Annotated in this window: 52 protein-coding genes, 1 pseudogene and 2 riboswitches (2 of these 55 running past the window's edge); of the genes and pseudogenes, 39 read left to right on the plus strand and 14 right to left on the minus strand. The window is 64.4% G+C overall.

Annotated elements, in window-relative coordinates:
• From BMZ79_RS02950 to BMZ79_RS02960, 3 genes are all read left to right on the plus strand, one after another.
• Positions 1 to 86: the 3' end of a WG repeat-containing protein gene (locus tag BMZ79_RS02950; RefSeq protein WP_090636379.1), read on the plus strand. 2,413 nt of this gene lie to the left of the window's left edge; the window shows 86 of its 2,499 coding nt (coding positions 2,414-2,499); its start codon lies beyond the left edge, outside the window; its stop codon occupies positions 84 to 86.
• A gap of 328 nt (positions 87 to 414) precedes the next feature.
• On the plus strand, positions 415 to 2,769 hold the full coding sequence (locus BMZ79_RS02955; protein WP_090636380.1) for a cobaltochelatase CobT-related protein: 2,355 nt from the start codon (positions 415 to 417) through the stop codon (positions 2,767 to 2,769).
• A gap of 46 nt (positions 2,770 to 2,815) precedes the next feature.
• Positions 2,816 to 3,178: a GIY-YIG nuclease family protein gene (locus BMZ79_RS02960; RefSeq protein WP_090636382.1), complete on the plus strand. Its 363-nt coding sequence runs from the start codon at positions 2,816 to 2,818 to the stop codon at positions 3,176 to 3,178.
• 180 nt (positions 3,179 to 3,358) lie between these two features.
• Here the strand turns inward: BMZ79_RS02960 and BMZ79_RS02965 are convergent, their stop codons facing one another.
• Complete coding sequence (locus tag BMZ79_RS02965; RefSeq protein WP_090636384.1) at positions 3,359 to 4,102, minus strand: SDR family NAD(P)-dependent oxidoreductase; 744 nt, start codon at positions 4,100 to 4,102, stop codon at positions 3,359 to 3,361.
• Between the two features lie 242 nt (positions 4,103 to 4,344).
• Here BMZ79_RS02965 and BMZ79_RS02970 point away from each other — a divergent pair, with 242 nt between their 5' ends.
• The 13 genes from BMZ79_RS02970 to BMZ79_RS03025 all read left to right on the plus strand — a co-directional run bounded on the left by BMZ79_RS02970 (position 4,345) and on the right by BMZ79_RS03025 (position 18,215).
• The gene (locus BMZ79_RS02970) at positions 4,345 to 5,469 is read left to right on the plus strand and encodes a sensor histidine kinase (RefSeq protein WP_177221981.1); all 1,125 of its coding nucleotides are present in this window, start codon (positions 4,345 to 4,347) and stop codon (positions 5,467 to 5,469) included.
• Positions 5,470 to 5,506: 37 nt separating this feature from the next.
• The gene (locus BMZ79_RS02975; protein ID WP_090636388.1) at positions 5,507 to 6,064 is read left to right on the plus strand and encodes a GNAT family N-acetyltransferase; all 558 of its coding nucleotides are present in this window, start codon (positions 5,507 to 5,509) and stop codon (positions 6,062 to 6,064) included.
• A 318-nt stretch (positions 6,065 to 6,382) separates the two neighbouring features.
• Positions 6,383 to 7,495 carry a glycoside hydrolase family 172 protein gene (locus tag BMZ79_RS02980; RefSeq protein WP_090636390.1) on the plus strand — a complete coding sequence of 371 codons (1,113 nt, stop codon included), beginning with the start codon at positions 6,383 to 6,385 and terminating at the stop codon, positions 7,493 to 7,495.
• Between the two features lie 196 nt (positions 7,496 to 7,691).
• Positions 7,692 to 8,207, plus strand: coding sequence for a helix-turn-helix transcriptional regulator (locus tag BMZ79_RS02985; protein ID WP_177221982.1), 516 nt, complete (start codon positions 7,692 to 7,694; stop codon positions 8,205 to 8,207).
• A complete protein-coding gene (locus tag BMZ79_RS34125; RefSeq protein WP_218154638.1) occupies positions 8,168 to 8,341 on the plus strand; it encodes a helix-turn-helix domain-containing protein in 174 nt (57 codons plus the stop codon). The genes BMZ79_RS02985 and BMZ79_RS34125 overlap by 40 nt, the downstream gene beginning before the upstream one ends.
• A gap of 43 nt (positions 8,342 to 8,384) precedes the next feature.
• Positions 8,385 to 10,439, plus strand: a complete 2,055-nt coding sequence (locus tag BMZ79_RS02990) for a glycoside hydrolase family protein (RefSeq protein ID WP_143088874.1) — start codon at positions 8,385 to 8,387, stop codon at positions 10,437 to 10,439.
• Positions 10,439 to 10,627 carry a hypothetical protein gene (locus tag BMZ79_RS02995; protein WP_090636395.1) on the plus strand — a complete coding sequence of 63 codons (189 nt, stop codon included), beginning with the start codon at positions 10,439 to 10,441 and terminating at the stop codon, positions 10,625 to 10,627. Before BMZ79_RS02990 ends, BMZ79_RS02995 begins: the two co-directional genes overlap by 1 nt.
• Positions 10,628 to 10,978: 351 nt before the next feature.
• Positions 10,979 to 12,448: a PTS mannitol transporter subunit IIBC gene (locus tag BMZ79_RS03000; RefSeq protein ID WP_090636397.1), complete on the plus strand. Its 1,470-nt coding sequence runs from the start codon at positions 10,979 to 10,981 to the stop codon at positions 12,446 to 12,448.
• A 62-nt stretch (positions 12,449 to 12,510) separates the two neighbouring features.
• A complete protein-coding gene (locus BMZ79_RS03005; RefSeq protein WP_090636399.1) occupies positions 12,511 to 14,565 on the plus strand; it encodes a BglG family transcription antiterminator in 2,055 nt (684 codons plus the stop codon).
• Between the two features lie 44 nt (positions 14,566 to 14,609).
• Complete coding sequence (locus BMZ79_RS03010; protein ID WP_090636400.1) at positions 14,610 to 15,047, plus strand: PTS mannitol transporter subunit IIA; 438 nt, start codon at positions 14,610 to 14,612, stop codon at positions 15,045 to 15,047.
• Entirely contained in the window at positions 15,044 to 16,198 is a 1,155-nt protein-coding gene (locus BMZ79_RS03015; RefSeq protein WP_090636402.1) for a mannitol-1-phosphate 5-dehydrogenase, read from the plus strand. The genes BMZ79_RS03010 and BMZ79_RS03015 overlap by 4 nt, the downstream gene beginning before the upstream one ends.
• 20 nt (positions 16,199 to 16,218) lie before the next feature.
• Complete coding sequence (ptsP, locus tag BMZ79_RS03020; protein ID WP_090636403.1) at positions 16,219 to 17,955, plus strand: phosphoenolpyruvate--protein phosphotransferase; 1,737 nt, start codon at positions 16,219 to 16,221, stop codon at positions 17,953 to 17,955.
• Positions 17,952 to 18,215 (plus strand): HPr family phosphocarrier protein, encoded by a 264-nt coding sequence (locus BMZ79_RS03025; protein WP_090636405.1) that lies wholly within the window; start codon positions 17,952 to 17,954, stop codon positions 18,213 to 18,215. The genes ptsP and BMZ79_RS03025 overlap by 4 nt, the downstream gene beginning before the upstream one ends.
• A gap of 160 nt (positions 18,216 to 18,375) precedes the next feature.
• On the opposite strand, the gene BMZ79_RS03030 is transcribed toward BMZ79_RS03025, so the two are convergent.
• Positions 18,376 to 18,873, minus strand: a complete 498-nt coding sequence (locus BMZ79_RS03030; RefSeq protein WP_090636406.1) for a DinB family protein — start codon at positions 18,871 to 18,873, stop codon at positions 18,376 to 18,378.
• Positions 18,874 to 19,032: 159 nt separating this feature from the next.
• Here BMZ79_RS03030 and BMZ79_RS03035 point away from each other — a divergent pair, with 159 nt between their 5' ends.
• From BMZ79_RS03035 to BMZ79_RS03050, 4 genes are all read left to right on the plus strand, one after another.
• A complete protein-coding gene (locus BMZ79_RS03035; protein ID WP_090636408.1) occupies positions 19,033 to 19,593 on the plus strand; it encodes a CGNR zinc finger domain-containing protein in 561 nt (186 codons plus the stop codon).
• Between the two features lie 104 nt (positions 19,594 to 19,697).
• The gene (locus BMZ79_RS03040) at positions 19,698 to 20,153 is read left to right on the plus strand and encodes a hypothetical protein (protein ID WP_090636410.1); all 456 of its coding nucleotides are present in this window, start codon (positions 19,698 to 19,700) and stop codon (positions 20,151 to 20,153) included.
• Between the two features lie 96 nt (positions 20,154 to 20,249).
• Positions 20,250 to 20,714, plus strand: a complete 465-nt coding sequence (locus BMZ79_RS03045) for an RrF2 family transcriptional regulator (RefSeq protein WP_090636411.1) — start codon at positions 20,250 to 20,252, stop codon at positions 20,712 to 20,714.
• Between the two features lie 62 nt (positions 20,715 to 20,776).
• Positions 20,777 to 21,697, plus strand: a complete 921-nt coding sequence (locus BMZ79_RS03050; RefSeq protein WP_090636413.1) for an NAD(P)/FAD-dependent oxidoreductase — start codon at positions 20,777 to 20,779, stop codon at positions 21,695 to 21,697.
• A 257-nt stretch (positions 21,698 to 21,954) separates the two neighbouring features.
• Here the strand turns inward: BMZ79_RS03050 and BMZ79_RS03055 are convergent, their stop codons facing one another.
• Both BMZ79_RS03055 and BMZ79_RS03060 read right to left on the minus strand, forming a co-directional pair.
• Complete coding sequence (locus BMZ79_RS03055; RefSeq protein ID WP_090636415.1) at positions 21,955 to 22,248, minus strand: ArsR/SmtB family transcription factor; 294 nt, start codon at positions 22,246 to 22,248, stop codon at positions 21,955 to 21,957.
• A gap of 151 nt (positions 22,249 to 22,399) precedes the next feature.
• Positions 22,400 to 23,500 carry a copper amine oxidase N-terminal domain-containing protein gene (locus BMZ79_RS03060; protein ID WP_090636416.1) on the minus strand — a complete coding sequence of 367 codons (1,101 nt, stop codon included), beginning with the start codon at positions 23,498 to 23,500 and terminating at the stop codon, positions 22,400 to 22,402.
• A gap of 129 nt (positions 23,501 to 23,629) precedes the next feature.
• Positions 23,630 to 23,688: riboswitch (purine riboswitch) on the plus strand.
• A 105-nt stretch (positions 23,689 to 23,793) separates the two neighbouring features.
• On the opposite strand from BMZ79_RS03060, the gene ade reads away from it, so the two are divergent.
• From ade to BMZ79_RS35550, 6 genes and pseudogenes are all read left to right on the plus strand, one after another.
• Positions 23,794 to 25,572: an adenine deaminase gene (gene ade / locus BMZ79_RS03065; RefSeq protein WP_090636418.1), complete on the plus strand. Its 1,779-nt coding sequence runs from the start codon at positions 23,794 to 23,796 to the stop codon at positions 25,570 to 25,572.
• A 99-nt stretch (positions 25,573 to 25,671) separates the two neighbouring features.
• A complete protein-coding gene (locus BMZ79_RS03070) occupies positions 25,672 to 26,910 on the plus strand; it encodes a DNA glycosylase AlkZ-like family protein (protein ID WP_090636420.1) in 1,239 nt (412 codons plus the stop codon).
• A 126-nt stretch (positions 26,911 to 27,036) separates the two neighbouring features.
• The gene (locus BMZ79_RS03075; RefSeq protein WP_090636422.1) at positions 27,037 to 27,585 is read left to right on the plus strand and encodes an RNA polymerase sigma factor; all 549 of its coding nucleotides are present in this window, start codon (positions 27,037 to 27,039) and stop codon (positions 27,583 to 27,585) included.
• Entirely contained in the window at positions 27,569 to 28,429 is an 861-nt protein-coding gene (locus tag BMZ79_RS03080; RefSeq protein WP_090636424.1) for a hypothetical protein, read from the plus strand. Before BMZ79_RS03075 ends, BMZ79_RS03080 begins: the two co-directional genes overlap by 17 nt.
• 227 nt (positions 28,430 to 28,656) lie before the next feature.
• Positions 28,657 to 29,781, plus strand: a pseudogene (locus BMZ79_RS35545) (xanthine dehydrogenase family protein molybdopterin-binding subunit); the annotation flags it as partial.
• A 119-nt stretch (positions 29,782 to 29,900) separates the two neighbouring features.
• Complete coding sequence (locus BMZ79_RS35550; RefSeq protein ID WP_371263620.1) at positions 29,901 to 30,620, plus strand: molybdopterin cofactor-binding domain-containing protein; 720 nt, start codon at positions 29,901 to 29,903, stop codon at positions 30,618 to 30,620.
• Positions 30,621 to 30,710: 90 nt separating this feature from the next.
• Here the strand turns inward: BMZ79_RS35550 and BMZ79_RS03090 are convergent, their stop codons facing one another.
• Positions 30,711 to 31,985, minus strand: coding sequence for a CynX/NimT family MFS transporter (locus tag BMZ79_RS03090; protein WP_090636426.1), 1,275 nt, complete (start codon positions 31,983 to 31,985; stop codon positions 30,711 to 30,713).
• Between the two features lie 45 nt (positions 31,986 to 32,030).
• Entirely contained in the window at positions 32,031 to 32,738 is a 708-nt protein-coding gene (locus BMZ79_RS03095; protein WP_090636427.1) for a FadR/GntR family transcriptional regulator, read from the minus strand.
• Positions 32,739 to 32,974: 236 nt separating this feature from the next.
• Between BMZ79_RS03095 and BMZ79_RS03100 the strand changes: the two genes are divergently transcribed.
• Positions 32,975 to 33,427, plus strand: coding sequence for a MarR family winged helix-turn-helix transcriptional regulator (locus tag BMZ79_RS03100; RefSeq protein WP_090636429.1), 453 nt, complete (start codon positions 32,975 to 32,977; stop codon positions 33,425 to 33,427).
• Between the two features lie 199 nt (positions 33,428 to 33,626).
• Here BMZ79_RS03100 and BMZ79_RS03105 read toward each other — a convergent pair whose 3' ends face one another.
• The 3 genes from BMZ79_RS03105 to BMZ79_RS03115 all read right to left on the minus strand — a co-directional run bounded on the left by BMZ79_RS03105 (position 33,627) and on the right by BMZ79_RS03115 (position 35,778).
• Positions 33,627 to 34,103, minus strand: coding sequence for a glutathione peroxidase (locus BMZ79_RS03105; RefSeq protein WP_090636431.1), 477 nt, complete (start codon positions 34,101 to 34,103; stop codon positions 33,627 to 33,629).
• 265 nt (positions 34,104 to 34,368) lie between these two features.
• Positions 34,369 to 34,959, minus strand: a complete 591-nt coding sequence (locus tag BMZ79_RS03110; RefSeq protein ID WP_090636432.1) for a TetR/AcrR family transcriptional regulator — start codon at positions 34,957 to 34,959, stop codon at positions 34,369 to 34,371.
• A gap of 186 nt (positions 34,960 to 35,145) precedes the next feature.
• A complete protein-coding gene (locus tag BMZ79_RS03115) occupies positions 35,146 to 35,778 on the minus strand; it encodes a hypothetical protein (protein ID WP_256252524.1) in 633 nt (210 codons plus the stop codon).
• A 188-nt stretch (positions 35,779 to 35,966) separates the two neighbouring features.
• On the opposite strand from BMZ79_RS03115, the gene BMZ79_RS03120 reads away from it, so the two are divergent.
• Positions 35,967 to 36,446 (plus strand): GAF domain-containing protein, encoded by a 480-nt coding sequence (locus BMZ79_RS03120; RefSeq protein ID WP_090636434.1) that lies wholly within the window; start codon positions 35,967 to 35,969, stop codon positions 36,444 to 36,446.
• 175 nt (positions 36,447 to 36,621) lie between these two features.
• Positions 36,622 to 36,837 (plus strand): KGG domain-containing protein, encoded by a 216-nt coding sequence (locus tag BMZ79_RS03125; protein WP_090636436.1) that lies wholly within the window; start codon positions 36,622 to 36,624, stop codon positions 36,835 to 36,837.
• A gap of 177 nt (positions 36,838 to 37,014) precedes the next feature.
• On the opposite strand, the gene BMZ79_RS03130 is transcribed toward BMZ79_RS03125, so the two are convergent.
• A complete protein-coding gene (locus tag BMZ79_RS03130) occupies positions 37,015 to 37,476 on the minus strand; it encodes a hypothetical protein (protein ID WP_256252525.1) in 462 nt (153 codons plus the stop codon).
• A 308-nt stretch (positions 37,477 to 37,784) separates the two neighbouring features.
• Between BMZ79_RS03130 and BMZ79_RS03135 the strand changes: the two genes are divergently transcribed.
• Entirely contained in the window at positions 37,785 to 38,597 is an 813-nt protein-coding gene (locus tag BMZ79_RS03135) for an SDR family NAD(P)-dependent oxidoreductase (RefSeq protein WP_090636438.1), read from the plus strand.
• Between the two features lie 140 nt (positions 38,598 to 38,737).
• On the opposite strand, the gene BMZ79_RS33510 is transcribed toward BMZ79_RS03135, so the two are convergent.
• A complete protein-coding gene (locus BMZ79_RS33510; protein ID WP_143088876.1) occupies positions 38,738 to 39,214 on the minus strand; it encodes a hypothetical protein in 477 nt (158 codons plus the stop codon).
• 206 nt (positions 39,215 to 39,420) lie between these two features.
• Positions 39,421 to 39,609: riboswitch (Lysine riboswitch) on the plus strand.
• Positions 39,610 to 39,913: 304 nt separating this feature from the next.
• Between BMZ79_RS33510 and BMZ79_RS03155 the strand changes: the two genes are divergently transcribed.
• The 3 genes from BMZ79_RS03155 to BMZ79_RS03165 all read left to right on the plus strand — a co-directional run bounded on the left by BMZ79_RS03155 (position 39,914) and on the right by BMZ79_RS03165 (position 44,517).
• Entirely contained in the window at positions 39,914 to 41,185 is a 1,272-nt protein-coding gene (locus BMZ79_RS03155) for an FAD-binding protein (protein WP_090636444.1), read from the plus strand.
• Between the two features lie 123 nt (positions 41,186 to 41,308).
• The gene (locus BMZ79_RS03160; protein ID WP_090636446.1) at positions 41,309 to 43,231 is read left to right on the plus strand and encodes a PAS domain S-box protein; all 1,923 of its coding nucleotides are present in this window, start codon (positions 41,309 to 41,311) and stop codon (positions 43,229 to 43,231) included.
• A 329-nt stretch (positions 43,232 to 43,560) separates the two neighbouring features.
• Positions 43,561 to 44,517, plus strand: coding sequence for a ring-cleaving dioxygenase (locus BMZ79_RS03165; RefSeq protein ID WP_090636447.1), 957 nt, complete (start codon positions 43,561 to 43,563; stop codon positions 44,515 to 44,517).
• 80 nt (positions 44,518 to 44,597) lie between these two features.
• Here the strand turns inward: BMZ79_RS03165 and BMZ79_RS03170 are convergent, their stop codons facing one another.
• A complete protein-coding gene (locus BMZ79_RS03170) occupies positions 44,598 to 45,404 on the minus strand; it encodes an AraC family transcriptional regulator (protein ID WP_090636449.1) in 807 nt (268 codons plus the stop codon).
• A 129-nt stretch (positions 45,405 to 45,533) separates the two neighbouring features.
• Between BMZ79_RS03170 and BMZ79_RS03175 the strand changes: the two genes are divergently transcribed.
• The 3 genes from BMZ79_RS03175 to helD all read left to right on the plus strand — a co-directional run bounded on the left by BMZ79_RS03175 (position 45,534) and on the right by helD (position 50,761).
• Positions 45,534 to 46,388 carry a phytanoyl-CoA dioxygenase family protein gene (locus BMZ79_RS03175; protein WP_090636451.1) on the plus strand — a complete coding sequence of 285 codons (855 nt, stop codon included), beginning with the start codon at positions 45,534 to 45,536 and terminating at the stop codon, positions 46,386 to 46,388.
• A gap of 385 nt (positions 46,389 to 46,773) precedes the next feature.
• Positions 46,774 to 48,003 (plus strand): multidrug effflux MFS transporter, encoded by a 1,230-nt coding sequence (locus tag BMZ79_RS03180; RefSeq protein WP_090636453.1) that lies wholly within the window; start codon positions 46,774 to 46,776, stop codon positions 48,001 to 48,003.
• Positions 48,004 to 48,310: 307 nt separating this feature from the next.
• Entirely contained in the window at positions 48,311 to 50,761 is a 2,451-nt protein-coding gene (gene helD / locus BMZ79_RS03185) for an RNA polymerase recycling motor HelD (protein ID WP_090636454.1), read from the plus strand.
• Between the two features lie 106 nt (positions 50,762 to 50,867).
• Here helD and BMZ79_RS03190 read toward each other — a convergent pair whose 3' ends face one another.
• Entirely contained in the window at positions 50,868 to 52,181 is a 1,314-nt protein-coding gene (locus BMZ79_RS03190) for a hypothetical protein (protein WP_090636456.1), read from the minus strand.
• Between the two features lie 302 nt (positions 52,182 to 52,483).
• Between BMZ79_RS03190 and BMZ79_RS03195 the strand changes: the two genes are divergently transcribed.
• The 3 genes from BMZ79_RS03195 to BMZ79_RS03205 all read left to right on the plus strand — a co-directional run bounded on the left by BMZ79_RS03195 (position 52,484) and on the right by BMZ79_RS03205 (position 55,087).
• Positions 52,484 to 53,401, plus strand: coding sequence for an AEC family transporter (locus BMZ79_RS03195; protein WP_177221984.1), 918 nt, complete (start codon positions 52,484 to 52,486; stop codon positions 53,399 to 53,401).
• 191 nt (positions 53,402 to 53,592) lie between these two features.
• Positions 53,593 to 54,243, plus strand: coding sequence for a VanZ family protein (locus tag BMZ79_RS03200; protein ID WP_090636458.1), 651 nt, complete (start codon positions 53,593 to 53,595; stop codon positions 54,241 to 54,243).
• A gap of 175 nt (positions 54,244 to 54,418) precedes the next feature.
• Positions 54,419 to 55,087: an RNA polymerase sigma factor gene (locus tag BMZ79_RS03205; RefSeq protein WP_090636460.1), complete on the plus strand. Its 669-nt coding sequence runs from the start codon at positions 54,419 to 54,421 to the stop codon at positions 55,085 to 55,087.
• Between the two features lie 221 nt (positions 55,088 to 55,308).
• Here the strand turns inward: BMZ79_RS03205 and BMZ79_RS03210 are convergent, their stop codons facing one another.
• Positions 55,309 to 56,131, minus strand: the 3' portion of a protein-coding gene (locus tag BMZ79_RS03210) for a phytanoyl-CoA dioxygenase family protein (protein WP_090636462.1). 14 nt of this gene lie beyond the right edge of the window; 823 of the gene's 837 nt are visible here — the last part of the coding sequence; its start codon lies off the right edge, out of view; its stop codon occupies positions 55,309 to 55,311.

Here is a 56,131-nt window from a genome sequence, read left to right on the forward strand (position 1 = left end):
GCTTTCCGACGTTCACGATTCCGTTCACGCAGGTCGGGCAGATTCTCGATACGAACGGGCCGTTCTGGAAAGCGTTCCATGCTTGAGCGGATGCGGAGCTGAGACGGCAGTCGCGGCGCGGCTGGACGTCGTCAAGCGGAAGAAGCGGATTCCGGAATCGGGATCCGCTCTTTCGATTGTTCGGGACGCGAGGATAGCTGCCCGTTGACGCCGGCAAAGGGATGGGGCTATAATGACGTTGTATTTAGTAAATTACTAAATAATTATGCGAATTAAATTACTAAATTACTGAATGTTAAATGGTCGTTCGATTGCGATTTCAAACCCAATCTCAAACCCAAACCCAAACCCAAACCCAAACCCAAACCACAACCCCGGCGGCCGGCGGCCGCCGATCGAAAGGAGCACGTCCCCATGAACCGACCGCCCCATGAACCGTTGTCGCCGGACAGGCGGCTGACGCCCGACGAACGGGCGCTCGTCTGGACGAAACCGCCCACGCACGCGGAAAGCGGCGAAGAGCGCCGCATCAGCCGCGAAGTCCGGCGCAACTGGCACCGCGGCGACCTGAAGATCGCCACGATCCTGCTCGAGGGCGACGCCGGCTCCGGCAAAACGCAGCTGGCGAAGGCGCTGTCGGCGAACTTCGGCCTTCCTTATACGAAAATCACGTGCTTCGCCGACATGGACAAAACCGACGTCATCGGCGCCATTTTGCCGGTCATCGCCCCCGAGCGGCAGCAGGGCCTGGAGCCGGACGACCGGACGGCGCTGCAGGCGTTGTACGCGAGCGACGGCTTCCGAGGCGCGGGCCAGCTGATCGCGGACGCGCTCGGCCTTCCCCCGGAATCGGCGTCCGCCCGGCTGAAGCGATTGATCGGTCTCGTCTCGGCGCAAGCGGGCGGCGAGGCGGTGGAATACCGGTTCTACCCGTCCGAGATCGTCCGGGCGTTCGAGCGGGGCTACCTGCTCGAAATTCAGGAACCGACGGTCATCCGCGACGCGGCGGTGCTCATGGCGCTGAACGCGGCGCTCGAGCCCGACGGCGCGCTCAATCTGCCGACGGGGCTCCTGCGGAGGCATCCGGATTTCGTCGCCGTCATCACGACGAACCGCGGCTACGCGGGCGTCCGGCCGCTCAACGAAGCGCTGCGGGACCGCGTGCAGCACGCGGAGAAGATGGATTTGCCCGCCAGGGAAGTCATGATCGGGCGCGCCGCCGCCAAGACCGGCTGCCGCGACGAACGGACGCTCGGCACGCTCGCGGACGTCATCCTGACGCTGGACCGGACGGCCAAAGCGCACGCGATCAAAGGCGTCGCGGGCATGCGCTCGTACTTCGCCTGGGCGGACGCGGTCGCGGACGGCGTGGATGCGCGGGAGACGCTATACACCAAAGTCATCTACAAAATCTCGACCGACCCGGAGGACGTCAAGCTGCTGGAGGAGGCGCTGGCGCAGGGCGGGCTGTTCCGCGAGCTGGAGGACCTTGACGCAGCGACGGCACGCGAGCCGCGCGACGGCGGCGAGCCGTCCGGCCGACAGCGGGAGACGCGCGCGGGCGAGACGGAGCCGGACATCGAAAAGGAAATGGAAATCGAACCGGGAATGGACATCGAAAAGGAAATGAAGATCGAAAAGGAAAAGGAAAAAGAAATGAAGATCGAAATCAAAACCTGGGGCGCCGCGGAATCCGACATGGAAGACGGGGCCGAACCGGAAGCCGATGGCGAGCGGGCGCTCGCGCTGAAGCGGTCGGCCGACAGCGAAGACGGCTCTTCCGGCGCTTCGGCGAAGGATGCCGCCATGGAGCGCTCGGACCGCGAGGAAGACGGAGCGCCGCGGGTTCACGGCGACGGACGAGACGAAGCCTCGGCGGACGAGGTCAAGCAGCGCGAGCAGGCGTTCCGCAAGCAGTTGAACCAAGAAGCGCGCGGCGCGGTCGAAGAGTCGATCCATCAGGGCGTGAAGCTCGTCGTGCACCGCCCGGGCTTCGACGAAGCCGACGAGCGGGCTTACGGGCGCCTTCGCGCCGAGCTGCTGCCCGTCGTGCGCGAGATCGCCGCGCAGACGCTCCCGCTGCTCGAGCGCGAGCAGGCGCCCGACTTCGCGCGGCATCACTTCTATGGCGCGCGGTTCCAGGCGGACAGCGCCGCGCGGCGCGATTTCCGCCATTTCGCGAAGAAGCGGCCGCCGTCCGACTCGCCGTCGCTCGCCGTCGGGCTGCGGATCGACGAATCCGGCTCGATGTCGGCGTTCGGCCGGCTGGAGGCCGCGCGGCGCGCGGCGGTCGCGGTATACGAATTTTGCGCCATGTGCGGCATTCCGGTGCTGATCTACGGCGACACGGCCGACGTCTCGCGGCTGGAGCAGATGTCCGTCTACGCCTATGCCGATCCCGCCGGGCCCGATGCCGGGGACCGCTTCAGGCTGATGGGCATCCGCGCCCGCGGCAACAACCGCGACGGCATGGCGCTCCGCATCGCGGCGGACCGGCTCGCGGGCATGCCGCAGAGCGCCAAGCTGCTCCTCAGCGTCAGCGACGGACAGCCGAAAGCGATGGACGATTACGCCGGCGAGCGTGCCGCCCGCGACATGCGCGCGGTGATCTCGGAATACGAGCGCAAAGGCGTCGCGTTCGTCGCGGCGGCGATCGGGCAGGACAAGGAAATCATCGGCCGCATCTACGGCGACGAGCGGTTCCTCGACATCGCGAAGCTCGAGGAACTCCCGGCCAAACTCGTGCGGATCGTCGCCCGGCATTTATAACGGGTATGATCGAACGGATTCGATCGAACGGAGAGGAAGAAAAGCCATGGATAAACAGAAGCGCAAAGAGCTGCAGGAAGCCTACAAGGAAATCAAAACCTACATGGGCGCCATTCGCATCACGAACGCGGCGAACGGCAAAGTCTACGTCGACGCCTACCCCAACCTGAAAAACAAGTGGCTCACGATCCGCGCCCAGCTGGACATGGGCCGCTTCGCCAACGCGGAGCTGCAGCGGGACTGGAAGACGTACGGGGAGCGCGCGTTCGCCTACGACGTGCTGGAGGAGAAGGATGCCGGCGAGGTCGCCGACGTCCGCTGGGAAACGAAGCAAATGGCCAAGCGCTGGCTGGAGAAGCTGGAGCCCTACGGCGACAAAGGCTATAACAAGCCGCCGAGGCAGCCGTAACAACTCAGGCCTGAATATCAAGAACCGGGTCCGCATTGGCGGACCCGGTTCATTTGGCATCGGCGCGGAATGCAGCGGCCTGATTCGGGATGCCGCCTGCCCGTCAAGCGCGGAAGCGGGGAAGCCGCGGCCTTGGCGGAATCGCCGCTTCCCGCCGGAGGGACGCCCGGCGGCTTCGGGCTATTCCTCGTACATCATTTTCCGCGTCATGCCGCCGTCGACGACGAGGTTCGCGCCCGTCACGAAGTCGTTCCCGGGATCGGTCAAGTACAGGCATGCCCGCGCGATATCGTCCGGCCGGCCGACGCGCTGCGCGGGATGCTGGGCATGGTCGACGGGACGCAGGGCGGCGTAATCGCCGTTCTCGATCCAGCCGGGGCTGATCGCGTTGACCCGGATGCGATCGGGGCCGAGCGAGAGGGCGAGCGCGTGCGTGAGCGCGAGAATGCCGCCCTTGGACGCCGCGTACGCTTCGGAGTTCGGCTCGGACATAATCGCCCGCGTCGAGGCGATGTTGACGATCGCCCCGCCGCCGGTTTCCCGCATCAGCTTGGCCGCCTCCCGCGCGCACAGGAACGTGCCCCGCAGATTCGTGTTCAGGACGTAATCCCACTCCGCGACGGACAGATCGTAGACGGATTTCCAGGCGCCGAGCCCGGCGTTGTTGACGAGCGCGCCCAGCTTGACGCCGCGCTCCCGCAGCCAGGCGAAGCAGGCTTCGATCTCGGCGGGGTCGCTCAGATCGAGCGCGCGGACGAGCGGCTCCCGGCCTTCGGCGCGCGCGAGCGCGGCCGTCTGCTCCAGCGCCTCGGCGTTCCGGTCCACGAGGACGACGTTCGCGCCCCGCTCGGCGTAGGCAAGCGCCAGTCCGCGGCCGATGCCGCCGCCGGCGCCGGTGATCAGGACGGTTAGTTCAAGGGTCATGGTCGTTCGCTCCTATCGTTCGATACTGAAATCGGGAAGGCTCCATTTTGGTATACCTTTATTGCCAACCATTGTCAAATCGGATGTTCGTTCACGGGGAAATATATGGTATTTTGGCGACGGAGCAGGAAAACCCCTCGTCATGTGGAATTAGTACTACGTTTCTTTTCGTTTATTTTTCGTTTATTTTTCGTTGCGTTTATCGGCAACTCTCTAATTTCACTTCTAATCGGAGCGATCCCATGAGCGAACTCAACCGTTTTTTTGACACCCAGCAGGACATCATCGTCGAGAGTTGGATTTATCGCATGGAACAAGCTTACCCGGGTTACTTCGATTTGGACGAGCTCCTCATACAAGGCAGGAAGTACGTTCGTTTGGTGGCCGACGTCGAGATTCCGATGAAAGAGCATCCGCTGTTCAAGGAGTACGAACGCTGGTGCCAGATGCTGTTTCAAAAAAAAGTATCCATCGAGCATATCTTGAACAGCTCGCAGTTCTTCCGCGAAGCGCTTCTCGACGCGCTCGCCGAATACGACGTCGAACGCGCGGCGTTGACCCGGTTGATCGCCGGCGTCATCTCCCGGATCGACCATTTCCAATCCGCGATTTATATCTATTTTTGGGATCATGCCCATTACCGGATCGAGCGGCAGGACAAGTTGATCGAAGACATGCACGACGAGAAGCTGAACCTGATCGGCAAGATGGCGTCCAGCATGGCGCACGAGATCCGCAATCCGCTCACGACGATCCGGGGCTTCTTCTCCCTGATCCGCAAGACGCTGCCGGCGGGCGAGCTCGGCGCGGTCGAGCGGTACATGGACATCATCGACAAGGAATTCCATACGATCGAAATGCAAATTACCGGTTTTCTCAGCTTTTCCCGGAAACCCATCGCCGATGAAGACAGCGTTTACATCTCGCTGAACGAGCTCATCGAACGGACGCTGCTGCTCGTCAGCCCGCTGCTGCTCAACGAGAACATCGAGCTCGAGCTGTCGCTGCAGGAGAGCCTTCGCGTGAAGATTCAGCGCTCCTCGGTCATGCAGGTGCTGTCCAATTTGCTGAACAATGCGATCGACGCGCTGCGAGACGTGGAAGGGGAACGCAAGATTTCGGTACATACTTATAGCGAAGGCGAAACGGCATGCGTCCGGATCGGCAATACCGGTCCGGAAATCCCCGCCGAGCTCCGGCCGACGTTGTTCGACCCGTTCGTCACGACCAAGTCCGACGGCACGGGCCTCGGCCTCGCGATCTGCAAGCAGATCGTCGAACGCAACGGCGGAACGATTACGTTCGAGTCGGACCCGGATCGGACGACCTTCACCGTGACGTTCGACAGCGCGGCGGAGCGGGAATGACGACGGACGCCTATCCCGACATGAAGAAGGTGCAGCCATGGAACATGTGACGACCGCGCGATGGGACGAAGCGCTGTGGGCGGAAGCGGAGCCGATCTACGAAGAAGGCTTCCCGGAGCACGGACGGAAGCCGCGCCGCATCCTCCGCCGGATGTTCGAGAGGAAGCTGTGCGCGCTTCACGTGTGGCGCGAGCAAGGGGAGGCGGCCGCCATGGCGCTCACCGCCTTCGACGCGACGATGGACGTGCTCGTCGTCGATTACTTGGCCGTCCGGCATCGGCTGCGCGGCCGCGGCATCGGCCTTCGCTGCGCCGCGTCGCTGCGCGGCTGGGCGCTGGCGGTCCGCCCCGGCTGCCGCGGGATCGTCATCGAGGCGGAAGCGGAAGCGACGCCGGAGAACGCGGCGCGCATCGCCTTTTGGCAAAAAGCGGGGTTTCTCGCTACCGAATATGTACACGCGTACATTTGGGTGCCGGAGACGTATCGCGCGATGCGGCTCGGCTTCGACCCCGGGCGGCCGCTGACGGACGAAGGCCGCGAGCTGTTCAAGGCGATCACGCGTTACCACGAGAAGGCCTACCGCGGCGGTACGTAGCCGCGCCAGACGGGCCCCGGGATGGAGGAAGGGATTCACAGATCACGATCCGCGTTCCTTGCGACGCGGTTTTTTTATTAGGGGGAGGTTGATCCACGTGCAGCAGCAAGTAATCGCGGGACTCCGGTCCAAATCGATTTATCCCAAGATTCTAAGACGTCGCGCTATTCGAAGGCCATCACATGAAGCTGCTCGTCTACGTGCCGGAGCTGCCGAACCTGCTGATTTATCCGCTGCTGCAGCGCTTCTTCATGACAGGAATCGTGCTGGGCAGCGTCAAAGAATAATAGGAACACGTTCAGAGAGGGGATACTTCGCATGCTTTATTCCTGTCCAACGCACGTCCGCTCCTACGCCGCCACGGCGGAAAACCAAACCGCGGCGCGGGGCGCCGGCGGCCAGGCGAACAACGGCCGGAAAGGCTCGGCGTGCATCCATCCGTTCAAGGCCGGCGCCGTTCAGACGCTGCTCGACGCCGAAGGACCGGGCATCGTCCGCCATATCTGGTGCACCGTGCCGCCCGGCAACCCCGCCGTCATGCGCAATCTGATTATTCGGATGTATTGGGACGGCCAAGAGACCCCGAGCGTCGAAGTGCCGCTCGGCGACTTCTTCGGCGTTGCGCACGGGCGGCAGCGCTGCCTCGTCACGGATTACGTCACGATGCAGAGCGGCAAAGGCTTCAACTGCTGGATCCCGATGCCGTTCCGGAAGCGGGCGCGCATCACGGTCGAGAACGACGCGGGCTTCGACGTCGACATGCTGTTCTATCAGGTCGATTTTACGCGCGGCGACCGGCTGGACGAAGACGCGGGCTACTTCCACGCGCAATTCAGACGTCAGAATCCGTGCCCGCTGTACGAGGATTTCGTCATTCTGGACGGCATCGAAGGACCGGGCGTCTACCTCGGCACCGTCATCGGCGTGCGCAGCATCCTGCAGGCGAAGACGTGGTTCGGGGAAGGCGAGCTCAAGTTCTTCATCGACGAGGACGAGACGCATCCGACGATCTGCGGCACCGGCCTCGAGGATTACGTGGGCAGCGCGTGGGGACTGCAGGAGGTCGTTACGCCGGAGCAGGGCGCGCCGCTCGTCGAGTACGAGAAGACGCTGTTCTCCATGTACCGGTTTCACGGGAAGGATCCGATTTACTTCCGCGAGTCGCTGAAGGCGACGCTGCAGCAGCTCGGCTTCGGGCCCCGCGAGTCGTCCGACGCCTTCTACGGGGAGCGGTCCGTCTGCTACCCCGCGCCGGGCGTGCCCGAAGACAGCGAGAACTGCCTGTTCGAGCGCAGCGACGACGTCTGCTCCGTGGCCTATTGGTACCAGACGCGGCCGACGAAGCCGTTCCCGGCGCTTCCGGACCGCGAGGCGCGTACCGCGGACCTGCTGGAAGACGGGGAGAAAGGTCCGGAACGCGCCGACGTGTAAGCGAATTCACGAGAAGCCGCCCGCCTGGCTCCGGTCGCGCGGCGCGGATCGCGCGTCATGCCATAACGGGCAAGGCCGACGTACGGGAGGAAGCCGCGCTTCCTCCCGCGCATGCCATTCGGCGCGCATAGACGCTTACGAGGAGGAGGTTGGCGAGATGTGAAGACTGCCGGTCGTCGACGACCAACCGATCATCGTGGACGGATTGATCGATCTGTTTTCCGATCCGGCGCACGAGCCGGAGTTGTGCCGCCAGTTCATGGAGTTGGCCGAAGGCGAATCGGTTTCCAAGACCGGCGTCGCCGTCGACATCTTCTACTCCATGGTGTCGATGTTCATCGCGCACCTCAACCGCTGGGGCTTGATGAAGACCGTTACCGAACGGTTCAACTTGAATCAGCTGTTCAACATCGGCGAGCACGCTACGCGGCGGGAGACGACCGCGCGCTTCGAGGGGCTCGCGAAGTTGTTGTTCGAGGAGACGGCGAGCAAGAACGAGAAGCAGACGAGCGACGTCTTCTGGAAGGTGCAGGTTTATATCCGGGACAACCTCGGCGGCGATCTGTCGCTGACGAAGCTGGCCAAGCTCGTCTACCTGTCGCCCTCGTACTTGTCCAAGCTGTACAAGCAGGAAACATGCAGAGCCTCAAGGATTCCATCATCGACGCCCGGGTGCAGAAGGCGAAGGAGCTGCCGCTGCAGCGGGAGATGAAGATCCGCAAGATCGGCCGCGCGGTCGGCTTCGAGTCCGCCGCGTACTTCACCCGCTGCTTCAAGAAGATGACGCAGCTGAGCCCGCAGGAATTCCGGGACGGCAAGCGGGTCGCGGCGGAAGCACTGGAGTAAGCCTGCGCCGCCGGCCGCATGCCCACGAATAGGAGGAACTACCGTGTCCAACGAAACCACTCGCGTGCCGCTTGACGGCGCGCTCGCCGCGTTCATCGCGAGCATGGAGGCGGCATCGCTAGGCGGCGTCCGCCCCGCGGTCGACGCGACGCGCGCCGGCGCCGGCCGGGTGAACGTCAAGCTGCGCTTCGAGCTGCCCGAGCCGGTCCGCCAGGACGATTGGCGGATCGACATCGCGCCGGCCTTCGCGCCGGCTTTCCATTGGGCGCCTCATTTGACGCCGACCGACCGCCATATCATCGACCAGCACGGCTTTCGCTCGCCGGCGCTGATCGTGCACGACGCGGACCGCTGGCTGGCCGTCGTGCCCGACCTCGACCTGCTGCTCGCGGGCTCGCCGGTCCGCTGGTACATGGACCTGAACGCCAAGGATAACCGGCTTACGCTCGGCATGAGCCGCTACCGCGTGGCCGAGCACGTGCTGTACGAACGGGAAGCCGGCGCGGCGTATCCCGCGGGAACCGTCGAATTCGGCTTCTTCGTGCTGACCGGGGAAGGACCGGATTACGCGCGGAACCCGTGGCGGCCCGTTCTCGACCTGCTGTGGAGCGGGTGGGGCGGCGCGCTGTTCCGCGCCGGCGAACCGATCGGGCGGCCGCTCGAGCCGTACGTCGGCCACGCGTACCGCTGGGCGTTCGAGGACTGGAAGGACGCGGTCTGGCAGCAGTTCGAGCTGGACGGCAGGACGGTCGGCGCGCCGGTGTTCATCGTGAACGTGACGCAGAGCCCGAACTACCCCGGGCCGGTGAACGAACGGGAATTCCGCTCGATCTGGAATCAAGCCTGGTTCAGCTCGCTCCGTTCGGCGCAGGGGCTGTACCGCTACGGGCTGGAGACCGGCAGCCGGGAGCATCTCGAGCGCGCCCGGCTGATGAAGGAACTGGCGCTGTCGGCGCCCCAGCGGGAGGGCTTCTTCCCGGCCGTCATCGCGGCCGAGATGGAGCAAATCGACGTGGGCGGCAGGACCGTGAGCCGCGCGAAAGGCTGGGAGACGGCGTACTGGGGCAATTCCAACCGCAATCCCGTCACCCGCTCGGCGAAGGAAGCGCCGTACCATATCCTCGACATGAGCTTCACCGCGCTGCTCATGCTGCGCTGGCACGAGGAGCTCGAACGGGACGAGCGCCTGCTCGCGTACGCGGAGCGTTACGGCGAGGCGCTGCTGCTTCTGCAGGACGGCAAAGGGTTTTTCCCGGCCTGGCTGGACGCCGCGACGCTGCAGCCGCTGCCGGTCCTGGCGGAATCGCCGGAGACGTCGATGTCCGTGACGTTCCTGCTGAAGCTCCACGAGCTGACCGGCAGCGCCGCGTACCGGACGGCCGCCTTGAAGGCGATGGACGCCGTGGCGGAGGAGATCGTCCCCGTCGGCCGCTGGGAGGACTTCGAGACGTACTGGTCGTGCTCCGGCTACGGCAGCGATACGCTGCTCGGCCGCAAGGCCGAGCGCAACGACATGTACAAGCAGTGCAACTTCTCCATGTTCTGGACGGCCGAGGCCCTGCTAGCTTGTCATCGGACGACCGGCGAGGAGCGGCATCTGCAACTCGGCGAGCGCTGCCTCGACGAGCTGCTCATGACGCAGGCATCGTGGCAGCCGCCGTACATTCACGTGAACGCCCTCGGGGGCTTCGGCGTCATGAACGCCGACGGCGAATGGAACGACGCGCGCCAGAGCCTGTTCGCCGAGCTCATCCTCGACTACGGCCAGCTGCTCGGCCGGCAGGAATACGTCGAGCGCGGACTGGCCGCGCTGCGCTGCGCGTTCGTCATGATGTATTGCCCGGAGAATCCGAGGACGAAGGCGCAGTGGGAGAAGGCGCATCCGTTCTTCGGCGAGCGGGATTACGGCTTCATGATGGAAAACTACGGCCATGGCGGCGTCGCGGACGAGAACGGCGAAGGCATCGGCGAATTCACGATCTTCGATTGGGGCAACGGCGCGGCAGCGGAAGGCTTCCTGCGGGTCAAGGCGCACCGGCGCGCGCTGCTGGAGCAGTACGGGCTGACGAAGCCGCCGGCGGAAGGAGCGCCGCTATGATGCGGGAATCCATGCTGCCCGGCACGGGCAGAACGATCACGGTCGGCGGGCCGGGCGCGGCGGTCCAAGGCTTCTCCTCGTCCGCCGTTCAAGCGGCCGTCGAGGAGCTGCGCCGCGACGGGGAAGGGCACGATCCTGCTGGACGAAGGCGAATACCGCGCGACCGGCTAGGGCGAACGTTATCCTAGACCTGTAGCCGAGACAAACCGCGGCCCCAAGACGGACCTTGGCCGCCGCTTTTACTGTTCTATGCAACGCCGGGAAACCGCGGCGCTCCATTCGGGAGCGCCGCGGTTTTTTTGGCGTTCCCGGGGGTCGCTCGGGCCGCGGAGCGGGTGCCGCGCCCCGCTCGGAAACCCCCGCATCGAACCGGGTTTGGCGGGCATACTAGCGGCGTTCATTTTCGGCCAGCGAAAATGATGTCAACATCGATCATGACTGAAAGCGATTTACATTTGATTGAACCCTCGGCCGCTTGGCTTTACGATAAGAACACAAACCAAGCATCATCATATTTCACTACTGGGGAGGCTATCCTTATGGATACAGCAGCACAACAACGCGCTTCCGCCGGCGGCGCCCGAGTCCGCGTACAGCGGTTCGGCCGCTTCCTGAGCGGCATGGTCATGCCGAATATCGGCGCCTTCATCGCGTGGGGCCTCATCACCGCGCTGTTCATCCCGACGGGCTGGATTCCGAACGAGGAATTGGCGAAGCTCGTCTCGCCGATGATCACGTACCTGCTTCCGCTCCTGATCGGCTATACGGGCGGGACGATGATCCACGGCACGCGCGGCGGCGTCATCGGCGCCGTCACGACGATGGGCGTCATCGTGGGCACGGACATTCCGATGTTCATGGGCGCGATGTTCGTCGGGCCGTCCGCGGCGTGGGTGCTCAAGCGCTTCGACAAGGCGATCGAAGGCAAAGTCAAGTCCGGCTTCGAGATGCTCGTCAACAACTTCTCGTCCGGCATCATCGGAGGCATCCTGGCGATCATCGCCTACCTGGTCGTCGGACCGGTGGTGGAGGTCGTGAGCAAGACGCTCGCCAACTGCGTGCAGGCTCTCGTCGACGCCAACCTGCTGCCGCTCGCGAACGTGCTGATCGAGCCCGCCAAGGTGCTGTTCCTGAACAACGCGATCAACCACGGCGTCCTCAGCCCGATCGCGCTCGACCAAGCGTCGAAGACGGGCAAATCGATTCTGTTCATGCTGGAGTCGAATCCGGGTCCGGGTCTCGGCGTCCTGCTGGCGTATTGGCTGGTCGGACGCGGGTCGGCGAAAATGTCCGCGCCGGGCGCGGCGATCATTCACTTCTTCGGCGGGATTCACGAAATTTACTTCCCGTATATTCTGATGAATCCTCGCCTCATTCTGGCGGTCATCGCGGGCGGCGTCACGGGCACGTTCACGTTCTCGATGTTCCACGCCGGCCTGGTCGCGCCGCCTTCGCCGGGCAGCATCTTCGCTTACGCGGCCATGGCGCCGAAGGGCGGCCTGCTCCAGGTCTTCACCGGCGTCATCTCGGCGGCGGTCGTCTCGTTCCTCGCGGCGGCTTTGCTGCTGAAGACGGGCAAGCAAGCCGAAGGCGAGGACGAGCTGGAGCAAGCGTCCGAGAAAATGAAGCAAATGAAGCAGGCGCCGATCGCGGCGGCGGCATCCGCGGCCGCACCGGCAGCGGCGACGGCCGCACCTTCGGCGGCGGCATCCGCCGACGCCAAAACGGCGGCGGACGTGCGCAAAATCGTCTTCTCCTGCGACGCCGGCATGGGCTCGAGCGCCATGGGCGCCTCCGTGCTCCGCAAGAAGATGAAGGACGCGGGCGTCGGCGTCACGGTCGTCAACACGGCAATCAGCGAGATTCCGGACGACGCGGACATCGTCGTCACGCACAAGTCGCTGACGGACCGGGCGCGCGGCCAGGCGCCGCGGGCCGAGCATATCTCGATCGACAATTTCATGAAAAGCCCGGCCTATGACGAGCTCGTCAAACGGCTGAGCGAATAAGACAAGGTAACGCTGGCCGCCAAGCCGGCGTTATCTTCCATTTCGGCAAGAGGTGTACGCGCATGAAATTGACCCACAGGCAACGGCAGATTCTGGAGCTGCTGCTCGGCCGGAACGAGGAAGTGACGGCGGGCGAAATCGCCGCCGAGATCAACGTCAGCGCCCGGACGGTGCACCGGGAGCTCGCGGAGCTCGAGGACGCCGCCCGGGAGGCGGGCGTGGCGCTGCTCAAGAAATCCGGCCGGGGCATCCTGCTGCAGGGCGACGCCGAGCGGCTGCAGACCCTGCGCCGGTCGCTTCGCGCCTCGTCCGCCGTCGACTATTCCGCCGAGGAGCGCCGGCTGCTCATCGCCTGCAGCCTGCTGCGGGAAGCGGAGCCCGTCAAGCTCTTCGCGCTCGCCCACGAGCTCGGCGTTACCGTGCCGACGGTCACGAGCGACCTGGACGAACTGGAGGAGCCGGTCAAGCAAGCCGGGCTGATCCTCGTGCGCAGGCGCGGGTACGGCGTCGGCCTGAGCGGCGCCGAGGCCGACATGCGCCGGATGATCTGGCGCCTCGCCGATAATTTCCTGGACGAATCGGATTTGTTCGGGAAGGCCGATCCCGCCGCGAGGCCGTTGACGAAGCGGCTGCTTGAGCTGGCCGGCAAGCCGTTCTTCGCCCAAGTGGAGGAAGCGCTGTGGAAGGCGGAGGACGCCGGGCTGAGCGCCTTGCCGGAGCACGCCTACACGGAGCTGCTGATCCGAATCGCCATCGCGGCGGCGCGGATCGGCCTCGGCCGGCCGATCGAGCTGCGGCCGGAGCAGCAGTCCTTCCGGCAAAGCGAGCTGCTGACGGCCGTCATGACGCATCTGGCCGAAGCGACCGGACTGTCGTTCTCGACGGCCGAGACGGCGTATATCGCCGGTCTCCTGGAGCCGCGCGGGCAGCCGCATCCGAACCAGCTGCTGCCCGAGGAGGAGCTCGGCTACATGGAGCTCGTCTGGCGGCTCGTCCGCGCCATGCAGGCCCGGACGGGCGTCCCGTACAGCGAAGACCGCCTGCTGCGCGACGGCTTGCTCGGCCACCTCGAATCCGCGATGGACCGTCTGCGGGCCGGCGCGATCATCCGCAATCCGCTGCTCGCGCAGATCCGCAAGGATTACGAGCCGCTGTATAACGAGCTGCGCGCGGCGGCGGACGAGACGCTGACCGCCTACCGCGTCCCAGACGAAGAAATCGGCTCCCTGGTGATGCATTTCGGCGCGTCGCTGGAGCGGCAGAAGCTCTTTCCCCGCAACGTCCGGGCGGTGCTCGTCTGCACGAGCGGGCTCGGCACGTCCCGGATGCTCGCCGTGCGCCTGACGAAGGAGCTCCCGCAGGTGGAGATCGTCGGGCATGCCTCCTGGTTCGAAGCGGCGCGCATTCCGGAGGAAGCGTACGACCTCATCATCTCGACGGTCGAATTGCCCCTCGGCGAGGAACGGTACATCAAGCTCAGCCCGCTGCTGACGGCGGAGGAAGCGGAGCGGCTGCGGCTCTTCATCCAGAACGTCACGCTGCGCAACGACGAGCTCGGCCGCCGCGAACAGACGGCGCCGGTCTACGGGCCGCGGGCCGCCCAGCAGAAGCGGATCCAAGCGTACGTCGCCGAAATCGTCCATATTCTCGATCAGTTCCGCGTCTACCGGCTGGAGCAGCCGTTCGAGAGCCTGCTCGAGACGCTGGAAGCGATGTGCGGCTTCGCGCGGCGGGCCGGCGTCATCGCGGACGAAGCGCCGGTCGCCCGGCTGCTGCTGCAGCGGGAACGGCAGAGCAGCCAGGTCATCCCCGATACGGGACTGGCGCTCTTCCACGTCCGCAGCGAGCTCGTGCGCGTCCCGTCGCTCAGCCTGTACCGGCTGGAACGGGACCTGGTGCTCGATCAGGTCCTGCCGTCCGGCGTCCGGCAAGTGCTGCTCATGCTCGGGCCGCGCGAGCTGGCGAAGGAGAGCCTGGAGGTGCTGAGCGAGATCAGCTCCTACCTCCTCGTGCCGCGCACGATCGAGCTGCTGCGGGACGGCGGGGAGCAGGAGATCAAGGAATATCTATCGCAAGAGCTTGAACAATTCCTGGAGACCAAAAAACAAAACGGATAAAATCAAAACGAATAGAATCAAAACGAATAGAGGAGAAATCTACGATGAGCATACTTTCGATCGACAAAGTGAAACTGCAGGCGCGGCCAACCGATAAATCCGACGCGATCCGCATGGCGGGCAGGCTGCTCGTCGACGCCGGACACGCGGCGGAAGGCTACATCGGCAAAATGCTGGAGCGCGAAGCCACGCTCTCGACGTACATGGGGAACGGGCTGGCGATTCCGCACGGCACCGGCGACTCCAAGGAGCTGATCCGCTCGACGGGCTTGTCCATCGTGCAAATTCCCGCCGGCGTCGAGTTCGGCGACGGCGAGAAGGCGGTGCTCGTGATCGGCATCGCGGCCGCGGGCAACGACCACCTCGATATTTTGACCAACGTGGCGATGATCTGTTCCGAGGACGAGAACATGGAGCAAATCATGAACGCGACGACGGCCGAAGAGCTGGTGCGCATCTTCGAAAGCGGGATGGAAGCGTGAGGGCGCTCCATTTCGGCGCGGGCAACATCGGCCGCGGCTTCATCGGTTTGGTCTTGTCCCGCGCGGGCTACGAGGTCGTCTTCTCCGACGTGAACGACGCGCTGGTCGAGCTGCTGAAGGAGCGGAAGGCGTACACGGTGCGCCTGGCGAGCGAGCTGCAAGAGGCCATCCGCGTCGAGAACGTCACGGCCATCAACGGCAAATATCCCGACGACGTCGCGGAAGCCGTCGCGCGGGCGGATCTCGTCACCACGGCGGTCGGCGTCAACATCCTGCCGCATATCGCGCCGGGCATCGCAAGAGGGCTGGCGCTGCGCATGGCGCGGGACGCGGCCCCGCTGCACGTCATCGCCTGCGAGAACGCGATCGGCGGCAGCACGCAATTGAAGGCGCACGTGTACGCCCGCTTGACCGAAGAGCAGCGGGCGCGGGCGGATCGGTTCGCGGCGTTCCCCGACGCCGCCGTCGACCGGATCGTGCCGATCCAGCATCACGAGGATCCGCTCGAGGTTCAGGTCGAACCGTTCTACGAATGGGTCGTGGACGAATCGCAGCTGCTTCCGGGCGCCGACCGAATCGCGGGCATCCATTACGTGAACGGACTCGAGCCGTACATCGAGCGGAAGCTGTTCACGGTGAACACCGGCCACTGCGTCGCCGCCTACTTCGGGCACTATTACGGATTCGAGACGATCCAGGGCGCGATGGCGAACGGACCGATCGCCGCGCTCGTTCGGCACGCCATGGAAGAGACCGGCGCGGTGCTGGTCAAGCGGTACGGCTTCGACGAAGCGGAGCATGCGGACTACATTCATACAATTTTGGATCGCTTCGTCAACCCGTACCTGACGGACGAAGTCGCGCGCGTCGGCCGCTCGCCGATCCGCAAGCTGTCGGCCGGCGACCGCCTCGTGCGTCCCGCGCTGCAGGCGCACGGGCTGGGCCTCGGCACGAAGCATCTGACGCTCGGCATGGCGGCGGCGCTGCTGTTCGATAATCCGGACGATCCGGAGGCGGTGCGGATCCAGGCGGATCTGCGCGAAATCGGACTGAACGGCACGATCGCGAAATACACGTCGATCGCCGAGGACCATCCGATCCACGCCGCGGCCGCCGCGCAATACGAGCAGCTGAAGCAAGCGAAATCCTGACGAGAGGGCGTGGGCCACAGATGAATGCGACAACGAACCGATTGAGCGGCATCGCGGCGTCTCCGGGCATCGCGATCGCCAAAGCTTACCGGCTGCGGCAGGACCGCTTCGTGCCTTCGGCGGACAAAGCCCCGGATCCGGGCGCGGAGAAGGAGCGGCTGGATGCGGCCGTCGCGGCCGCGAAGACGGAGCTGGAAGCCATCCGGGCGATGACCGAAGCGAAGATGGGCGCGGCGAAGGCCGAGATTTTCGAAGCGCATCTGCTGCTGCTGGACGATCCCGACCTGATCGACGGCATCCTCGAGCGGATCGACAACGACGGCGCGACCGCCGAATACGCGCTTCACGAGACGGCGAACGGCTTCGCCGAATTGCTGCTCGCGATGGACAACGAGCTGCTGCGGGCGCGCGCGGCGGACGTTCGCGACGTCGCCGGCCGGATCATGAGCCGGCTCCGGGGCCTCGACTATGCCGCGGTATCGGCCATCAGCGAGCCGTGCGTCCTGATCGCGGAGGACTTGACGCCGTCCGATACCGCGCAGTTGAACGCGGATTACGTGCTCGGCTTCGTGACCGAAATCGGCAGCCGCACGTCCCATTCCGCGATTATGGCCCGCTCGCTCGAAATTCCGGCGATCGTCGGGGCGGGCGCCGCGGCCGGCGGCATCGAGACCGGCGCGACGGTGATCATGGACGCGGTCGAAGGAACCGTCATCGTCGGACCGACGGAGGACGAACTCGCGGCATACCGGGGCCGGAAAGCCGACTACGACGCGCGGCAGGCGGAGCTGCGCAAGCTGCTGAACGAGCCGTCCGTCTCCAAGGACGGCCACCGCGTCGAGCTGGCCGCCAACATCGGCAGCGTGGAGGACCTGCAGAAGGTGCTGGCGAACGGAGCCGAGGGCGTCGGCCTGTTCCGGACGGAATTCCTGTACATGGGCCGCGGCGCGCTGCCGACCGAAGAAGAGCAGTTCCAGGTCTACAAGCACGTGCTGGAGCGGATGGACGGCAAGCCGGTGGTCATCCGGACGCTCGACATCGGCGGCGACAAAGAGCTGCCGTACATGAAGCTGCCCGCCGAGAGCAATCCGTTCCTCGGGCTGCGCGCCGTCCGGCTCTGCTTGGACCGGCCGGACCTGTTCCGGACGCAGCTGCGGGCGCTTCTCCGGGCGAGCGTGCACGGCCAGCTGAAAATCATGTTCCCGATGATCGCGGTCGCATCCGAGCTGCGGGCCGCGAAGCGGCTGCTGGAAGAGGAGAAGGCGAAGCTGAACGCCGAAGGACGCGCCGTGGCCGAAGGGATCGAAGTCGGCATCATGATCGAAGTGCCGGCCGCCGCTCTGGCCGCGGATACGCTCGCGAAGGAAGCCGATTTCTTCAGCATCGGCACCAATGACCTCATCCAGTACACGATGGCGGCCGACCGGATGAACGAGAACGTGGCGTATCTGTACCAGCCGTGCCACCCGTCGATTTTGCGCCTGATCCGCATGGTCATCAAGGCCGCGGAGCGTGAGGGCAAATGGGTGGGCATGTGCGGCGAGATGGCCGGCGACCGGACGGCGATTCCGATCCTGCTCGGTCTGGGTCTGCATGAATTCAGCATGAGCGCAAGCTCGATCCTGCCCGCGCGGGCGCTGATCAAGGCGCTCTCCCGCGAGGAGTGGGCCGCGCACGCGGAGGCGATCGTGAACATGGACAGCCAAGAGACGATTCAAGCATTCGTCCATCAACATACGAGGAGCGACAACCCATGACATCCCAAACCTTTACCGTCTTGAACCCGTCGGGCTTCCACGCCCGGCCGACCAAAGTATTCGTGCAGGCGGCGAGCGAATTTCCGTGCAAGATCAGCGTCTCGAAGGGCGGCAAAAAAGTGAACGGCAAGAGCTCGCTCAGCATGCTGACGCTCGGCATACAGCCGAACGACGACGTGACGCTGGAAGCGGACGGCGAACGGGAAGCGGAAGCCGTGGAGACGCTCGGCGCGCTGCTGACGAAGATTTTCGAGGAATAGCGGCGGGGCGGCGGATCCGCCGGCGAGAGCCACCATCACAAGCAATACAGGCGAACGGCGTGAAATAAAGCGAAACCTCCGGTTCCGGCTTGCGGAATCGGAGGTTTCTTTGCGTTTCGGCGCGACTCGGCGCGGGGACTCGAGGGAGCCGCCGCGGGCGTCAGTCGAACGAACGATGAGACGGCCAGGAGCCTTGGAGCTTGCGGAGCAGGATGATTTGGCCGGTATGGTAAGCGTCGTGCAGGGCGAGCGAGTTGGCCCAAATCCCAAACGGCAACCGCTGTCCGGGAAGCTGGCGCTCGAAATCGTCTTCGTTCCAGGCCGCGATGCGGTCGCGGATGGCTTGGTGCGCCTCGGCGAGACGCGCCGCCGCCGCGTGCCAATCCTCCGGCTCGCCGGGCCTCGCCGCGAAGGTGTCGTCGTTCGTCACGCCCGGAGGATAAGCGGTTTCTTCCCCGGTCAGCCGGCGGAGGAGCCGCTCCTTGTAGAAAATCAAATGATGGACCGTCTCCCGGATCGTGTTGGCGTGCTCGCCCGCGGGATGCCAGTCCGCCTGTTCGGCGGTCAGGCCGTTCAACGCGTCCGCGAGCGGCGGATACCAGTCCTCCTTGTCATGGCAGGCATCCCAATTGCGAAGCAGCAGGTCGTTCGCGTTCATGACGAAACCTCCTCGTTTCCTTTTCGATCCCTGTAACGAGCTAATGAATAAATAACGGGTTACATTGCCAAATTTACCATGCGGGGCGCACAGCGTCAAGTAACTAGCAAGCGATCGGTTAGCATGTTACAATATCGAAAAACAACCGGGGGCTTGGCTATGTTTTGGGACGACTTTTTGAATAGTTTGCACCATGATTGGAGGGGCGACGGCGCGATCGACGATCGGCTGGACCGCGCCGATTGGCTCGCCGGCTGGCTTGGCGGTTACGGCTTGTCGGCGCCGGTACCGCCGTCGGCGGAGGAACTGCGCGCGCTGAAGCGGATGCGCGGCGAGCTGCACGGCATGGCGGCCGGCTTTGCGGCGGGGGCGGCGCCAAGCGAAGCGGATCTCGCGACTCTGAACGCCTATATGGCCGCGAGCGTCGTAGTCAGGCGGCTGACGGCGACCGAGGACGGCGGCTTGCGGATCGAGCATATTCCGGCCGGCGATGGATGGACGGCCGCGCAGGCGGAAGTCGCAGCGTCGATGGCGCGGATGATCGCGGCCGGCGATCCGTCGCGGGTGCGCATTTGCCAGAACCCGAGCTGCCTGTGGGTGTATTACGACGAGACCCGCAACCGCTCCAAGCGGTATTGCGACGATAAGACGTGCGGGAACCTCATGAAAGTGCGCCGCTTCCGCGCCAAGCAGAAGGCGCCGGACGCCCCGGCGGAGTGACCGGCCGGAAGCGGCCGACGCCGATCGGCGGCTGAGCGGGACGATGACGTTCGTTTGCGAGGCGGGCATAGTGGGGAGGCTAACACTAAAAAGGAATTCTCCGCATGATTCTTCTCATCGTTTCGGTCCTTTCGTTCAACTGGCTCGCTTTCCGCCCGAACCGCGTCGAAGGCCGCCAACAAACGGCCCATGTCTGGGCGTTCACGATGGCGTTCCAGCTATTGTTCGACCTGCTCTTCGATTTCAAATTCAAGGGCTATTGGTACTTCGAGAAGAACTCCGTCGATTGGACCGCGTTTCTGGCCCGGACCCTGCTCATTCCGCCGGTCAATCTTCTGTTCCTCGGGTTTTTTCCGTCGGAGCGCCGATTCCTTGCGAAGGCGGGGTATCTGGCGGCGTGGACGGCCGCCATCCTGGGGTACGAGCTTTTGACCATGCTGCCGGCGCCGTGGGGGTACTTTCATTACGGCTGGCGGAACATCGGCTACTCGGCCGTGGTCGATCCGATCTTGTTCTTCATGCTGTTGTTCTATTACCGCTGTTTTATTCAATCGCGTTAATTCGGATTCCCTCTTGCGAAAGGAGTTCGAAGCGTTTATTATGGACATTATAGGTCCGTAATAGTTGTTGAGGGTCTTGGAAGGAGGAGCGGTCCCATGCAATTTTCCAAAAGCACCGGCAACGCGCTGCATGCCTTGATCCATCTGGCTCACGCGGAGTCCGGCCGGAACGTGGGCATCAAGGAACTGGCCGATTCGCTCGGCGTTTCGGACAGCTATCTGTCGAAGATCATGTCCAAGCTGCGCCAGGACGGGATCGTTCGCGCGGTCACAGGCGCCAGCGGAGGCTACGAGCTCGCGCGGCCGCCGGGGCAGATTACGTTCCTCGACGTCGTGCAGGTGATCGAAGGGCGGCAGCAGCTGTATGAATGCTTGAATATTAACGCGCTGCATCATCCGGTCGAGGCCGGCGAAGCGGAGGACGAAGGTCCGCCGCGCCATGCGGAATGCCTCGTCGAGAAGGTAATGAACGGCGCCGAGCGGGAGCTGCAAGCGTACCTGCGCCGGCATTCGATTCAATGGGTGCTGGATGCGGCGGCGGCCGCGGGCTCGCCGCAATGATTCGCAATCGGCGCCATGCGCGCTTTTAGAATGGATATGACAAGTCCGGGAGGTTGATGACTATGGGAGAGAAGTTCGAAGCGGACGTCGCGATTATCGGCGGAGGACCGGCGGGGCTGAGCGCGGCGCTGGTGCTGGGCAGGGCCCGGAAGCGGGTCGTCGTGATCGACGAAGGGAAGCCGCGGAACCGGGTGACGAAAGAGACGCACGGATTCCTGACGCGCGACGGGGTCGCGCCCGGCGAGTTCCGGCGGATCGCGCGGGAGCAGCTCCGGGCATACCCTTCCGCGGCGTTCGTCGAGGATGCGGCCGTCTCGGCGGCCGGAACGGACGGCGACTTCCGCATCGCGACGGCGGGCGGCGCGGCCGTGCGCGCGAAGAAGCTGCTGTTCGCGGTCGGGATGCGGGACCTGCCGGTCGGCATCTCCGGCTTGAACGACGTATACGGCAAGAGCGCTTTCGTTTGCCCGTACTGCGACGGCTGGGAGCTTCGGGACCGCTGGCTCGCGCTGATCGCCAAAGGGGCGCGGGCGCTGCACATGGCGAAAATGCTGGCGGGCTGGACGAGTAATTACGCGATCCTCGCGAACGGGCCGCACGAGCTGACGGATGAACAGCTGCAAGAGCTATCGCGGCACGGCGTGCCGGTCTTCGATGCGCCGATCCGGCATATCGTCTCCAGCGAAGGCATGGTCGAGGCGATTCTGCTGGAGGACGGCAGGAACGTCGCGTGCGAGGGGATCTTCTTCGCGCCGAAGCTGGCGGCCGGCTCCGAGCTGCCCCGCGCGCTCGGCTGCCGGGTGACGGAAGGCGGCACCGTCGTCGTGGACGCGTTCGGCAAGTCGAGCGTGCCGGGCGTATACGCGGCGGGGGATGCCGCCTCGGAGCTGTACCAGGCCATCTCGGCCGCGGCGCTCGGCTCGCTCACCGCGGCCGGGATCAACAACGAGCTGCTGCATGACGCGTGGGAGGCCGTGAATTGAAGGTTGCGGCAAGCGGCGAAATGTAACGAGCATCGTGCGGTATGCCCGCACGATGCTCTTTTTTGCGGCGCGGACCGCGTTGCGGCGCGGCCGGCGGCGAGCTTGCCGGCCATGCCCGCGGCTCCGAAGAGGGCGAGCATGGTTCCGATTTCATTTCTTTGCCGGACAAGCGCGTCTTGACGAAACGAAAAAGAGGAGCCCGAAGGCTCCTCTTCCTATGGAACAGGATGAAATTGTTCGTTCATGGGATCTGCCTGTCATCCGCGGCGCGGGACGATCTCCGCCAACCGGTTCACGTACGCTTGAAGCACGTCTTCCTGCAGGACCAGGCTCATGAATTTCCCCTCGCGGATGCTCTGCACGAGACCGGCCGTTTCCAGCTCTTTCAAGTGATGGGAGACGGTCGCGGCGCTTACGTTATGCGTCTCCAGCAGCATGCCGCAGGGCAGCGGCTCCTTGGACGCGCCGATCTCCTTGAGCATCCGGTAACGTCTCGGCTCGGCCAGCGCGCGCGAGATGCGGGAAAATTGCTGATCGGACAGATCGGACATGGCGGTCGACTCCTTTAGCGGGGCTGGCGTTCCGTCCCTAACCTGCACAGGCCGGAAGCCTCTCCATCATAGCATAATCGAACGGCCATTGCCTGCCCAACGCGGAGCGCCGCGCTTGATCCGCCAGGCCCTGTCAACCCTCTCGAAGCGGTTATTTCGCTTGCGGCGTAAACTCGGCCTGCACGTCCGCGAGGTAGAGCGTGCTCAGCCCTTCGTAACCGGAATCCGTGCCGATGACGATATACGCCTCGCCTTTGGCGTTCGTAGTGACGGAAGCCTCCAGCTGCATCGGCTTCAGCTGGTAGCCTTCCTTGGCCGCGTCCGGCTTGGAGGCGTCGCCGACCAAGCGCATGTCTTTGCCGTCCGTCGCCTGGTTGCCCTTGTCGAGGTTCATCCGGTAGTCGCCGTCTGTCTCGACCGCCTTCGGCTCGACGTTCACCACGCCCGCCTTGACGTAGACGGATTGGCCCGGCGAGCCGCCGATGCCGACCGAATCGGAGGCTTCGTTCGTCGCCAGCCGGAAGCCGAGCTTCACGGCGTACGCCGTATTCGGCTTCAAGCCGTCCGCGGCGCCCAGCTTTTTGACGGCGTACATGAACAGATCGTCGCTGCGGTTCATGCCGCTTAGCTTCAGCCCGTTCAGCTGCTTGCCGTCGATTGCCGGCAGCGCCGACCAGTTGAAGGCGAGCTGGTAATCCGCGTCTTCGTGCTGGACCGGCAGATCGGCGAAGCCGCCCGTCCAGCCTTGGGCGTTCTTCTCGAACGCGTAGCCGACGGATACCGGCTGCTCGGCGGAAGCGGCCGCGCGCACGACGGCGGTCTTGGACGCCGGGTTCCAAGCAATGCCGGCGCCGAGCGCCTCGGCCGCGGCGCGGAGCGGGAGATAGATTTTGCCGTTTATATTTTGAACGCCGGCCGGCAGCGCGACGGTCTTGCCGCCGGACTGCAGGCTGCTGCCCTGCAGCTTCACGGACAAGCCGCCTTTGGTCAGCAGCAGGCTGCCGTTCGTCCATTGCGCGGCGGCGTTCAGGCCGAGCGCCAGCTCGCGCGCCGGCACCATCAGCGTGCCGGCTTGCAGGAAGGGCGCCAATTGGACCTGGATGTGCCGGCTGCCGATCTCGACCAGCGTGCTGTCTTGGCGGAAGACCGCGCTGCCGCTTGCGTCTGCCGAAGCGGCGTTCGCCTGCGCGGCGGCCGTCGTGCCCGCCAGCACGGCGGAAAGCATCAGGAGCGATTTTATCGTCGGTTTCATGGATTCGTGAGCCTCCTCTGGATAGTTGCACCTCCTAGACGGCGGGCCCGTCCGAAAGGTTGCATGCCGGCGCGTTGACTCGTCCGGCGCCGGCGTATTATGATGAAGCGGTCAACTCCATACCCGAACGTATAACTTCGGCGATACGGGCCGAGGGTCTCTACCAGGAACCGTAAAATCCTGATTACAAAAAGCGCAGCCATGCTTCTTTGTAGTCGGGATTTTTTGCGTTCGCGGCTGTTAACGGGTTCGGGATTTACAAATACTTATCGTTAAGGCAGGGTGAATCCGATATGGAACAAACGAACCGATTGCAACGCCTCATCGAGGTCGCGGCGAAGCGCGAGCCGGCCGATCTCGTCATCAAGAACGGCAAGATCGTCAACGTCTTTGCCGGCACGGTCACGGAAGGCGACGTGGCCATCGCGGACGGCCGCATCGCCGGCATCGGCGCGTACGCGGGGAAGGAAACCGTCGACGCGGGCGGCCGCCATATCGTGCCCGGGTTCATCGACGGCCATGTCCACATCGAGAGCTCGATGCTGACGCCGCGCGAATTCGCGAAGGTGCTGCTCCGGCACGGCGTGACCGCCGCCGTCACCGATCCGCACGAGATCGCCAACGTCGCGGGCACGGACGGGCTCGACTACATGCTGCGCAGCGCCGAAGGGCTGCCGCTCGACATCTTCGTGCTGCTGCCGTCCTGCGTGCCGGCGACGCCGTTCGAGACGAACGGCGCCCGGCTCGAAGCGGAGCGGCTGGCGCCTTATTACGCGCATCCGAAGGTGCTCGGTCTCGCAGAGGTAATGAATTTCCCGGCCGTCGCCGGCGCGGAGCCGGGGATGCTGGGCAAGCTCGCGGGCGCGGCCGGGCGGCATATCGACGGCCACGCGGCGGGCATCGGCCGCGAAAGCTTGAACGTCTACGCGGCGGCGGGCATCCTCACGGACCACGAATGCGTCACCGCGGACGAAGCGCGGGACCGGCTGGAGCTGGGCTTCTACCTCATGATCCGGGAAGGGACGGTCGCCAAAAACCTCGGCGCGCTGCTTCCGGCCGTCACGCCGCGAAACGCGCGGAGATGCTTGTTCGTCACCGACGACAAGCTGCCGGTCGACCTGATCGAGGAGGGCAGCGTGGACCATATCGTCCGGCTGGCGATCCGTTCGGGCCTCGATCCGGTCACGGCGATCCAGATGGCGACGATCAACGCGGCGGAATGCTTCGGGCTGCGCGGCAGAGGCGCCGTCGCGCCGGGCTACGCGGCCGATTTGCTCCTGCTGGACGACCTTGAGGAAGTCCGGATCCGGGCCGTGTACAAGGACGGGGTGCAGGTCGCGGAACGGGATGTCTTGCGGGAAGAAGCCTTTCCGCTTCCGGATGCCGGCCCTTCCGGCGACCGGCCGACGTCCGTCGCGGCGCTGCGCGTGAAGCCCGTCGCGCCGAAGGATCTGGAGCTGCCGCTGAACGGCGCGCGCTGCAACGTCATCGGCGTCGTGCCGAACCAGATCGTCACGCGCCGACTGATTGAAACGGTCGACGTGCGGGGCGGGCGGTTCGCGCCTTCCGTCGCGAAGGATCTGCTCAAGCTGGCCGTCGTCGAGCGGCATCATGCGACCGGCAATATCGGGCTGGCGATCGTCAAAGGCTTCAAGCTGCGCAAAGGCGCGCTCGCCTCGACCGTCTCGCACGACTCGCATAATCTCGTCGTCGTCGGCGCCTCGGACGAAGACATGCTGGCTGCCATCGCGCATCTAGCGGCCTGCGGCGGCGGGCTTGCCGTCGTCGCGGACGGGCGCGTGACGGCATCGCTGCCGCTGCCTATCGCCGGCTTGATGTCCGACCGGCCGCATGACGAGGTCTACGCCGGGCTGCGGGCGCTGAAGCGGGCGTTGGCCGACATCGGCGCGCCGGGCGACTTCGATCCGTTCCTGACCCTGTCGTTCCTGACGCTGCCGGTCATCCCCTCGCTCAAGCTGACCGACCGGGGGCTTTTCGATTTCGAGGCGTTCGGGCATATCGCGGTGGAAGCGAACGGGGCGGAAGGATCCGGCGCGGGCGAATCGTCGTGAGACGGGGCGCGGGAAAAAGAACGAACGCGGTGCGAACGGCCCCCTGAACGTGTATACTGGGAGATAACGGAAATTCGGACGAGGCGAGGAGGAAGACGGGTGAAACCGATACGAACGACGAAGCGTGCGCTGCGGCGCCTGCTTCTGGAACGCCAGCTGCTGCTCGGCCCGCCGGAGAAGCGCGCCCGTTCCGCGGCGGCGCTGCGCCGGCACGTCGCCGTCGCGCTGGAAGCGCTCGAATGCGTGCAGATCGATCCGGTGGCCGCCGTGCGCCCGAACCAGCATTTGGCGCTCGCCGCCCGGATCGCCGGCTACGAGCCGCGCGTGCTGAACGGACTGCTGCGGGACAATGAAGCCTTCGAATATTTCGCGAACGCCGCTTGCATCATACCGATGAAGGATTACGCGATGTTCGAGCCGGTCCGGCAGCGGATGCGGGCGCGCACGCGGGACGAGATCGAAGGGCTCCGCTCCGTCGTCGACGACGTGCTCCGCAAGCTGGAAGCCGAAGGGCCGCTCCCGGCGAAAGCGTTCGAATCCGAGGAGCGCGTGCACGGCTACTGGGACAACGCCGCCGCCAAGACGAAGGCGACGTCGCACGCGCTCAATCTGCTGATGGACGCCTCGTTCATTCGCATCGTCGGCCGGGAAGGGAACCAGCGGCTGTTCGACGTATCGAGCCGAAGCGTTCCGGAGGACATGCTGCGGGAAGCGGAGGCGATCGGGCCGGAGGAGGCGTCCGACCGGATGCTGCGGAAATACTTCCGCGCGTACCGGGTATTCGAGCCGAGCGATGCGCGATTCGGCTGGCAGCGGTTCGGCGCAAGCCAGCGCCGGGAGGAGCTGGAGCGGTACGTGCGGGCGGGCGAGGCCGCGCCCGTCGAGGTCGACGGCTTGAAGCAGCCGTACTTCATTCTGACCGAGGATGCGGAGCTGCTCGAACGGCACCGGGAGGCGGAGGAAGGGCTGCGCGAGGACGAGGGACCGGTGCGCTTCCTGCCGCCGCTCGACAACTTGCTGTGGAGCCGGAAACGGCTCGAGGATTTGTTCGGGTTTGCATACCGGTGGGAGATCTACACGCCCGCGGTCAAACGAACGTACGGCTATTACGCGATGCCGATCCTGGCCGGGGACCGTCTGATCGGCCGGATGGATCCGCGCCTGGACGCCAAGCGGAAGCATCTGACGGTCGAGCTGCTGCACATCGAGCCGGAGATCCGGTATACCGCGAAGTTGAGGCGGAACGTCGACCGGGCGCTGGAGGCATTCGCCCGCGCGCACGGCGCGGAGACCGTGTCGGTCGAGCGGCGGGCGATCGGGCAGGCCATGCGTCCGTGACGGCCGGTTCAGCCGGGAGAGCCACAGCGATTGTGGCTCTTTTTGCGTTCGGCGGTTTTTTTTGCGCAGGCAAGGGAACATTCGAGCTTTGGCGTTGTCTAGTCTACGAAAAGGGAGGGCGGCAAAGTGGAGGACGATTATCTGAGGCATGTCACGCGGCTGAACCCGCCCGAAATCGACGCGCTCGTCCGGCATTATTGGCATGACGTCTGGCAGTACGCGTATTTTCTCGTACGGAACGAGCATTTGGCGGAGGACATCGCGCAGGAGACGTTCATCCGGGCGTTTCGGGCGATCGACGCGTTCCGCGGCCAATGTCCGGTGAAGAGCTGGCTGTTCAAGATCGCCCGCAACACGGCGTTCAATTTTCGCAAATCGGCGTTTCTCCGCCGGGTCGTGCTCGCGGGGCAGCCGCCGGATGCGCGCCGCGCGCCGTCGGCGGAAGCGGAGTATTGGGACGAACGGCGGACGGACGACGTCTGGGCGGCCGTGCTGGACTTGCCGCGGGCGCATCGGGAAATGCTCATTCTCCACGCGCATTACGGGCTGACGTACGCCGATCTGGCGGAGGTGCTCGGCGTCGGCGAGGGCACGGTCAAGTCGCGGCTGCACCGCGCCAGGGCGAAGCTGGCGAAACGAATGAAGGAGGCGACTGCGCATGACGACGGAACGTAATCGGGAGGATACGGCTGCTGGCGATCCATGGCTTGCCCGGCTGCGGCAGGCCGCTCCGATCGCGGAGAAGCGCAATCCGCCGGAATGGCGCATCGCCGAGATCCGGCGGCAGACGGCCGCGGCGGAACGGCCGAGAGCGGCGGTCCGGCGGGGAGGACTGCTCTGGACCGGCGCGGCACTCGTGTTCGCGCTGTTCGTGTTCGCGCTTGCTTACGCGTACGACATGCCGGGCGGCATCGCGGATTGGCGGTACTCGCGCGCGGCGGGCCTTCAGGGCACCGCGCATATTCCGCTCGAGCGGACGCCGGAGGAAGCGGCGCGGAAGGTCCGGGACATTTCGACCATGGAGGTGGTGCATCGGGAAAACGTGAACGGCGGAGCGCTCTTATTCGTCAATTGGAGCACGAAGCCCGGCCAAGTCACCTTCGGCGTCGAATATGTCCGCAAGTCGTGGCTGGGCTGGAAATGGGTGACGGGCGGGCAGTACGGGTTCTCGGGCGCCGGCGTCGACAGCCGAAAGGCGGATTATATGAGCTTGCCGACCGCGAAGGGCCTTCCCGCGCCGGCGATCCTATTCGGCCAGCTCCTGTCGCCGGACATCGCGAACGTGACGGTTACGATCGGCGGACCGGACGGCGGCGACTATGCGGCGAAGATCGTCCCGTACGGCCGCGAAGGACGGCGGATCTGGTTCGCCGTGCTCCCGAGGACGGCCGCCGCGCCGTACGGCATCTCGGCGACCGACGCGTCGGGCAGCGCCGTCGCAGGCGTCTCGTTCGACGACCCGACGAAGTCCGGCATCCTCCCGCTCGCCAAGGGGCAAACGCTATCCCGGCAGCCGTAACCGCGAACAATGCCCTCATTTGCATGGTTGCCGATACCAGCAGACACGATTAGCCGAGCGCGCATCCTGCGACGGCTAGAAGCCTTCCGCCTTATGGCGAAAGGCTTCTTCGCGTCGGCGCATAGGACAACGGCCCGGCGCCATACGATGGTAGAAAAAGCAAGCGCGGCGCGCGGTCCGACCGGCGCCGCGCCGCCGCGTGCCGGCATGAAGGGAAGCGTGGAACGATGGAAACCGTCGGCAAAGCCGTACCGCGCGTCGAATCGCGGGAGAAAGTGTCCGGACTCGCCAGATACGCGAACGATTGCCAATCGCCCGATCAGCTGCACGGCTGGCTCGTGACGAGCCCGTACGCCCATGCCCGGATCGTCGCGATCGACTGCGCGGCGGCGCGCGCGCTGAGCGGCGTACATGCCGTCGTGACGGGCGAGGATTACCCCGTGCTGACCGGCAATTTTTTGGCGGACCGGCCGCCGATCGCCTTCGGCAAGGTCCGTTATTTCGGCGAGCCGGTCGCGGTCGTCGTCGCGGAGACGGAACGGCTGGCCAAGCACGCCGCGTCGCTGATCCGGCTCGAGCTGGAGCCGCTGCCCGTCGTGCAGTCGCCGAGCGAGGCGCTGAAGCCGGACGCGCGGCTCATCCATGAAGATTTGGGTGCGTACCGGACGTTCGGCGGCGCTCAGCCCGTGCCGGGCACGAATATCTGCAATCGGGTCCGTATTCGCAAAGGCGACATGGAAGCCGGCTGGGCCGCCGGCGAAGTGACGGTCGAAGGGAGCTACGCCTTCGACACCTCCGACCATGCCGCGATGGAGCCGCGCTGCTCCATCGTCGAGGCGATGCCGGACGGCATGATCGAGGTGACCACGTCGACGCAGGACCCGTTCATCCTGAAGCGGCTGTTCAACCGCTTCTTCGGTGCCGACCAAGCGAAGGTCATCGTCCACGCCCCGCTCGTCGGCGGCGGATTCGGCGGGAAAGGTTCCGTGTTCCTGGAGTACGTCGCGTATCTCGCCTCGCTCGCCAGCGGCGGGCGTCCCGTCAAGATCAACAACACGCGCGAAACGGACATCGTCAGCGCTCCGTGCCATATCGGCCTGGAAGCGCGGGTGAAGCTCGGGGCGACGCGCGACGGCAAGCTGACGGCGGCGGAATTCACGCTGCTGTTCGACAACGGCGGCTACGCCGACAACGGGACGATCGTCGTGCAATCGGCGGCGGTCGACTGCACCGGACCGTACCGGATCGACAACGTGCATTGCGACGCGCTCGCCGTCTATACGAATCATCCGTACGCGACGGCGTTCCGGGGCTTCGGCCATCTGGAGAACCACTTCTGCATCGAACGGACGATGGATCTGCTCGCGAAGAAGCTCGGGCTCGATCCGCTCGAGCTGCGCGCGCGCAACGCGATCTTGCCGGGCGATACGACGCCGACCCAAGCGCCCCTGAACCGCAGCAAGGCCGCGCGGTGCTGGACGCGGCGGACGACGCAGCCGGCCAGCTCAAGCGCAACGCTTCGCTCGTCCTGGGCGTGCCGGAGGGCGAGCTCGACTACGACGACGGCTTCGTGTTCGTCCGCGCGGATCCCGAGAAGAAGCTCAGCTTCGCCTCGCTCATGAGCGGGTATATGGACGCGAACGGCAGCGCCATCGGAGAGCCTGTCCTGGGCCGCGGGCGTTACCGGGTACACGGGCTGACCACGATCGACCCCGAGACGGGCAGAGGCGTTCCGGGCGAGCAATGGACGGTCGGCGCCGAAGCCGTCGAAGTGGAGTACGACACCCGCGACTGCACGTACCGGCTTCTTAAGGCCATCTCGGTTATCGACGCGGGCAAGGTCATCAACGAGGGGACGGCGCGCGGGCAAGTGACGGGCGGCATGAGCATGGGGCTCAGCTTCGCCACGCGGGAGAGCTTCCAGTACGACCCGAACGGCGTCGTGCTGAATCCGCAGCTGCGCGCCTATAAGGTCATCCGTTACGGCGAGACGCCGGAATACGTGGCCGCTTTCGTGGAGACGCCGTACGCGGATGGTCCGTACGGCGCGCGCGGCATTTCGGAGCACGGCACGATCGGGATGCCCGCCGCGCTGGCGAACGCGCTGTCGGTCGCGGCGGGCGTCGAGCTGAACCGGCTGCCGCTCACGCCGGAGACGATCTGGCGCTGCGCCGCCGAAGGGAAGGATTAATCGGAAGCGAAGACGGGTCATCCGGACGGAAGCGTACGGAGCATTAACGAAAAAAGCCCGCGGAAGCGGGCTTTTTCGGCGTTGCGCGGGTTAACGCCGCGGATGCGCATCCGGCTGCGGTTCCGGCGTCTCTTCATCCGCGAACACGAACCGGCCGCCTCGGGAAGGCGCCATCCCCGCGAGCAGCAGCGCGGCGGCCGCGAACGCGAGCAGCAGCATGGGCACGGTCCAGTTGCGGACGGCGTCGTGCAGGAGTCCGAACAGGAACGGGCCGACGGCCGCGAGCAGATAGCCGACCGCTTGCGCCATGCCCGAGATTTCGGACGCTTCCCGCGCGGTTCGCGTCCGGAGGCCGAAGAACATCATCGCCAGGCTGAACGAGGTGCCGCCGGCGATGCCGAGCGCGATGACCGGCGCGGCGGTCATCGCGAGCCCGCCGTTCGCGAGCGTCAGGCCCGCGAAGCCGGCGAAGTAGAAGCCGCACGTCAGGACGAGCAGCCCGAGCTGGCTCGACAGGCGCGCGGCCGCGATCGGCACGAGGAACGCGAACGGAATCAAGCCGATCTGCAGCAGCGACAGCATGTATCCGGCCTGCGAGTCGGTCATGCCTTGATCCTGCAGCATGCCCGGCAGCCAGGCGACGAAGACGTAGAATATGAGCGACTGCAGCCCCATGAAGAGCGTGATCTGCCAGGCCAGCCGCGAGCGCCAGACGGAACGGCGCTCGCGGGCCGGGTTGCCGGAAACGCGGACGACCTTGGCGTTATGCTTCAGCTGCGGGATCCAGAAGGCGGCGGCGATCAGGGTGACCGCCGCGATCGTCAGGAAGGTGCCGCGCCAGCCCAGCGCCGTGCCGTCCGCGATCGGCACGCTGACGGCCGACGCCGTGGCGGCGAAGACGTTCATCGCGATCGAATAGAGGCCGGTCATGAGGCCGATCCGCAGCGGGAATTCCCGCTTGATCAGCGCGGGCAGCATGACGTTGCCGGCGGCGATGCCGAGACCGGCGATGACCGTTCCGGCCGCAAGGGCGAAGGCGCTGCCGCCTTCTCGGGCCAGACCGCCCGCCAGCATGGCGAGCAGCGCGCCGAACAGCATGGCCTCCATGCCGAACCTGGCCGCGAGGCGCGGCACGAACGGGGAGAGGGCGGCGAACGCGAGCAGCGGCAGCGCGGTCAGCATGCCGGCAAAAGTGCCCGAGATCGGCATATCCTGCCGGATCCGTTCGATCAGCGGACTGAGCGACGTAATCGGCGTGCGCAAATTCGCGGCGATCAAGAGGATGCCGGCGAGCAGCAGGGCGGCACTCCGGCGCGGCTGCGCGTCCGCGTCCAAGAGCGCCGCAGGATAGGTTCGTTGGTTCATGATGATCAACACTCCATGCCGGTTATTTTTGAAGCGGGCAATTCATTAATCGTTCTCGGCAGCCGAGACGTCGGCCGACCGGGTCAAATCCCGAACCAGGCTTTTGTTCACGGCGATGTAGGCGTCGACTTCGGCGACGGCCCGGCCGGCGTTCCGCGCTTCGATCGCCTCCAGCAGACCGGGATGGCCGACGAGGGAATCGCTGCCGAACTCCGTCGAGCTCGCGATGGACAGCTGGATCTCTTCGAACAGGTTGGCGTAAATATCGGCCATCAACGCGTTATGCGCGGACGCGACGATCGCCCGGTGGAGCTGCCAGTCCGCTTTGACGAACCGTTCCAGGCTCTGCTCCCGGAACGAAGCCGTGCAGAGATCGCGGCACCGGCGGAGCTCGGCGAGATCCTCGTCCGTCCGGTTCAGGCACGCGAGCGCGACGGCCTGGCGGTCGAGGGCGTGACGGACCTCCATCGTTTCCAGCACCGTCGAATGGCGGATCCGCTTCCGCAAGATCGCGTTCAGCTCGCTCGTCGCCACGACGAAGGTGCCGTCGCCCTGCTTCGTCTCCAGCAGGCCGACGTGGACCATGGCGCGGACGGCTTCGCGCAGCGTATTGCGGCTGACCCCGAGCTGCTCCATCAGCGCGGTCTCGCTCGGAATGCGGCTGCCAAGCAGCCACGTGCCCGATTCGATCATCCGCTCCATCTCGGCGTACGTCTGGTCGGCGAGCGAGGTGCGGGTAACTTTGTTCAACAAAATGGCGTCTCCTTTCGTAACGCACGCAATCGCAATCCTATATTGCGCGATAAATCAAACGTAGGATGTTTGGTTGATTGGGTATGCGCGCCATGATACGCCGGCTGCTCTGCTTTGTAAAGCGATTCATCTAAAATATGGCCGTCAACGGTTAAAGGCCGAATGGATTGTGTAAAATTAAATAGGGCGTTATACTAGGTGGCACGAGGCGGTTACACGGGAAGGAGTGGAGGGTCATGGCGGATAACGAAGGGGCGTTCGGCATCGACGAGATGCTGTGCTTCGCCGTCTACGCGGCATCCCGGGAGCTCACGCGGCTGTACCGGCCAACGCTGGAGAAGGTCGGCTTGACCTATCCGCAGTACTTGGTCATGGTCATGCTCCGCCAGCACGGAGAGAGCAGCGTCACGGACATCGGCGAGAAGCTGCTGCTCGATTCCGGCACGCTGACGCCGCTGCTGAAGCGGCTTCAGGAAGCGGGGCTGATTTACCGGAGACGTTCGCAAGGCGACGAGCGGAAGGTCGAGGTCGGATTATCGGAACAAGGGCTGGCGCTAAGCGAACGAATCAAGGACGTGTCCAAGGACTTGTTTACCGAGCTGTGCAAGACCGAAGAACGATATTTCGAGCTGTTGAACTCGGCGCGCGCGCTGCTGCGGGACGCGCATGAGCTCGCAAGGCGGGAGTAAGCGCAAATAAGGAGCAGCCTGCAGAAGATTCTGCGCGGCTGCTCCCTATTTATGCGGCTATACTTAGGGAGATGATGAAGGTGGCCTTTCCTATCCGTCCAAGCTGATGCGTCCATTCTGATCCGGCTTCAATTCGCCTATTCGGTTCGGCCCGTGCTTGACCCGGTCTCTTGTCCGATCCTATCCGCGCAGGGCGGCTTTACAGAAGGGCCGCGACGTCCTTCTCCATCTGGGACGGCTTCTCGGCGGAGCCGAACCGTTTCAGCACCTTGCCGCGGCGGTCGACGAGGAACTTGGTGAAGTTCCATTTGATCGATTTGGAGCCGAGCACGCCGGGCGCGGCTTCCTTCAGATGCCGGAACAACGGATGAGCGTCGTCGCCGTTGACGTCGATCTTCCCGAACAGCGGGAAGGAGACGCCGAAGTTGATTTCGCAGAAGGATTCGACCTCCTCGTTCGAGCCTTTCTCGCCGCTGCCGAACTGGTTGGTCGGGAAACCCAGCACGACGAGGCCGGCATCCTTGTATTTGGCGTAGAGCGCCTGTAATTCTTTATATTGAGACGTAAACATGCAGTTGCTCGCCGTGTTGACGATAAGCAGTACGTTGCCTTCATATTCGCGAAGCGATTTCGTTTCGCCGCGCGCGGTCGTTGCTTGGTAATCGTAGATGGACATATGCGATCTCCCTTTCATCGTGTTTTCCAAAATTAAATTGTGCACGATGTTTATGCGACGCTTCTGAGTATAACGCCGTATTAGGCTTTCGTCAATTATATTTTTCGCAATTTAATTTTTCGCAATAAGCGGCAACCGACAACGCGGAATTACGCTGGCGGTCTGCCAATCTTGGGATTCGAATGCGTACGAACGAACGGGATCGCCGAATCCGGACAAATCAAAACCCCCCGACGCGGCGGTCGGGGGTTGACTTTTGGGGAGGTCAGGCGCGCGGAACGGCGCTCAGTTCCGTATCGATAAAACGTCTGATCCGGTCAAGCACGGAATCCATCGCATCCGGGTAGAGCTTGCGGAGCAGGATGCCGCCCTCGACGGCGGAGAAGAGGAACAGCGCCGCTTCGCGCGGCTCGATCCCGGGCTGCATCTCTCCGCTCGCGACGCCGTCCGCGATCGTCGCTTCGATGAACCCGAGGATGTCGTCCATCGCCGCTTTCGCGCGGCCGAACAGCGGTTCGGAGACGGCTTCGGCCTCGATCACCACGTTCGCGATCGGGCAGCCGCCGGGATAATCCATCAGGCAGTACGCCTCGATGTACGTCATCAGCCGTTCGACGGAGCCGGGAGGCGCGGCGTTCAGCCGATCCCGGATGATCGCCTCGACGGCGCGGCAGTTGTGGCCGAACGATTCGAGCGACAGCTCTTCCTTGTCGCGGAAATGATTGTACAGCCCGCCCTTCTGCAGCCCCGTCGCTTCCGTGATTTCCGACAGCGGGGTAGACAGGTAGCCCCGCTTGTTCAGCAGCAGGGACGTCGTTTCGATGACGTGCTGCTTCGTTCGTTCGCCCTTTCGCATGCGATTCCCTCCGTGCTTGCGCGTTTGCCAACATTGTAAGCCCGGGACCGCGGCAAGTCAACGGTTAAAGACAGACCGTTCGTTTTCATTAGAGGGAGACGCGAATACGTCGCCTGCCCCGATTGCCCGATGCAAGCAATCGAGTCGGCGCGAGAGGCTCCGCGACCGGCCGCATCGCGATGCCGCCTACTTCGCTTTCTCCCGGCCGCCGAACCGGCCGAAGCGCGCGCGGCGCACGTCGCGTTCGTCGGCGCGGCCGCGTTTTTGCGCGTACACGAACAAGTCCGTGATCAGCTTCGCGACGACGACGACGGCGACGTACAGCAGGAACAAGTAGACGTAGTTCATGCCGTTCAGGATGGCGAACAGATCGGCGGACACCATGACCGGCTTGACGACGAACGCGAACAGCGCGGACATGAGGACGGCGTACAGGTAGTAACTTTTGCCTCGGTTTACCGTCCATTGATAGAGCAGCATGTAGGTCACCGGCACGATGGACGTGTCGAGCGCCAAGCCCACGGGGAGAAACGGCATGAATTTGTAAGGATAATTCGTTAAGCCGTGCGTCGTCGTGGCGAGGTCGCTATAGTGGAACCACGCATGGACGTTCAATCCGTAGAAGCCGATCAGCAGCGCCTTGGAGCGATCGAGATACGCGCACAGCACGATCAGCGGCACGATCAGAAGCACGAGCAGCAGCCAGAACTGCCAAGTTCCCAAGTTGGAATAGGAGGTCCAGTAGTCGGACATCGCATCGGTCGTATCCTTCAGCATTCGGACGGTCTTGCGAAAGGCGCTCTCTTGCTCCGTCGTCACCGATTGCGCCCCCTTAACCTTGGTTTTGATGCTAGGCTTCCCTCCGCGGGAGTCGAAATATGTGAGTTCCCCGTCGTTTTTTCTAGCCTGTCCAAGGGCGGGACGGAAGGCGGCGCCTGTTGATCCGACGCGGATTGTGAGCTACAATGAACGGGCATTCCCATTCGCCATATAAGGAGAGCCATCCTATGTTTCATACCGAACGATACGATGGATCGCGGGAGGAGCAGTACGACCTCGTGATCCGTCAGCTGCAGGCGCTGCTGGAGGGCGAACCCGACCGGATCGCCAACCTGTCCAACGCTTCGGCGCTGCTCAATCAATTTCTGGACCGCATCAACTGGGTGGGGTTCTATCTCCATCGCGACGGCGAGCTCGTGCTCGGGCCGTTCCAAGGGCTGCCGGCCTGCGTCCGCATCCAACTGAACCGCGGCGTTTGCGGGAAAGCGGCGGGCGAGCGGCAAACGGTGCTCGTCCCGAACGTGCACGAATTCCCCGGGCATATCGCGTGCGACGCGGCCTCGCAATCCGAAATCGTCGTGCCGATCGTCAAGAACGGCGAACTGCTCGGCGTCCTCGATATCGACAGTCCGGAGCTCGAGCGCTTCGACGAGACGGACCGCAACGGCTTGGAACGCTTCGTCGACGAGCTCTTGCGGCATCTGTAAGCTAGACGGAAACCCGCCGAACGATCGGCGGGTTTTCTGTTTTTGCCCTTGCGCTTGCAGTGCGGGACTTTGGTCCTGTTTTCGGGATGAAGGGTTTATCTCGCCCGGACAAGGGTAAATAGAACATGTGAGCGGATGTTGCTCGCAAGCGATCAACCTGAAGGAGTGATTCGTAATGGCACAGCATGATGGCAAGATGAGCCGTGAAGAAGCAGGACGAATGGGTGGAGAAGCGACCGCGAGGACACACGACAGGGAATTCTACCAGGAGATCGGCGCCAAGGGCGGCAAGTCCAGGGGCGACGAGCGAAGGGACGACGGCAAAATGAGCCGCGAGGAAGCCGGGAGGCTGGGCGGCGAGGCGAGGGCCAGGCAACGGGACAGGGAATAGGCCCGTTCAGGCAGCTGCGAAACGGAGCGGCTGGGCGCGGAGTCCGACGCAGGTCATGCTCGAGTTAACGCGATGTTTAAGTTCATAAAGTTTCATGCGATTCCATAATTCACCCCTAAACAAGAAGCGAGCAGCCGCACGTGACGGCTGCTCGCTTTTTTTTAGGTTCGGCGCGGCTCAGGCGGACTGGTCCATGAGCGCCTCCCGGTAGGGGCGGAGCGATTCCGCGACGATCGCGCCGAAGAACGCGCCGTCGAGCTCCGGCAGCAGCGCCTCCGCGTACCGCCAGGCGTTCTCTTCGATCCGCAGCGCGGTCTCCAGACGCTCGCGCTCCGTGGTTCCGCGCTCCAGCAAGTCGACGAGCGCGGGCAGCTCGCCGTCTTCCGCATGGCCGAGCTCGTGGGCCAGAATGACGGCCGCGTACTCCCGCAGCCTTTCAGCCGAACCGAACAGCTGCATGCACTGTTCGGCGATCACGCCGCGGTACAGCGTGACGGCGTGGCTGCGCATGGCGTATTTGCCGCCGATCAACCGGCCTCCGGGGAAACGGTCCTCGACCGCGACCGCGGCGCGGCTGCCCGATTTGGCGAGGAGCCCTTCTATGATGTCTTCGTACGACCCGAGCGGCAATTCCTTCACCGGCCTTCCTGGATGAATAAGGCAATATGGATGCTATTATAGAGAACCGGCCGCGATCCGTCAACGATCGAGGCAGCGGCGGAGCGCGTCCGTGCGCCGTCTGCCGTTCGCCCGCCGTCGAAGGGAACGGCGAAACGGCCTGCATCGCGAAATAGACGTTGACAACGGTTGATCCGAATGGTTAAATAAAAATGAACGGTCTGTCTTTTTAATATTCGCCCGCTTGTTTGTTCTTGTTCTCTGATTCGTTCGCCAGTCGATTTCCGGCTTCACCGCGCCAAACATTCTTTCATTTCCGGAGGTTTACGATGAGCAAAGTATGGTTTATTACGGGTACGTCTTCGGGCTTCGGCCGCCAATTCGTGGAGCGGCTGAGCGGTACCGGCGACAAAATCGTCGCGACCGCGCGCAACCTGGACGACATCGCCGATCTGCAGGCCGCATCGCCGGACAACGTTCACATCGCCGCGCTCGACGTTACGGACAAGGCGCAAATTCAAGCCGCGGTCCGGGAAGCGGTCGAACGTTTCGGCCGTATCGACATCGTCGTCAACAACGCCGGCTACGGACTCTTCGGCATGCTGGAGGAATATACGGACGAGCAGATCCGCCGGCAGTTCGACGTCAACGTGTTCGGCATGCTTGACGTCATCCGAGAAACGCTGCCCGTGTTCAAGCGGCAGGGATCGGGCCACTATGTGAATCTCTCCTCGGTCTTCGGGGTGTGGGCGATTCCCGCTTTCAGCCTTTACGCCGCGTCCAAATTCGCGGTCGAAGGCTTCTCGAAGGCCATGGCGGCCGAACTCGCGCCGTTCGGCATCCGCACGACGATCGTCGAGCCGGGCATTTTCAAGACGGAATTCATGGGCGGATCCATGAAGCAGGCCGACCGGCTGCCGGAATACGCCCCGGTCTACGAAGCGTTCGACAGGAGCTACGCGGCGGTGCGCAAGGGCGAACAAAGCAAAGCGGTCGAAGCGATCATCGCGATGATCAACAGCGAGAATCCGCCGGAACATTTCCCGGTCGGTTCGACGGCGACGTTCGGCATCCGGGACCAGCTCGGCAAGCGGATCGAAGAGGCCGCGGCCTGGGAACAGGTTTCGCTGCTCGCGGATTGAATAAACGAGGGCCGTCACGTTCGCGCGCGATGGTCTTCCAGGCACGCGCAAGCGGCCGTCCCTGCCGAAGGGACGGCCGCTTTTGCGCTTTGCCGCGACCGGCTCAGGCGGCTTCGCCGGAGACCGGTTTGCGGAGCAGGTTATGCGCGAACACCCCCAGCGCGAGCAGAGGAACGTAACCGTACAGCAGCGCGCTCCCGGCGGCTTGCGCCGATGCTTTGAGCAGTTCGACGGCCGCGGCGTCCTCGGGCCAGGCGACCACGGCGAAGACGAAGGCCGCCGCGAGCCAGAGCGACGGCCGCCCGGACAGAGGCGTCGACGCGCGAAGAATGCGCATGCAGCCCCAGAGTTCGGGCTGGCTCCTTCTCGGGCGCGACGTCGTCGTACGGCAGCCATTTGGCGAGATCCGGCCACGCGCGGACGGGCGCTTCGATGCGCTGCAGGGCGGGCAGCAGGTTGTCGTGCAGCTCCCCGGCGTCCGTCAAGAACGGGTAGAAGCTAAGCGTCAGGCGGTTGGGACCGGCCTCCGCGCCGATCCGGGAGAAGTCGCAGGATTTGCCGGCGATCGAGAGCAGCTGGTCGAGCGAATCGACGGTGAACTGTTCGGACGGCTTCATGCCGGCAGCGCTCCTTCCCCGAAACGGCCAAACGGCCTCCCAACTCTTGGCATGGATAGAACTGAACGTAGCGTGGCCACGAAACGCGATCTTATACTAGCGCCGGCGGCCGCGGCCTTTTCATAAAGCACCATTGCTAGTGCTTCGTCAACTCATTAACATCCTGAATTGTTCGCATGATTAAATACTAAAATCCTCGTCCGCCTGGGCGAGGTAGAGGTCGCGATGATGAAGAGTACGCCGGAGGAAGCCCGGCAAGGCTGCCGATTCCGCCGGAAAGGCATCGTCGCCGAAGCCGCGGAGGCGTGCTGGCCGTCCCGGCTGGGGCCGCTTCCGAAAGGGGCGGAACTGTCATGCCGCCGCGTTCGGGCGGGGCATGTTGCGCTATCAAGGTCCAGGACGCACGAGGGAGCCGCAAAGCCGCCTTGTTCCGCATGGCGGCTTTTTTTGCGTCCGCGGATCCGCGCGACGGCAAACGGCCGGCCGGGAGCCGCGGCGCCATTCACGACGCGGGGCCGGGGGGCGCTGGTCGCCTATAGCGCGCGGAGGCCGCGGCGGGCCTTCGCTCTTTTTTGTTTGCCGCGGCGCCGCGCCCCCGGGAGGGAATCGCGCGCCGTTCGCGAAGTGTATGAAGGCAACCGGAAACGACGGTATGCGTCAGCATCACCAACATTCGCGCTCGCATGGAGGAATGAATCAATGGAACAGCATCGCAATTGGGCCGGCAACCTCGCGTACGCCGCCTCGAACGTTCAGTATCCCGAATCGGTCGCGCAGCTGCAGGAATTGACGGCTGCCGGCAGCACGGTCAAGGCGCTCGGCACGCGCCATTCGTTCAACGACCTCGCCGACACGGAAGGAACCCATATTTCGCTGCAGAAGCTGAACCGCGTCGTCGCGCTCGACCGTGAACGCCGCCGGGTTACGGTCGAAGGCGGGATCCGTTACGGCGACCTGTGCGGCTATTTGCACGACAACGGCTTCGCGCTGCATAATTTGGCGTCGCTTCCGCATATTACGGTCGCGGGCGCCGTCGCGACGGCGACGCACGGCTCCGGCGTCCGGAACGGGAACCTGGCCACGGCCGTGGCGGGGCTCGAGCTCGTCCGGGCGGACGGCGAGCTGGTCTCGTTCTCCCGGGACGACGCGACGGGCGACTTTCACGGCGCGGTCGTCGGGCTTGGCGCGCTCGGCGTCGTCGCGACGCTGACGCTGGACCTCGTGCCGGCGTTCGACGTCGCCCAGACCGTCTACGAGCATTTGCCGCTCGCGGCGCTCGAGACGCGTTTCGACGACGTCATGTCGAGCGCGTACAGCGTCAGCCTGTTCACGGATTGGAAGCAGGCGGGCTTCAATCAGGTGTGGGTCAAGCGCGAAGCGGGCGAGTCGGCGGACGGTCCTTCGGCCGCGGAACGGGCCGGCGCGACCCCGGCTGCATCGCCGCTTCATCCGGTGCCGGGCTTCTCCGCGGAGAACTGCAGCGCGCAGCTCGGCGAACCGGGACCGTGGCATGACCGCCTGCCGCATTTCCGGATGGCGTTCACGCCGAGCGCGGGCGAGGAGCTGCAGAGCGAATTTTTCGTGCCGCGGGCGCAAGCCTACGAGGCGCTGAGCGCCGTCGCGGAGCTGCGCGAGTCGATCGCGCCGCTGCTCTACGTGACCGAGGTGCGCAGCGTCGCGGCCGACGGTCTGTGGCTGAGCCCGAGTTACGGGCAGGACGCGGTGGGCATCCATTTCACGTGGAAGCCGGAATGGGAAGCCGTCCGCCGGCTGCTGCCGGTCATCGAGGAGCGCCTCGCGCCGTTCGGGGCCCGTCCGCACTGGGGCAAGCTGTTCACGATGGCGCCGGAGCGCCTTCGCACGCTGTACGCGAAGCTGCCCGAGTTTCGGCGCCTGGCGGCGGCCTGCGACCCGGAGGGCAAGTTCCGCAACGCGTTTTTACAAAAATTTATCGCCGAAAGCGGCAGCTAGCTGTTTCGATTCCGCGCGATACGTTTAGTTATTCAAGGGGCAAAAAGCATCCGTCCGGCGCGGCATCGGGGAGCTCCCCCAAGAATGAACGGGTACCATGCGGCTCGTCGGGAGGTAGGCTTCATGCAGGAATTGGACGTGGTCGGCCAGCAATCGGTATTTGAACACGCCTTTAAGCACGCGCCCATCGGCATCGCGGTCGTGTCGATCGAGGGCAATTGGATCAGCGTGAATGCGGCCGTCTGCCACATCTTCGGCATCTCGGAAGAAGAATTGCTCAGTCTGCCCGCGGCGGACTTCATCTATGCGGACGATGCCGGCGTCAACGCGCGCCTGATGCAGGAGCTGGTCGAAGGAAAGCGCCACACGATCGAAATCGAGAAGCCGTTCGCCCATCGAGGCGGCGGCACCATCTGGACGTCCCTGCACATCTCGCTGGCGCGTTCCGAGGAGGACGGCCAACCGCTCTATTATATCGCGCAGGTGTTGGACATCACGGCCAGCAAGGCGACGGAATTGAAGCTGCAGGAGAGCATCGAGCGCTACACGTCGCTCAAAAAATACAACCACGACGCCATCGTCTCGTTCTCGCTGGACGGCAAGATCATCAACGGCAACAACATGACCGAGCAGCTGACCGGTTACCGCATTCCGGACCTGATCGGGACGAGCATCGCCAACTTGATGGGGGAGCGGAATCTGCGCAACGTGCTGTCTGCGCTGGAGGATTACGCGGCGGCCGAGAACGGCATCACCCACGTGCGCCATAAGAGCGGCCACGAAGTGGAGGTGCTGGCGACGATCGCGCCGATCATCATTCACGGCAAGAACGTCGGCTTCTATCTGATCGCGAAGGACATGACGGAGCAGAAGCGGCTCATTATCGAGAAGGAAGCGGCGGAGAAGACGAACCGGGCGAAGAGCGATTTCCTGGCCATGATGAGCCACGAAATCCGCACGCCCATGAACGGCGTCATCGGCATGACGGATCTGATTCTTCAGACGACGCTGGACGACGAGCAAAACGAGTACGTCCAGATCATCAAGAAGAGCGGGGCGACGCTGCTCGCGATCATCAACGATATTCTCGATTTCTCCAAAATCGAATCGGGCAAGTCCGAGATCGTGGAGGAACCGTTCAACGTCCGGACGACGCTGTCGGATACGCTGAACGTCATTTTGCCGAAAACGCTCGAGAAGAACCTCGATCTGCGGACGTCCATCGAGCCGGACGTGCCTCCGATGCTGATGGGGGACGTGACCAAGCTGAGGCAGGTGTTGATGAATCTGCTCAGCAACGCGATCAAATTCACGCCGAACGGCGCGATCGCCGTTCACGTCAAGTGCGACGGCATGGAGAGAGACCGCGTCCGGCTGCGCTTCTCCATCCGCGATACCGGACTCGGCGTGCCGCCGGACAAGGTGCCCCATCTGTTCGATCCGTTCTACCAGGCGGATTATTTCATGACGCGGCAGTTCGAGGGTACCGGACTCGGGCTGGCCATCTGCAAGAAGCTCGTCCATCTGATCGAAGGCGAGATCTGGCACGAGGCTAACGGCGACCAGCCGGGGTCGACCTTCGTGTTCACGGGAAAATTCGGGCTCCTCGTGAATCCTGCGCAGCAAGCGGCGGAGGAAGACACGAAGGAATCGCCGTCCGACAATTCGCTGCGCATCCTGATCGCCGAAGACAACGAAGTGAACCAGATGGTGCTGAAGAAGATGATGGAGAAGCTCGGCTACAACTCCACCGTCGTCTCGAACGGCGCCGACGCGATCGAAGCGGTGAAGCGGATGCCGTACGACATTATTTTCATGGACATCCAAATGCCGCTTATGGACGGCATCCAGGCGACCAAGCACATCAAGGACATGCTGGCGGGGCACGAACGGCCTTACATCGTGGCCGTCACGGCGCATGCCTTGAAGGGCGACCGGGAACGCTATATCGCGGCAGGCATGGACGAATACATCAGCAAGCCGATCCAGATGGAGGCCGTCGCGCGGATCATCCGCACGTGCGAAGACTGGAAAGCCGTAACCTAGACGTCTCCGGGGGCGCGGCATGCCCGATATCCGATCGGCCGAAACGCCAAGCGCCCCGAGTGGGGCGCTTTTTTGCGCTTCGCAGCGCCGCGGACCGGCGCGGCGGTCTTTCGCTTATACGGGGATGCTTGACAAGGAACGCGCCGGCGTGCCAGCATGGAGAAGAACGGACCTAGGATAAGCAGGCGAGCGGAAGCAGGCGGATTGAAGACGTACGAACGAAGAAGCAAGAACGAAGAAGCGCGAATGAAAAGGCACAGACGAAGAGGCACAGACGAAGAGGCAGTGAACAATGAGGACGATTAGAAGCGAAATAAGGAGCGATCAACATGACCGATCGGACGGCAGGCATTCACCACATAACGGCGTTCTCGCGAGACCCGCAGGCGACCGTGGACTTTTATACAGGCGTGCTGGGGCTCCGGCTCGTCAAGCAGACGGTCAATTTCGACGCGACCGATACGTATCATCTCTATTTCGGCGACGAAGCGGGCTCGCCCGGCACGGTCATTACGTTCTTCCCTTCCGCCCGCGCGCGCGTCGGACAAGTCGGCGGGGGACAGGTCGGGGTGACGACGTTCGTCGTGCCGCCGGGAACCGCGGGCTACTGGGAGGAGCGCTTGTCGGACCGCGGCGTCGCGACCGAAAGGGAAGCGAGATTCGGCGAAACGTACGTGCGCTTCGCGAACGCCGAGGGACTGCGGATGGAGCTGATCGAGCGGGAGGAAGGCGCCGAGCGGAGCGCCGCGTACGCGGGCATACCGGCCGGCCGGGGCATCAAGGGCTTCGGCGGCGCGGTGCTGTTCAGCCGGGATCACGCCCGGACCGCCGCCGTGCTCGAGACGATTCTCGGCCTCGATAAAACGGACGAGAACGGCGAATACGCGAGGTACCGGTCGTCGTCGGCGATCGGCGGCGTAATCGATCTGCCGCTCTCGAACCTCGAATGGGGGAAGGGCGGCGTCGGCACGGTGCACCATATCGCGTTCCGCGCGCCGGACGAGGGCGCGCTTGCGCTCTGGCGGGAGCGGATCATCGGCTTCGGCCTGAAGCCGACGGAGATCAAGGACCGGCAGTATTTCAAAGCGGTGTATGTTCGCGACGAAGGCGGCATCCTCTTCGAAATCGCCACGGATCCCCCGGGCTTCGCGCGGGACGAGCCGTCCGGCGAGCTGGGGCGGAAGCTGATGCTGCCGGCCTGGTTCGAGCCGAACCGGGCGGAGCTGGAACGGGGCTTGCCGCCGATCGCCGTGCGGGCGACGGCGGACGCGGACGGCTTGGGCTAAGCGCCGCGCCCGGATAGGGAGCGCCCATTCGCCGTTGAACCGCCGCTGAACCGCTTATGACGGCTCAACTGCCGCGAGGACTACCGCCCGCGGCGATAGTCGCGGGGCGCCGCACCGTAGCGCTGCTTGAACAGTTTGGAGAAATGGAATTCGTCATAGAACCCGAGCGCCGCCGCGATTTCTTTCACGGCGGCGTTCGTCGTCTCCAGCGCCGCTTTGGCGGACGCAAGCCGCAGCTCCTGCATGTACCGGGCGGGCGACATGCCGGTGCGGGCACGGAAGCGCGCGAAGAACGCGGTGCGCGACAGGCCGCTGCGCCGCACGAAATCGTCGATCGGCGGCGGTTCGCCGATCCGCTGATGCATGCGGAACAGGATCCCGTCCAGCTCGGGATGACGGCTCTCGGCGTTCGCCGCCTGTTCGCGCGCCAGAACGAGCAGCAGCTCCTGCGCCGCATGCTGCGCGGTGAAGCCGTAGCCGACCGGATGGACGATGAGGCAGTCGATCAGGCGCTCGCACAGCAGGGACGCTTCCGGCAGCTTGGCGGTGGTCGCCGGCTCTCCGACGGCGAGTTCCAGCTGAAGCGCCATGTCGAGCGGATCGAAGTGGAGGAAGTAGAATTTCCAGTCGCCGCCTTCGCAGCGGTAGGCGCAAGGCTCGCCCGGACGGACGATCATGTACGTGCCGGCTTCCAGCCCGCGCGAGACGCCCCCGGATTCGAAGCGGCCTCCTCCTTCGAACGTCACGAAGATGCCGGGATACGGAAAGCCTTTCGGCTGCGCCGCCTGGTAGCCGTCGTCCGCGTGCACCTTCCAGATCATCTTGAAACGGAAATCGGGCAGGTCGAAAGGATCGTCGAGCCCGTAGGGAATGTTCATGTAGGCCATTGCCGTTCGTTCCCCCTGTCAGCGCGTCTTTGTGTACGATTATACATGTTTTCGCAATGGTCTTCCATGGCCGGAAGCGCTTGCGGCCCGTACAATGAAGCTATCACGGCATGGGAAGGGTGGCAAGCGATGTTCGTAAAAGTCGGAAGCCGGGAGCTGGAGCTCGGCGGCCCGGATTTGACGGAGCTGAGGGATTCGAGCGGAATCGGGGACGATATCGAAGCGCTGCGCGCGAGGCTGACGGAGGACGGCTATCTGCTGCTGCGCGGCTTTCACGACCGGGAGGACGTGCTGACGGCGAGGCGGGCCGTGCTCGAGAAGATGCGGCGGATGGGCAAGCTCGAGCGGGATACGCTGCTGGAGGAGGCCGTCATGGCGGACGGTTCCAAATCGCTCTTCTTGGGCGGGACGAACGAGGATCTGCCGGAGCTGCTGAACGTGCTGAACGGCAGCGCGATCATGGGCTTTTTCGACCGATTGTTCGGGGCGTCTTCGCTGACGTACCATTACAAGTGGCTTCGGGCGGTCGGCGGGGGCGATTATACGGGCGCGCATTACGACATCGTCTATATGGGCCGCGGCACGCATAACCTGTACACCGTCTGGACGCCCCTCGGAGACGTCGATTACCGGATGGGCGGGCTCGCGCTGTGCCTGGGGTCCCATCGGTTCGAAGACCTGAAGCGGACGTACGGCTCCAAGGACTCGGACCGGGACGGCGTCGGCCATTATACGGACGATCCCCTCGTCATTACGGGCAAGTTCGGCGGGCAGTGGGCGACGACGGAGTACCAAGCGGGCGACGTGCTGATCTTCGGCATGTACCTCATGCACTGTTCGCTCGAGAACACGACGAACCAGTACCGGCTCAGCGTCGACACGCGCTATCAGCCCGCGCACGAGGAGATCGACGACCGCTGGAGCGGCAAGAAGCCGCGCGCCCACTACAAAGACGCGCCGGTCTCGCCGCCGAACCCGGCTTAAGCAGGGAGCCGTCTGCGGTAGCTCGAATGAATCGCAGGCGGATGAAGGTAAACGATGGCCCTCCGCATGGCCGGCGCCCGGACGAAAACCCGGTTTCCGAGGATGCGGAGGGTCTTTGCGCTGTCTGACCCGGGTAGTTACTATACTAAAAGGTACCTGCTATTCAAGATTTCACTTCTTCCGGGCGGGGAGAACTCCGCCTATAATGGATACACGTCTAGGCGACCGCTTCGCGCGACCGGGAGAGCCGGCCAAGCACGGCGGAGCAGGGCAGAGGGGAGCTGCCCGCGCGGCCGGGTTGCCGACGACCATTCGCGACGGATTACGCTTCTCGATTCGCCGCAAGCCGCTATAGAGAATATAGATCCAGGATAGGAGAACCCGCGTGCAACCACAACCTAACAACCGTTGGCGGCTCGTGCTGCTGCTCGGCGCCTTCTCGGCGCTCGGGCCGCTTACGATCGACATGTACCTGCCGTCGTTTCCCGAAATCACGGCCGACTTCGGCACGAAGGCATCGCTCGTGCAATTAAGCCTGACGGCTTGCCTGATCGGCCTCGGGCTCGGCCAAATCATCATGGGGCCGCTGAGCGACGTTCACGGACGCCGCCGGCCCGTCATTATTTCGCTCGCACTCTACCTGCTGGCGTCGTTCGCCTGCGCGGTGTCGCCGAACATCTACGTCTTCATCGCGGCCCGCTTCATTCAAGGCTTCGCCGCCTCCGCGGGCATCGTCATCTCGCGGGCGGTCGTCCGCGACCTGTACAGCGGGCCGGAGCTGACCCGGTTCTTCTCGATGCTTATGCTCGTCAACAACCTGTTCCCGCTCATCGCGCCGGTGGCGGGCAGCGGCGTCATCTCGTTCACGACGTGGGTCGGCGTGTTCGTCGTGCTCGGCGCGGTCGGCATCACGCTCGTGCTGCTCGCGACCGCGGGGCTGAAGGAGACGCTGCCGCCGGAAAAAAGGATGGCCAGCAATTTCGGCCAGCTGTTCCAGGGCATCCAGACGCTCGTCCGCGACCGGCAGTTTCTCGGCTACGCGCTGGCGCAGGGCATCATGATCGGCGGCGTCTTCGCGTACGTGTCCGGCACGCCGTTCATCTATCAGAAGATTTACGGCGCTTCGCCGCAGCTGTTCGCGGTCTTGTTCGGCTCGAACGGCATCAGCCTGATCATCGGCTCGCAGCTGGTCGGCCGGCTGAACGGCAGGTTCTCGGAGCGGCAGTTCCTCGTATTCGGGCTGCTGCTGTCCGCCGCGGCGAGCCTGACGGCGCTCGCGGTCATCCTGCTGCACGGGCCGCTGTTCGCGCTCGTCGCGCCATTGTTCTGCTTCGTGGCCTCCATCGGGATCACGTCGACGGCTTCGTTCTCGCTCGCGATGGAATCCCAAAGCCACATGGCCGGCAGCGCGTCGGCGCTCCTCGGATTGCTGCCGTTCGTGCTCGGCGCGGTCACCTCGCCCTTGGTCGGCGTGGCCGGTGAATACTCGGCCGTGCCGATGGGCGTGATCATCCTGTCGACGAGCATGCTGGCGCTGCTCGCGTATTACGGCTTGGCGCAAAAGAAGAACCAGCCGGGCGTTAACGTTCCCGTCCGCCAGAAGCTGAGCTCGTAGGGCGTTAGAAGGGCGCGGTACGCGGCGGTTAACCGCCGCGTACCGTCCTGTCCGAGATAGGCTTCGCCATCAATAGCCGACTCCGATTGGCAACTCAAAAAAAAAAGCCGCAGGCAAATGCCTGCGGCTTTATGTATTGCGCATCACGTAATGCTATGGTAAGATGGAAACTCCATTGTGTCTTTTTTAAATTGTGGGTGTAGTAAGGCTATTTTACTTACAATTTAATAATATCACAGGGACGCACGGAATGTCAACTCATCGTTTGCATTCTCCATTACATGACGCAAAGGAGCGTGTTGTCGGCATGAGCAACGCAACGGACTGGGGACGGGAACGGGAACGGCTGGCGCTGGTGGAGGCTAAATTAGCGGCCAAAATCGCCGAGCTGGACCCGCAGGTCGACGGGCTGCAGGAACAGGCGGCGGACATTCGGAAGCGGTTTTGGGAAGAGGTCACGGTCAATACGAGCACGTCGGAGGACTACGAGGAGACGTTCTTCAGCATCCGGCAGCAGGAAGCGGTGCTGGCCGAACGGGAACGCAGCCAGCGGCTGCTGCTGCGGCAGCGGAACAATCTCCGGCGGCTGCAGGCGTCGCCGTATTTCGGGCGCGTCGATTTTCGCGAAGCGGGCGAGTCCGTCGAGGAGCCCGTCTACATCGGCGTCTCGTCATTCGCCGACGAGGAGGCGATGAGCTTCCTCGTGTACGACTGGCGCACGCCGGTCGCGAGCCTGTACTACGACCACGTTCCGGGACCCGCGTCTTACGATACGCCCGGCGGCACGGTCGGCGGAACCATGACGCTGAAGCGGCAGTACCGCATTCAGGACGGCGAGCTGCGGAGCGTGTTCGACGCGAGCGTGACGATCGGGGACGAACTGCTGCAGCAGGTGCTCGGCCACGGCGCCGACAACCGCATGAAATCCATCGTCGCGACGATCCAGCGCGAGCAGAACGCCGTCATCCGCGACGATCGCAGCCGCATGCTGATCGTCCAGGGCGCGGCCGGCAGCGGGAAGACGTCGGCCGCCCTGCAGCGGGCCGCGTACCTGCTGTACAAATACCGGGACCGGCTCAAGGCGGACCAGATCGTGCTGTTCTCGCCGAATCCGCTCTTTAACGGCTATGTCTCCACGGTGCTCCCGGAGCTCGGCGAGGAGAACATGCAGCAGACGACGTTCCAGGATTACCTCGACTATTGGCTCGGCAAGTCGTTCCGGCTCGAGGATCCGTTCGACCAGATCGAATACGCGTTGACGCAGACGGAAACGCCGGACTACGGCGCCCGTATGGCGGGGATGGCGTACAAGGCTTCCGAGGCGTACCGGCTGGCGCTCGACGCGTACGCGGCGCGGCTCGGGGAGGAAGGGCTGCGCTTCGCCGGCATCCGGTTCATGGGCCGGGAGCTCATCTCGGCGGAAGACATGGCGGCCCGCTTCTACGGCTTCGACCGTTCGATCCGGCTGCCGAACCGCGTCGCGCTGCTGCAGGAATGGCTGCTGCGCGAGCTGGCCGCGCTGGAGCGGAAGGAGCGGAAGGCGCAGTGGGCGCAGGAAGAGGCGCAATACCTCGACCGGGGGCAATATGCCGAATCGTACGACGAGCTGCTGCAGGAATACCGGCGCGACGAAGGCATCTTCATGTTCGCCGAGCAGTACGTCGAAGCCGACGACGCGATCCATAACCGGCGCGAACGGGTCGAGGACGTGTTCGATCTGGCCGACCGGGAAGAAGCGCTGCTCCGCAAGACGATCGTGAAGGAGCGCTTCAAGCCGCTGCGGCGGAGCGTGAAACGGTTGAAGTTCCTGGACTTCGCGGGCATGTACGGCCGGCTGTTCGAGAGCGGGACCTCCTACGCGGAGCTGACGAACGAGACGGACGCGCCGGCAGAGTGGGCGGACATTTGCCGCCAGACGGCGGAGAAGCTGAACCGGCGCGAGCTGTTCTACGAGGACGCGACGCCGTATTTGTACCTGAAGGAGCTGATCGAGGGCGTCCGGACGAATACGCAGGTGCGGCATGTCTTCGTCGACGAAGGACAGGACTATTCGGTGTTTCAGTACGCGTATCTCCGCAAGCTGTTTCCGCATGCGCGCATGACGGTGCTCGGCGACTTCGGCCAGGCGATCTTCGCGCAGGCCACCGAGCTGGGCGGCGCGGATTCGCCGCTGCTCCGGCTGTACGGCGAAGCGGACACGAACGTGATCCGGCTCGCGCGCAGCTACCGGTCCACGCGGGAAATCGCGGATTTCACGCGCGCGATGCTGGCGGGCGGCGAAGAGATCGTGCCGTTCGACCGGCCGGGTCCCAAGCCGCTGCTCGTCCGGACGGAGAGCGGCGACGCGCGGGCGAAGCGCATCGCCGCGGATCTCGCCGCGCTGACCGCGGAAGGCTTCGGCTCCGTCGCCGTCGTGACGAAGACGGCCGCGGAGGCCGAGGCCGCCCACCGCGCGCTGGCCGCTTGCGGCCGCGCGGACGCGCGGCTCATCGACAAGGCATCGCCGTCCTACGAGAAGGGGATCATGGTCATCCCCGCCTACCTCGCCAAGGGCGTGGAGTTCGACGCCGTGCTGATCCATGACGCCGGGGAGGAAGCGTACGCGCAGGAAAGCGAGCGGAAGCTGTTCTACACGGCGTGCACGCGCGCGATGCACCGGCTGACGCTGTACGCCGCCGGGGCATGGTCGCCGTTCGTGCGCGCGCTGGATCCGGCGCTGTACGAGACGGCGGCGGAGCCGATCGGACCGCGCGAATGAAGCGCGCGCCGGTCATGACAAGCGCGAATGCGCCGAAGAGCGGCAGTCCGGGACGGGGGTCCGTGGCTGCCGCTCTTTGCGTTACCGCTGTTTTCGCCGCGCCGCGCTAGGCTTTGGACGCTTCGCCGCGGGCGAACGCCTTGTTCGCTTTGTCGACTTCGGCGAAGAAGTGCCGCAGCTCCTTCCGCGCCGCCTCGCGGACGAAGGGAAGCTCCTCGCCCATCAGGTCCGGCGTCCACTTTCGCCCGAGGTTCGCGTGGACGATTTCGTCCGCCCAGTCGTAATCCTGGAACTGCGCCATGAGCGGATGCTTCGCTTCGTCGCGGCACCACTCGTACTCCTTCTTCTTGCCGAGGCTGATCATCGCGCCTTCCTCGATGCCGATGCTGAGCCACGCGTACTGCACGGCGGGAATTTTGTCCGCGTTGATGTCGTAATCGGACGTGTACTGCGGCCGGGACATCCATTCGTGCCCGTCGGCTTCAAGCGCCGCCTGTCCGAACATGGCGTGCCGCGCTTCGTCCCAAATGTGGCGCGCGAGATCGCGGTAGAACGCCCACGGCATGTTCTTCTGGCCGTACAGCACCGCCGCGACCAGGTCGCACGCGGTCATCTCTTCCTGGCGGACGCGCATCTTCATGAGCAGCTCGCGCCCCGCGGGATCGTCCGGCGGATTCGCGACGCTCGTCCGCGCCCACGTCGTTTCGCCCATCTTGCGGGGATCGCGGACGGATCTGCCCGGCACGGCATACGGCGTGCGGGAGCGCCCGCGGCGCGGCAGATCCGTCGGCCGGGGCAGCTCGCCCGCGACGCCGCCGGCCGCCGCGAGGAAGGCGGCGATCGCGTCGGCGAACGGCGGCGCGTCCTGCGCGGTCGCGTCCGGTGCGGCAGCCGCTTCAGCGGTCGCGTCCTGCGCGGCCGCCGAGGCGCGCAGCCCGGCCAGAAACGCCCCGCCCCATTCGAGCTGCGCTTCGAGATCGAGAATCGCGCCGCGCAATACGCGGATCGTCGGCTGGTCGACGATCTGCTGGGTGGCCGCCATATGTTCCCGGTAAGCGGCCAGCAAAGCCGGCTTGACGACTTCGTAGACGGCGGATGCCCATTCCAGGTCGCTCCGGGCGTGGACGAGCTCGTCCATCAGGAGGGAGAGGACCGGGTCGGGCTCCTTCGACAGGACGGCGCTCGACGTGCGGAGCTCCGGGATCCGCTCGCGCCACTGGTTCGCGATCTCGGCGTCCTCGTACATGTGGCGGCACATGGCCACCCGAAGGTCCCAATCCTCGCGTCCGGGGAGCTGGCCGGCCGCCGCCTTCAGCAGACCTTCGTGCAGGAACCGGTAGCGCTGCAGGACGCGGGCATTCTGCTCGACGCCGTATTTGCCGAGCGCGTACGGGTTGGCGATGCCGGAAAATTTCAACATGCGGATTCCCCTTTCCGAAACGGCTGGTATCGCTTGCTTGCCCCTATTATGGCAGATCGCCCGCGCCGAAGCCTATGGCCCGAACCGCGCAATTGATGTGTTATTTTGATGCGGCCGAAGCAAGCCAGCCAAGACGGGCGATGAAGATCAGCCCCGGTCCCCGGCGATGCTAGATTTGTATCGCCGCCTCTCTATAGGCTGGCTTTATAAAACTCATTCGATTTATATATTTCAACGCATGGCCGCCGCCGTATACAATGACAAGTAAATCCAACGGCCACGAAAGAAAGGCAGGCGTTCCCATGCAATCCTACATTTCGATTTTCGGCTCGGTCAGCGTGCCGATCTTGATGGCGTGTCTCCTCGGCTATCTCTTCCAGGCATTCAGGTCCCCGGATACGAAGATACTGGCCGACCTCAGCCTGTTCGTCCTGTCGCCCTGCCTCATCGTCGGCTCGTTCGCCGGCAGCAGCCTCGGTTCGTCTTCGTTCGGGCATATCGCGCTGTTCACGGCGCTTCAGACCGCGCTGTGCTGGGCGGCGTCGCTCGCGGCGGGCAAGGCGCTCCGCTTCGACCGCTCGTCGCTCCGGTCCATGGAGATGACGACGATCTTCGCCAATTCCAACAATTACGGGCTGCCGCTGCTCCTGCTCGCGTTCGGCACGGAAGGCTTCGCGATCGGCGTGACGAACGTGGTGCTGCATATCGTGCTCGTCAACACGCTCGGGCTGTACATTTCGTCCCGCAGCTCGTTCAGTCCGCGCCAGGCCGCCGTCGCGATGGCGCGCAATCCGCTGATCTACGCCGCGGCCGCCGGCCTGCTGCTGTACGCGCTGCGCATTCCGCTGCCGGGCAGCCTCGCGGACGGATTCCGGCTCATCGGCGGCGCCTATGCCGCGGTCGTGCTGCTCATCCTCGGCATGCAGCTGCGGAAGGCCAACTGGCGCAGCGGGATGCGGCGCGAGCTCTGGATCGCCGTCGCCATGCGGATCGCCGGGGTGCCGCTGCTGTCCTGGCTCGCGATCTCGCTGCTCGGACTGCGCGGGCTGGAGGCGTCCGTGCTGTTCGTCCAATCCTCGATGCCGTCGGCGATCAATTCCGTCGTCATGATGGAGAAGTACGGCGGCGATCCGGAGATGACGGCGCTGAACGTCGCGATCACGACGGTCGCGAGCTTCCTGTATCTGCCGCTCATTATCCATTGGGCGCACGGGTTCTGACGCGGCGCGGGGATCGGAGGAGCCGCGCCGGACGCGGCCGGCAGCAGTACGGCGCTTCCCGCGCGGCGCACGCGCGCCGCGATCCGGGCGGCTTTTTAGGAAAACTTAAAAATTCCCCGCTTTCTCTTTAAGGAGTCTGCCTTAAGCTGGTCTTACGCGAAACAAAGACCACCGGAAAGCAGGGATCGCCCATGAAAGAAAAGCTGGCGCATAAGCTCGAGCTCGCCTCGTTCGTGCTCTATATGTACGTATTATTCAAAATCGTCCTCTTCAAGTTCAATCCGATCTCGCCCGGCTATCTGTGGGCGGAATTGCTGCGGAGCGTCCGCAATCCCCAAGACGTCAGCTGGCGGGTGCACGCGGGCAATCTCGTCCCGTTCGAGGAAATTTCGCGGACCGTTCACGTCATGACGCCGCACGGCTTCGTCAACGTCGTTGGCAACGTCGCGATATTCCTGCCCTTCGGCGTGTTTCTCGGCCTGCTGTCCCGCAACGGCATCTCGCTCTTCGGCGCGCTGATCTGTTCGTTCGGCCTGAGCTTCTGCTTCGAAAGCGCGCAGGCGGTCTTCGCCATCGGCCGCTTCGACGTCGACGACATGATTCTGAATTCCGCCGGCGGCCTGCTCGGCTGCATCGGCTACCGGCTCCTCGCGGCGAATCCGTTCCGCGGGCGAACGAACCGGGAGCAGGGCGGCAGGACGCGGGCTCCATACGACACGGCGCGTCCGACGCCGGATAGGGCGGCGAACGGAACGGGCGATTCGCAGCCGATCGCGGCCGCTTTGACCGGCGCGGCCCAGGGGCGGCTGTTCGCCGCCGAAGCGCGCGACGCGCATACGTAAGCCGGCAAGCGGTCCCGCGAGGGGCTGCTTTTTTATTTCCGGCTATCGCGCCCGCGGTTCCGTTCGGCCTCCGAGTTACGATTTTATAAAAATTTAAGAATTGCTTAGGTTCTCTTTAAAGTTCATTGTTTATGATGAAACGGACGAAACGGAAGCTCGAAAGCGAGGAAGCGAAATGTCACCAAACACGGAACGGCATCACGATGCTCCGGACGATTCGGGATACGGCGGTTATCTCGCCGCGCGGACAGGCCTCGGCGCCTTCGGTCCGGACGCGGGGGAAGGCGAGCCGCGCGGCGCGGGCGCGCAGGCCGGCGGCCCGGCGGCCGCGTACGATGCCGGGGATACGTTCGACGCCTGTTACCAACGGCATTACAAGCACGTCTATTATTGCGCGCACGCGATTTTGCGCGATCATTTTCTGGCCCAGGACGCGGCGCAGGAGACGTTCATCAAAATATTCCGCCGGCTCGGCGAGACGGGTGCGGCGGACGTTCAGGAAGGCTGGCTGACCGTCATCGCGCGCAATACCGCGATCGACCTGTACCGCAAGCGGGTGCGCAGCCTCGAAATCTCGAGCGAACGGATGGAAGCCGTGTCCGGCTCGGGCGACGGCGGAATCGGGCGGTTCGCCGAGGTGCCGGACGAATACGAGCTGCTCGAAAGCTTGAAGCCGGAAGCGCGCAAGGCGCTCGTGCTCGTGTACGAGTACGGCTTGTCGTACAAGCAGCTGGCGTCGATCCTGAACTTGTCCGTCGGCGCCGTGAAGACGCTCATTCATCGCGCCAAGAAGAAGCTGCAGGCGATGTCGGGCAAGGCGGAGGCGACGGAGACGTCCGCCTGACTCGGCGCCGACGATGCTTCGGACTGCGGAAGCGCTGGCCTGCTTGGCCCCGTGAGGCGGCTCGCTAGCCTCTGGCGCGAGCCTGACCCGCTTGCGCAACCGCCGAAAGGCCCGTTCCTCCCGGAACGGGCCTTTCGTGCGTCCGCATGCCGCCGCGTACCTGCAGCCGGCCGGTTAATCCAAGCCAGGCCCGGCGGCGGGCGGCGACGACCATGACGATCTTACCATTCCCACGGCATCATCACCGGATAGCCGACCTTCTCGGCGCGGAGCAGCTGCTGCGAGCGCTTCGGCAGGGCGTCGTACGTTTCGCGCGGGATTTGGATGGAATAGCCCGAGCCGTACCAGTCGCGGTTGTAGATCAAGGCGATGTTCGTGCGGCGGTAGTCCGAACGGTTCGGCGTGCCGCGGTGCCACATCCGGATGTCGCGGATGACGATGGAGCCGGCGGACATGTACACCTTCTCGGAGTGCATGTACTGCGACGCGCGCACGATGTGCATGTGCGGATTGACGACGCCGCCGAGCGTGTCCTGGTTCGCCCGGTCGCCGTGCAGGTGCGTGCCGCCCGGCCAAATCTCGAGCGGGCCGTTCTCCTCGGTCGTGTCGACGAGCGGAATGTTCAGCACGAGGCTGAAGGGAGGCAGCGGCACCGACAGCTCGGGGAACAGCGGGTTGATGTCGCAATGCACGGCCTGGTAATCCGAGCCGGGCATCGGCGTATCGGACGCGAAGTAGCTGATCTTGCTGTATGGGCCGAGCACCCCGTCGATGATGGCCATGGCGATCGGATGCTCGAGAATGGACGGGTCGTTGAACGGCGCCCGGAACGGCAGGTGCATCTGGGCGCGGTTCGTGCCGGTGTTGTAGCCGCGGCGCTCGATGTACTCGTCGAACAGCGGGTCGAACGCGCCGCGCAGCTCCGCCATTTGCTCGTCGCCGTACACTTTGTCGAGCACGATGTAACCGTTTGCTTTGACTTGCTCGACGGCGATCGCGAGCTTCTCGGGATCCAGCTTGCCGGACTGCCGTTCTTCGGGCGTC

It is taken from the genome of Paenibacillus sp. UNC496MF (assembly GCF_900113915.1).
Lineage (GTDB): Bacteria > Bacillota > Bacilli > Paenibacillales > Paenibacillaceae > Paenibacillus_Z > Paenibacillus_Z artemisiicola.

Bases quoted from the DNA above. Each gene is read 5' to 3' on its own strand.
- BMZ79_RS02955 (WP_090636380.1), top strand. From the start codon at position 415: ATGAACCGACCGCCCCATGAACCGTTGTCGCCGGACAGGCGGCTGACG.
- BMZ79_RS02960 (WP_090636382.1), top strand. From the start codon at position 2,816: ATGGATAAACAGAAGCGCAAAGAGCTGCAGGAAGCCTACAAGGAAATC.
- BMZ79_RS02965 (WP_090636384.1), bottom strand. From the start codon at position 4,102: ATGACCCTTGAACTAACCGTCCTGATCACCGGCGCCGGCGGCGGCATC.
- BMZ79_RS02970 (WP_177221981.1), top strand. From the start codon at position 4,345: ATGAGCGAACTCAACCGTTTTTTTGACACCCAGCAGGACATCATCGTC.
- BMZ79_RS02975 (WP_090636388.1), top strand. From the start codon at position 5,507: ATGGAACATGTGACGACCGCGCGATGGGACGAAGCGCTGTGGGCGGAA.
- BMZ79_RS02980 (WP_090636390.1), top strand. From the start codon at position 6,383: ATGCTTTATTCCTGTCCAACGCACGTCCGCTCCTACGCCGCCACGGCG.
- BMZ79_RS02995 (WP_090636395.1), top strand. From the start codon at position 10,439: ATGCGGGAATCCATGCTGCCCGGCACGGGCAGAACGATCACGGTCGGC.
- BMZ79_RS03000 (WP_090636397.1), top strand. From the start codon at position 10,979: ATGGATACAGCAGCACAACAACGCGCTTCCGCCGGCGGCGCCCGAGTC.
- BMZ79_RS03005 (WP_090636399.1), top strand. From the start codon at position 12,511: ATGAAATTGACCCACAGGCAACGGCAGATTCTGGAGCTGCTGCTCGGC.
- BMZ79_RS03010 (WP_090636400.1), top strand. From the start codon at position 14,610: ATGAGCATACTTTCGATCGACAAAGTGAAACTGCAGGCGCGGCCAACC.
- ptsP (WP_090636403.1), top strand. From the start codon at position 16,219: ATGAATGCGACAACGAACCGATTGAGCGGCATCGCGGCGTCTCCGGGC.
- BMZ79_RS03025 (WP_090636405.1), top strand. From the start codon at position 17,952: ATGACATCCCAAACCTTTACCGTCTTGAACCCGTCGGGCTTCCACGCC.
- BMZ79_RS03030 (WP_090636406.1), bottom strand. From the start codon at position 18,873: ATGAACGCGAACGACCTGCTGCTTCGCAATTGGGATGCCTGCCATGAC.
- BMZ79_RS03035 (WP_090636408.1), top strand. From the start codon at position 19,033: ATGTTTTGGGACGACTTTTTGAATAGTTTGCACCATGATTGGAGGGGC.
- BMZ79_RS03040 (WP_090636410.1), top strand. From the start codon at position 19,698: ATGATTCTTCTCATCGTTTCGGTCCTTTCGTTCAACTGGCTCGCTTTC.
- BMZ79_RS03045 (WP_090636411.1), top strand. From the start codon at position 20,250: ATGCAATTTTCCAAAAGCACCGGCAACGCGCTGCATGCCTTGATCCAT.
- BMZ79_RS03050 (WP_090636413.1), top strand. From the start codon at position 20,777: ATGGGAGAGAAGTTCGAAGCGGACGTCGCGATTATCGGCGGAGGACCG.
- BMZ79_RS03055 (WP_090636415.1), bottom strand. From the start codon at position 22,248: ATGTCCGATCTGTCCGATCAGCAATTTTCCCGCATCTCGCGCGCGCTG.
- BMZ79_RS03060 (WP_090636416.1), bottom strand. From the start codon at position 23,500: ATGAAACCGACGATAAAATCGCTCCTGATGCTTTCCGCCGTGCTGGCG.
- ade (WP_090636418.1), top strand. From the start codon at position 23,794: ATGGAACAAACGAACCGATTGCAACGCCTCATCGAGGTCGCGGCGAAG.
- BMZ79_RS03080 (WP_090636424.1), top strand. From the start codon at position 27,569: ATGACGACGGAACGTAATCGGGAGGATACGGCTGCTGGCGATCCATGG.
- BMZ79_RS03090 (WP_090636426.1), bottom strand. From the start codon at position 31,985: ATGAACCAACGAACCTATCCTGCGGCGCTCTTGGACGCGGACGCGCAG.
- BMZ79_RS03100 (WP_090636429.1), top strand. From the start codon at position 32,975: ATGGCGGATAACGAAGGGGCGTTCGGCATCGACGAGATGCTGTGCTTC.
- BMZ79_RS03105 (WP_090636431.1), bottom strand. From the start codon at position 34,103: ATGTCCATCTACGATTACCAAGCAACGACCGCGCGCGGCGAAACGAAA.
- BMZ79_RS03110 (WP_090636432.1), bottom strand. From the start codon at position 34,959: ATGCGAAAGGGCGAACGAACGAAGCAGCACGTCATCGAAACGACGTCC.
- BMZ79_RS03120 (WP_090636434.1), top strand. From the start codon at position 35,967: ATGTTTCATACCGAACGATACGATGGATCGCGGGAGGAGCAGTACGAC.
- BMZ79_RS03125 (WP_090636436.1), top strand. From the start codon at position 36,622: ATGGCACAGCATGATGGCAAGATGAGCCGTGAAGAAGCAGGACGAATG.
- BMZ79_RS03135 (WP_090636438.1), top strand. From the start codon at position 37,785: ATGAGCAAAGTATGGTTTATTACGGGTACGTCTTCGGGCTTCGGCCGC.
- BMZ79_RS33510 (WP_143088876.1), bottom strand. From the start codon at position 39,214: ATGAAGCCGTCCGAACAGTTCACCGTCGATTCGCTCGACCAGCTGCTC.
- BMZ79_RS03155 (WP_090636444.1), top strand. From the start codon at position 39,914: ATGGAACAGCATCGCAATTGGGCCGGCAACCTCGCGTACGCCGCCTCG.
- BMZ79_RS03160 (WP_090636446.1), top strand. From the start codon at position 41,309: ATGCAGGAATTGGACGTGGTCGGCCAGCAATCGGTATTTGAACACGCC.
- BMZ79_RS03165 (WP_090636447.1), top strand. From the start codon at position 43,561: ATGACCGATCGGACGGCAGGCATTCACCACATAACGGCGTTCTCGCGA.
- BMZ79_RS03170 (WP_090636449.1), bottom strand. From the start codon at position 45,404: ATGGCCTACATGAACATTCCCTACGGGCTCGACGATCCTTTCGACCTG.
- BMZ79_RS03175 (WP_090636451.1), top strand. From the start codon at position 45,534: ATGTTCGTAAAAGTCGGAAGCCGGGAGCTGGAGCTCGGCGGCCCGGAT.
- helD (WP_090636454.1), top strand. From the start codon at position 48,311: ATGAGCAACGCAACGGACTGGGGACGGGAACGGGAACGGCTGGCGCTG.
- BMZ79_RS03190 (WP_090636456.1), bottom strand. From the start codon at position 52,181: ATGTTGAAATTTTCCGGCATCGCCAACCCGTACGCGCTCGGCAAATAC.
- BMZ79_RS03195 (WP_177221984.1), top strand. From the start codon at position 52,484: ATGCAATCCTACATTTCGATTTTCGGCTCGGTCAGCGTGCCGATCTTG.
- BMZ79_RS03200 (WP_090636458.1), top strand. From the start codon at position 53,593: ATGAAAGAAAAGCTGGCGCATAAGCTCGAGCTCGCCTCGTTCGTGCTC.
- BMZ79_RS03205 (WP_090636460.1), top strand. From the start codon at position 54,419: ATGTCACCAAACACGGAACGGCATCACGATGCTCCGGACGATTCGGGA.